Source organism: Candidatus Lokiarchaeum ossiferum (assembly GCA_025839675.1).
Taxonomy (GTDB): domain Archaea; phylum Asgardarchaeota; class Lokiarchaeia; order Sigyniarchaeales; family Promethearchaeaceae; genus Lokiarchaeum; species Lokiarchaeum ossiferum.
Window position 1 is genome coordinate 634,386 of record CP104013.1, and the last position, 57,671, is coordinate 692,056.

The window sequence follows — 57,671 nt, forward strand, 5'->3', positions numbered from 1 at the left end:
AGTTCACTTGAAATTGTATTGATTGGAACAGGATTTGTCATTTTGGTACTAATAATTGGAATTTCCTTCAGAAGTGCTTTGATAAAATTAGAGAGAATTGGTAGATATGCATCCAATTCGTTTTCCGGTGAGCAAAGTTCTACTAAAAGGGAAAATATTGAAGTTCAGACGGTATCTCCAATAACCGCCCATTTTAGAAAAGATAAGCAAATGGCATTAAGAGATATTCAAGCAATGACATTTATCATCATACCTCTAATTCTTTCAATTTTTGGTGGTATTTTTGGGATGGATTATATCATAATGTCCACATTTTATATCGTTTTTAGCATATTGCGGACCGATGGTAATGGAGCAACCATCATCGCTTCCTTACCAATAGTACCTCGAGAACAAGCTAAGGCTAAATTGAAGTGGGTATTTACGGTCTTACCTATCTGCACATTAATATTTACGATTTCCGCGTCTCTGTTCAACATTGATGATAGAAGTTCCGTAGATTCCATCTTAATTGGATTGATATCACTTCCTATCGGCCCAGTTTTAGGGACATTGTTGTTTGAATATAAAGTAAGAGTCTTTGGCAAAATGAAATACCGATATTCCTTAGAAGAACGAAATAAAGATTGGATTGTCATCAAATGGGGTATAGTTATTTTGATTGGATTAGTGTTACATTTCATTATTTTAATGGGAATGGATGAACTTCTTTCAAGTCAAGGGACTGGAGGAATAGCGGTGTATTTTCTACCTATTGAAACAATTTGCGGAATTCTTGGATATATAATCTTTAATCGAATGTTTCCAAAGCCAAAAATCTATGATTAATTTTTTTTTTCAGAAAAAAAAAATGGAGCAATTAAAATGAAAACAAAAACCCACTCAATCGGAGATATATCAGCTTATGTCGATTCCTCGACACCAACGACCGAGCAAGATTTGCAAATGCAAAAGAAGCAAAAACAAAAGAAGTTATTTCGAGCCTTTCTGCTAATTATTGTTGCAGGACAATTGGTTTTTTTAATTCTCTTGAAATTTTTCTAAGACAATTAATGCAACACCAAAATTTTTTTATTCCCACATCTTAGTTGAGTATAAGCATGAATCAGAATGAATCGAAAAAGGAAGTTTTAATCGAGTTTAAACACCTCACCAAGAAATTTGGTCATTTTACGGCAGTAAATGATTTATCCCTACAAATATTTCAAGGGGAAGTTCTGGGATTTTTAGGACCGAATGGTGCCGGAAAATCTACCGCTATGAAAATGATGGCAAATCTATTAAATCCTACTTCAGGGGAAGTATGGGTTAATTATAACCACAAACTGGAAAAATTGACCAAATATAATCAGGATTATCTTTTAGATAACATTGGATTTTTAATTGAAAATCCAGCGTTTTACGAGAATAATACCCCCCGACAAGTTTTAACCCTTTTTGCAAAATTAAAGGGATATCCGCGAAATAAAATTCATGAACGCGTAGAAGAGGTGGTGCAAATGATTGGAATGGGACAATGGATCGATAACAAATTAGGAACATTTTCTAAAGGGATGCGTCAAAAAATTGGTATAGTCTCTGCAGTGGTCCACGATCCAGCAATTATTGTCTTAGATGAACCCCATACGGGATTGGATCCAAAAGCACGCCGCGAAGTTCGAGATTTCCTTTTAAAATTAAAAAATTTAAATAAAACGGTGTTTCTCTCAAGTCATCTTCTCTATGAAGTATCGGAAGTCGCAGATCGAATCGCTATAATTTCCCATGGAATACTCGTGGCATGCGATTCTTTGGATAATTTGGAAGAAGAAGCAAAACGCAGTGTCATTGATTTAGAAATGATTGGATGGGAGAATCCAGGGGAGACGATTATAAAGCTGAAAGAAACGGTTGGCCAATTTCTAAGCGGCCCCATCTATTATAATAGGGATCAGAAAATATTTGAATTACAATTCGATGGATCCCAAGAAAAACAATATGAAATGCTCCATAAACTGATTTCTGCTGGCATCAAAGTTATTGAATATAGTGTTCCTAAAGCAGGGTTATTGGAAGATTTATATTTAAAGTATGTTTCTGAAAGCGATAAAACTTTCAAACAATTTCAGAAAAAAGCGGTGAAGGTGGAGTCAATACTTTAGGAGGTCAATAAAAATGAGCACAACAATTGAATCACATAAGACATTGGAACAACAACAAAAAAGATTGGGATTGAAGCGCAGCGTCCAACAAGTGTATGATATTGGAACTTTTGAATTCATCCGGAGTTTTAAGAAAACGCTAATTCTACTTGGAGTTGCATTGGTGATGTTCATAATGTTCTTCATCATCGAAGAGGCTCCATTAAGAAGGGGGGAAGAATTGTCGGAAGATCCTTACCCATATTTTATCAATTTTCTTGGAATGATAAGTATGATTATTTTAATCTGCGCGACTGCCTACGGAGGATCATTATTAGTGATAGATTTTGAAAAACAAACCGGAAACATCCTATTTCCAAAAATTAGCCGCAATAAAATGTTTTTCGGACGATTTCTTGCAAATTACATTATGAATGGGGGAATAGTGATCTTTTATTATTTATTAGTCGCGTTTGCAACGCTCTACCATTATCAATTTGTTCCATCTTCCTTATGGGCAAGTATGGGTTGGGCATTGTTATATACTTTAGCAGTACTATCATTTATTACGTTTTTTAGTTCTTTTATGAAAAGCACAGCAATGGTAGTAGTTTTCTCCTTAATATTCCTCTTAATTCTCTTTTCGATAATAGAATCGATCCTTTCACTCTTTACTACGGTGGAACCTTTGTTTTTATTGACCTACTATTCGCGAATAATCACACAATGTTTCAATATGCCCCTTGAAGATGAACGAGTTTCCACTATCCCGTTAATTACAGGAGAAGAAACAGGATTAGATACTGATTTTGCTATGACTCTCTGGTCTACCCCAAGCCATCAAGGAGCGCTATTTGGAATGTTAATTTATTCGGCAGTATTTATTTTCTTCTCTTTTGTTTTCTTTCGAAGAAGGGAGTTAAAATAAAGGATATCGTTTTTTTCTGAGGTGACCTATTCATCTCACTTCTTTTTTAAAATGATAAAAATTCAAAAAACTTCCATGTAAAAAAAGATCATAAAGGACCGCGATTCAGTTATAATGAAAAAATTTTTAGTGAAATAGTTGGATTGTCAAATAAATTTGTAGTTATTGACAAGGCTACTTCAAAAAATCATACTTTTTTATTTTCTACTAATGAATATCTATAGAGATCCTTTCCAAGAAAAATATACCAGCCGAAATAAAATATGCCTGCTACGATCATAATGTAGCTACTTAAAGTAGGTGTGAAAAGATGCAGTAAATGTTGAATTAAATCAAGGCCGTTTGCCAAAATTCCTAAAATGATAGTCGAATTTGAAAACAATTCATTCTTGTGCATTCTAATATGAAATAATAGAAATCCACCTTGCAGGAAAATTCCTGATACTAACCAAGCAGTCCCATTCCATTCATTCATTGCAAGAACAGCTTCCCCTGCGGCAATATATTTACTTCTGATCATATCGTCAACAGTATTGTTGTACTTATCACTCAAATCTATTAATGATAATGCCCCGTTATTTGTTACGGCTATTACAACTCCCATTAGAATAAGTATTAATAGGAAAAGTGATATTGCGGGGTCTTTTTTTTTCATAACTGCATATATACCAAATGATACTGGTGCCATTAGTAATATGATAATCAAGCTTTGAAAATCTAATCGTAAAATTGCCTCAAATCTATTGGTTTCTAACATTTCAAAGACTTCTTCAATAGTTTCAGGAAGGATTCCAACAACTATTGCAAAAATCATAATGAATATCGCACATAATAGCTGAGAATATACTGAGATTGAAGCAATTTTACAAGTAATCTTCCAATCTTCATCAACAATCTGGGAATTGGTATTAGAACTCATTTTTTTTTACCTTTTTTTTTCTTTGTAATCTTACTTAAAAAAACTGACATATTCGTGTTTTCATAGCGAGCACCTAATTTACTATCTAAAACAGAAATTTGATTCTCGCAGTTCGTTCCTATAAATTGCGGGAAAGCTTAGAATTAATGATCCATTTTCAACCTTATTTTCTTTTCTTCTTAATTCATTCGTTATATGACTTGATTTTCTTTTTAAAGCTTCTTAAATAAATTTTTTATTTTTTTTTGGGGTAATTTTATTTTTTTCACCTTTTTTGAATTATTATCATTCCTTTGTATATTTGCATGAAATCTGTTCAGCGCGATCAGTCTAATCAAATCTAATTCCAATTTCGTAATGTTTTCCCCATATTTCTTAATTATTATTTTATCACATTCATCTTCATAAAAAATTCGATCATTCTGATTTTCATCCAGTTTGTATATTTTTCGATTATATCTTCTTTCTATTTCTATAATTCTATTTAAACTATCAATTAAATAAATAACTTTGTCAAAAAGTGTCGAGATCTTAACTTTCATTACGTATATTTGGCCATCTCTATCCATGATTTGAAATCCTTCGAGGAAAAATTGTTTTTCGATATCAAAAGGTATTGAAGCCCAAGGTATTTGTTCAATACTTAAATCATCTGTTAATATTAGAGAAATTTCATTCATATTTTCCTTCAAATTCTCACGGGAATAATAGGAGAAAAGGAAAGGATTCAAATGTTTTTCAGGGAGCAATGAATTGAAAAAATAATTATATTCATTGATTTCGACGGAAAGATCTTGTTCACTAACTATAATGATAGGACAAGAAAGTAACAAAGCTCTAAAGAATAGAAGAACAATTTGATTGTTGAAATTATCAAGAATTGTTTTGAGAGAAAAAATGTGTTTTTGTGTTCTTGTTTTGTTTAAAACAACTGAATCAAGCTTTTCATAGCCAATTGCTTTATGTTTGTTTGAAACAAATGCGAGAAATCGATGGTTACAGCATATTCCTGATTCGATATGAATTTTTATGGCATTCAAAGTCCCTTTTTTAAAAAGATGATTTGGAATTTTTACCATAGCACCCTTACCACAATCAGGACAGATTATTTCTATGAAATTCATTGAATTTAGCAATTTTCTACTCTTTCTCCTTTAAATTAGTTCTTTAATGGGCATAAATCTCTAATAAAATATTATAGTCTAAAAAACCATATCTGTTTATTTTTCGGAAATAGACAAAAGAGAGAACTGCTTGGATATTATATAGTTTGCTTCCGAACGAAATTTACTAACTATTTTATGTTCACGTTCTAAAACTTTCATCCGAAAATCATCGTAAATTTCCTTCCCTCTCATGCTCTGAGCTTTTTTTGTCTCATGATAAGTTAAATCAATATAAATATTAAAATCACCGGTAAAATGTAGAGAATACAATCCTTCCAAAATTAATACAGAAATACCGCTAAAATCTGTAATAAGTGTATCTACGCGATCATTAATTAAATCGACACATGGTAAATTCCCAACTTTATCTGATTTAAAATCTAAAATATTTTTTATAATTAAATCCCAATCATATTCCGTAAAATTAATTGCAGAAATTCCTTCCTTTTTCCTCCATTCTAATCGATTATTAGGAGGAATTCGATAGTAGTTATCGGTGTGGAGAATTTTTGTAAGAATTCCTTCTTTCTTTAAATATCTACCTACCATGTGAGCGACTTCACTCTTTCCAGAACCAGATTCTCCACCGATTGTGATAATTAATTTTTCCCTTCTTGTTTTAAGATATTTTTGAACTATCTCATGGGCAACATTTTTATGTTTTTCCTCGATTAGTAGAACATCACCTAACATGTATTTCACTCCATTGTTCATTAATTAAAAAATATTCTTTACCCCTAACTCGGATTGCTTGTTCTATTACTGAGTCACTTGAAAATTTAATTCTGACATTTAAATTTGAGAGTTCGAAGGAATAACGACAACCTTTCAAGTTGAATGAAAAATTCAAGCATCGCCAATGTGCAGGTAATCGAGGGTCAATTTCTAAAAAATCCGAGAACAAATTCACACCTGCATAACCAAACAATATCATACAATAAGAACCACCCATAACTCCAGTATGAATTCCTTCTCCAGTTGTTCCATTCTGAATATCAGAATAATCACATGATAGTGTTTTTAAAAAAAAATCGAATGATTCTTTATATCGTCCCAGCAGATTTAAAACATGAGAATGTACTAGATAACTTAAGGTAGAACCATGTGATGTTCTTTTGTAATAATAGTCAAAATTTGTTTCCAAAAACACATTCGGAATTCTATAGCCATTATTAGATAAGATAGATTCAACTTCACATTTGGGTAACATATAAAAGATCATAAGTAAATCCGCTTGTTTGATAGCTTGAAAACTATTGACATCCAAATTTTCAGATTTGAGAATTCGGTCAAGTCGATTAATGCATTCATATTTTTTCCGATATTCATCCAAATTTAGTTCTACTAGATTTAAAAATCCTTCAAACTGAGAAATTATCCCATCGTCAGTAATTTCAATAAAAAGGTTTGTGCTAATTCTATCCCAAAGGTTCAATTCTTTTTCAGTTAATCCTATAGATTTGAATAATGATAATTTATCCAATTTCGGCAATTCTGATAAAATTAAGAGAGTTTTCTTCAAAAGCCAAGAAACCAATATATTGGTATAAGAATTGTTATTGATTCCACGATCTGGCTTATCAGGATAATGTTCATGGAATTCATCTGGACCCATTACATCCTTTATAGAATATCGTCCAGTTTTTGAACTTAAATGTGAGATTGATGCCCAAAATCTACATATTTCTAATATAGTAATCAAACCTTTTTCAAAGAAAAATTGATAGTCCTTAGATACATGGAAATAATTCAAAATGTTATAAGCAATTGATAAATTCACATGACGTTGTTTAATACTATGGTCTTCGCTCCAAATACCTGTCAATGGATTTAAGTGCATCTTTTGTGTTTCTTCTCTGCCATCTAAACCACTTTGCCATGGATATAATGCCCCACTATACCCTTGTTCTTTTGCATTTTTTCTTGCTTGATCTAATCTATCAGTTCGGTAAATAAGGATGCTTTGTGCGATTTCTGGATAATGAAGATTATAAAATGGAAAAAAAAATAATTCATCCCAAAAGAAATGTCCACGATAGGATTCACCATGTAATCCACGAGCAGGAATACTAAGATTTGACTCTACACTGAGAGGAGAACCACTTATTATAAGGTGATATAAATTAATTCGAATTAATTTCTGTACATATCGATCACCTACTATTTTGACATCAACTTTATTCCAAATTTTTTTCCATTCTTCATAGCTACTCTTAGCAATATCATCAAAAGCATCAATTTTTGATAGTTTGGAAGTAGAATCGTCAATTTTTTTTTGAATTTCATTTTTATTATAAAATTTACAAATATATACAATTTTTTCCAAGCTGATTGAATCATATTGGCTAATATTTTCGGATAAGGTTGCCTTAACACAAGTTTTTTCTTTAGTTAAACCAATTAATGGGAAACATTTATCTTCATTTTTTGATAGCATAATTTTTGCTGAAACTAAAATGTGAATATTTGATTGAATTGTTGAAGACACATTCGAGATAATATCACCCTTGGAATATAGAAATACTGTCTTCAAATGCTTTGAATTCAAACCGTTATATCGCTTTACACCCTTATTTTCAATAGAACTATCAATAGAAGTTTGAAATGTAATTTTGCCAGAATAATTCAAAGAAGTAATTCCATATTGAATTGCCCCATAATTAGGATTTTTCATGCTAATAATACGTTTAGAAACAATTTTAGTTCTATTTTTATTCAAATCTTCAACAACGATAAATCGATTTAGCACACCTCTTTTTAAATTCAAGGAGCGTTTAAATTGTAGAATTTTCCAAGAAGTAGGATCGAACCATTCACCAGAATTTATCTTAAATTTAAGGGGAAGCCAATTTGGACAATTTACTAAGTCTAAATTTGATATTATTTTATTTTTAACATTAGATTCAGTTCGGTTATATACTCCTGCAATATAGGTTCCAGGATAATTATTTATTGTTGCGTTTACCTCTTCAAAAGTGCCACGAGTGCAGATTACACCATTTCCAATTGTACAAAGGGATTCTCTCATCATTTCTAGTTCAGGAGCATAGTGATTATATTCAATTTTCCATTGAGATTCATTTAATTCAAAACTAAACCAATTTTTAATTCTTTCAAATGAAATATCTCGTAGATCTTCTACTACAATATCTGCACCATTTATTTTCAATTCATTTTGATTATTTTCACGGGCAACACCAATTATTAGACCAAAATTACCATCTCTTCCTGCTTGAACTCCTGATATTGCATCTTCAACTATTACGGTAAGATCATATGGAACTCCAAGATTGTCTGCAGCCTTGTGGAAAATGTCTGGTTGAGGTTTTCCTCTCAACTCTAATTTTTGTAAGGAATTTCCATCAACAATAGTCTCAAATAGCTGGATAATTCCAACCGATTCTAAAACTAATCGACAATTTTTACTCGAGGAAGCAACACCCAACTTAATGGATTTTTTCTTTAAATCTTTAATTATTTCCAAGGATGATGTAAAAACTTCTACTCCTTGTGTTTTAATTAAATTTTCTAGTATCTGGTTTTTTTTATTACCTAATCCACAAATTGATATCACATCGGGTGAATCGTCTTGACTTCCATATTCGAGACTAATATTTCGAGATAGAAGAAAGGATTCTACTCCTTTATAACGAGGTTTCCCATCTACATATAGTAAATAATCACTCTCATGGGTAAATTCTTTAAAATTTTCACCTAATAAGTTAGAACGTTGTTTTAGATAACTATTAAACATGTTCTTCCAAGCCAAACTATGAAGCTGGGCGGTGTTTGTTATTACACCATCCAAATCAAAAATTACTGCCTTGCAAATCATTATGTTCATAAACCTGCTATTTTGTTTTGCTTGTAAAAAAAATTTAAAGTTGTTGAATCGGATTTTTATGTATTAGATTTAATTCCGATTTTGCATCAAATACATGAATTTTCTCATTTGGGAAACTCACATATGCATGATCTCCCATTTTTGCACTATAAAACCCATTAGCGACAGCTAAAGATGCAAATTTGCCTTTAAACTCGAACTCTATTATTGTATTCGCACCTAAATATTCAACCACATCTATTTTGACCTTAAAAGCATCTTGTCGTTTGTCTGGAGTAATTTGAATATGTTCTGGTCTTATTCCTAGTATCAAATCTGTCGAATTGGCAGTTTTAATTTTTTCTACAATACTTGAATTAATTGAATATTGATTCTGCCCAAAAACGAGATTGGAACCTTGCAATTCACATCTCATGAAATTCATAGATGGAGCGCCAATGAATCCTGCAACAAATATATTTCGAGGAGTATTATATACTTCAGATGGAGTTCCTACTTGTTGTATATACCCCCCATTCAAAATGGTTATCCTATCAGCCATGGACATGGCTTCAACTTGATCATGAGTTACATAAATCAAGGTAGTTTGAAGCTGCTTTTGAAGTTTGATAATTTCACCACGCATTTGAGTTCGAAGTTTTGCATCTAAATTACTTAATGGTTCATCAAAAAGAAAAACTGTTGGATCTCTTACAATACACCTTCCTAATGCAACTCTTTGCCTTTGACCACCACTTAATTCTTTCGGTTTTCGATCTAATAAAGATTCAATCTCCAAAATTTTTGCAGCTTTCACGACATTTCGATTGATGATTTCTTTATCCACTTTTGCAAGCTTCAAAGCAAAACTCATATTTTCGCGAACATTCATATGAGGATAAAGCGCATAGCTCTGAAATACCATAGCAAGGTTTCGTTCCTTTGGAGGTAACTCAGAAACATCTACATCACCAAAAAAAATATTTCCATCAGTTACATATTCAAGCCCAGCAATAATATTTAGACACGTAGATTTTCCACAACCAGATGGACCAACAAGAACCATAAATTCTTTATCTCTTATAGTCAAATCTATTCCTTTTAGTACATGAACATCTGGCTTAAATATCTTATTTACTTTTTTCAATTCTATATTTACCATTTTTTTCACCAATTTTTAATTATCCTTTTACCGCTCCACTAGTAATTCCTTTGATAATGTGTTTTTGAAAAATTAGAACAATAATGACCAGCGGTACTGTAGCAATCGAAGTTGCAGCCATTAAGGCAATATCAGTATCCCAATTTGCAGACAAACTTGCAGGGTTTTGAACAAAACGCAAAATTGCCCGAGGAATTGTATGATTATCATCCGATATTAACCAGATTTGAGCAAACAATAGTTCATTCCAAGCAGCAATGAAAACTAAAATAAAACATGTAAATAAACCTGGAACTGTTAAGGGCATTATCACTTTTCGAAATACTTGAAAATTTGAAGCACCATCAACACGTGCTGCTTTCCATAAATCTTCTGGAATCTCCTCAAAGAAAGATCTCAAAACAAAAGTTGCGAGTGGAAGATTGAATGCAGCATATGGTAAAATTAACCCAAAAAGACTATCTGTTAGATCCAGAAATGGAAATATGTTTGAAATGACTTTTGTTTGAATAAAATATGGAATAATGATTACTAAAGGTGGCAAACTAGTCATTGTAAAGATAATCAGCGATGTTATTTTTTTAAATTTGAAGTCAAATTTCGCTAATGCATAGCCAGTTAAAGAACCTACAATTAAAACAACTAGGGCAGTTAAACCAGATAAAATAAATCCATTAATTAGCGCTCTATCAAAGGTTGCTCCAAAAAATTCTGAATTTTGAAATACTACCTTGAATGCATCTATGGATGGAAATTTGGGCAGAATTTCAAAACTATCTTGAGCAATGTATGGATTACGAAAAGCTCTTAAAACAATCCAAATAAATGGGAAAGCACAGAATAGACACATTAAAAATACAGAGATAACTAATCCTATCTTTTTAATTACACGTTTTCTTCGAAACCATTGAATTTCTTTATTTGAAATTTTCCTCAAAAGAAATGTTGTCTTATCACCATCATGGATTGAGTTCTCATTATCGTCGTTATTATTTTCATTATTATCCAGAATTTCATCAGTGAGAGAAGGTCCTTCTTTGGATTTTCTCATTAGAGAAATCGAAGATAATTTGGTTTTGGGAGATTTTGAGGTTCGATCTACAGACAATATCTTAAAAATGAAAACCGCGAATATAATAATGATAAGAAATTCTAACATTGCAACTGTGGAGGCCTTTCCAAATTCTTGAGATCTAGACCAAAAATTTACTGATTGATATGTCATTGAATATACAGTATCATCCCTAAATATTACAATCGCATCATATACACGAATTGCATCCATAACACGAAATACTAATGCAGTAGCAACACCAGGTCTAATAATTGGCCAAGTAATCTTTGAAAATTTTTGCCAAGGAGTTGCTCCAGCGATATCTGCAGCACCATATAAATCTTCAGAAACAACCTGTAAGGCAGCTAGAATTAGTAAACTGAAGAATGGAGTAGTCTTCCATACATCAATTAGAATTGAAGATAACATTGTTGTTGAAATGGGTACCATCATGAATCCAGGAGAAAATGGAATCAAACATGGTAAATCAAATAGAATTGATACATCAGCACCAAAAAAAGCAATTCCATTTCCACCTAATCCTTGAATTAAAGAATTAAACAAACCATAATCACCTGATGGTGCAAGTATTTCATATCGAAAAATAGTTGCTGAAGCAACAGTTGGCAACGCCCATGGTATTAAAAGTGTTGCTCTAGCTAAGCCTCGACCTTTAAACTCTTTATTCAATAGTAAAGCAAAAATTAAACCAAGTAATAATTCTAAAGTCACAGCAACGATCGCAAAGAAAAGTGTTTGGTAGGTATATTGCCAAAAATGATTGGCATTTATCCCTCCATGAAATAATAATTCATAATAATTAATTAAAGTGATTTTATCACCGAAAAAACCATTTGAAGCAGAACTATTTGTAAAACTAATCAAAATACCTATTATTAGTGGGAAGAAAATTCCAAAAAGAAAAACTAATACCGCTGGAATTAATATCTTATATGCAAATCTTTTTTCTGATTTATTAAGTTCCTTCTTATTTTTCTTACCCAGCGATAAATTTTCATCTGGATTCGGTCTTGATACTGTGTTATATATTTTTTTAGATTCTTCCATTATTTCACCCTGTTCGATTCAATAAAAAAAAAGTGTAAAAATTTTAAGTTCGTCTCTTTCTAACTAAAATAATACTTACGGTTAGACTCAAAGCAACAACTAAAAAGCCTATAGAATAACCCGGAATACCATTTCCAGGAATTTCTATTTTACCACTGATTATTTCAGTAATTGCAGATTCCATCTTTCCTAGACCTTCATTAACTGATTTTACACCACCTAATATATCATTAAAATAATCCGCAATTTCTACTGAAAAAGTAGCATATTTAGGATGTACAGGTCGAGCAAGTGTACGTTCAGCAGCGGATTCGAATTCTGCTACCCACTCATATCCAGCAGGTAAGTTATCAAAAGCAGATTTCAATGCAGGAAAATTAGAGCATTCAGTCAATTCGGCAAGTTGAGCAACTTCATCGCCTAAGAATCGTATTAAATTCATAGCTTCAGTTTTTTGAGTTCCACTCGTTGGAATGGCTAAAACAGCACCACCCACTACAGCCGATTTTTCAGAATCTCCACCTGTTTTAGTTGGCATTGCAGTTACGCCAAACTGGACATAATTACCAGAACCATCTGTAGCATTAAGTCCTGCTTCAGCTTTTGAATTTCCATAAGCAAATGGCCATTGTCGCATAAAAATAGCTTCTCCAGCCGTCCATTTTCCAACAGAAGAACCTTCATCATGAGTTAACCCTTCTCGAGGAACAATGTAATCTGTACCTTGAACACCAGTATATCTAGGAGCGATCAAACCATTCAAAAATGTCATGGCAGATTGAACATCTGTGTTATTCAAATCAACTTCTCCATCTGAATCAAATATACTTGTTTGACCAGCACTCCCCATCCATTCAATGAAATTACAAACCCCACCTTCATATGCATCAAATTGTCCGACGAAGCCAACTAAATCGGGATCTAAGGCTTGTTCTGTTGCGTTTGCAAGAATTGTATTTGCTGCGGCTTTGAATTCATCCCAAGTATCGAAATCATCTACAGAATCGTATCCATTTCTAGCTAAAATATCTGCTCGATAGAAAAGTACACCTAAATTCAAGAAGTATGGATATGCATATGCCTTGCCATTATACATGCTAGAATCGACCATCCCGCTAAAATAATCATCAAATTCCCCTGATTCAAGAGTAAGCTCATCAATCCACCCATTTTCAGCAAATTGAGCTGTCCAAACCGTATCAAGCCCAACAACATCGAATTCAGAACTCCCTGCAGCCATCTGAGTCGTAAGATAAACAAGCTGATCGTCAGCACGGGTTCCAGAAGAAATAACTTCGACTGCATCCACGCCGGTTCCAAGTGTATCAGCCAAAAATTCATCAATAACAGCTTCCACTCCTGGTGCTTGTTGGTCTGTTACTATGATTTTTAAAGTTACACCTTGAGCTTTAACAGGCTGAATTATTCCCAAGCCGAGAGTAAAAACCATCATACCTAAAAGAGTAATAGATACAAATCCATTTTTTGTTTTCATTTTATCACTACCTACATTTTTGTACCAATTACAAATTTCTTGTCGTATTTTATACATACATCATTATTACTACATATCTGAAAGTTTTGACAAGCAAAATTTATACTGGCAATAATATTCTATCAGATTAGTATATAAACATTCGTATTTGGCTGCCACAGAATTGTACTGGAAATACTAATACTGTAATGGGTTAAGGTGGACACATATGTTTTTTATTTCAAAATATGATAGATTTTTATTAAAAATATGTCTCAATAAATGGATAAAAACTTCTCAAAATAAGAAAAACTGTAAGAAATTTAACATCAGATTTTTTTCTGAAGATCAATCTCATTAATTTTTTAAAAAATCGAAAAGCATTAATAAAAATAATTCAAGAATTAAAAAAAAAAAAAATATGTTATTCAGAATTATCCATGTTTCATTCTATCCTTGATTGACTTCACAATCTCTTTGATATTATTATGAACGACATCTAACATATTACGCCATTCACGTCTTTGATCATCTGTTGCACCTGACCATATTCGAGGTAATACAAAAATTTTTGTCGGTATCAGAGAGCGTAAAGGTAGATTGTTATAGACTTCCTCTCCATAGGCCAAAATAAGATCTGGTTTTAAAAAATCAATTTCGCGTTTCAAGTGTTGGTGATAACATTGTTTAACTAAGAAATCTTTCGCCTTTGATTTTTTTAAGTAAGTAAAATTTCTAATAGTTTGACATTTCACTAGGTTAGTATAATTAACATAGTCAAATACTTGATATCGTTCAATAGAAAGTACTTTGGAAATTGCTTCAAGAAGATCACGATGAAAGGATAATTTTCTCCGATTTTCATCATAATCTATTGCATTTCTAAACATCGATCCGGCAATATCGAGATGTTTCCTAACAAATTCTTTGCTTTCTTCTATTGTAATCCTATCATTGGATCTATGAATCTTACTATATTCCTTTGTTTCTTCTTCAGTAAGTTTTCCAGGGTTGGTAGCAATAATTAGAAATTTTTTTGGTAGTGATGTTTTCCAATAAAATGACCTCGGAATAAAACATTTATTTCCATTTGGATCATTTACAGCGCCATGTTCATTACATTCATCACTACAACATCTAATGATTTCAGAATATAAATCTAACATCTTTGATTCAACTTGAAAAGAATTTGAAGTTACCAAAATATATTTCACCGTAATTAAAGTAATATAGTAATTTGTTTATCTAATAAAAAACCTATTTTTCAAAATTAAAAAAATGTGAGTTTTTTGTCAAGTTTATAAAAAAATGTGAGTTTTTTGTCAAGTTTATAAAAAAATGTGAGTTTTTTGTCAAACTAAATCTTTTCTTAAGAAATATCGAAAAATGAAACACATACAATATTCCATGGCAATATTTGAAATTCTGAAGTTGCACCACAATCTATCTCCTCCATATACTGGACCAAACAATCCTTAAACTCCTGTACAAAGAGTAGGAATTAAGACAAAAATCAATAATTGTTTGGATCGATTATGGGGAGCCATTTCATGAAGTTGGCATAGAACATTTTGACTAAAAATCGTTTATTTCTCAAGATTACAGACCACTTTCTTAGATAATGTACAATATTGGGGTGAAATATATTTGATATTAAAAATAGATACCCTATTTGGTTCAAAGCATAAAAGAAAAAGGAATAAATTAAAAAAAAGTGTTATGATTCAGATCCGTTTTTTTCATAAATTTTTTTTATATACTTCGATAACTTCTAAAGAAAAATCAACTAACTTCAATTATGAAGAAAGTTCCAATCTTTGTAAAATGGCCAATATGGGATGAGGAGGATATTGAACTTGTCTCAGAAGTCATTAAATCCGGAAATTGGTGGTGTGGTGCGCCCAATGCCCATGAAGGAGAAAATGTTTGGAAATTTCAGACAGAATTTGCTCAATTTCACCAAGTAAAACATGCTTTTGCTTGTACAAATGGAACCCATGCAATTGAAATATGTTTGATGGCTTTAGGAATTGGTCGAGGGGATGAAGTGATTGTGTCGGATTGGACATTTGTGGCGAGCGCATCAGCAATTGTATCTGTTGGAGCAGTCCCAATTTTTTGTGATGTAAATTCTGACACATTTTTAATAGAACCCACGAAAATCGAAGATTTAATCACACCCCGAACAAAAGCCATTGTTTGTGTCCATTTGGGGGGAATGCCTTGTGATATGGAAGCTCTTTTAAAAATAGCGAAAACTCATGATTTAAAGATTATTGAAGATTGCGCGCATGCCCATGGAAGTTCTCTACAAAATAAAATGGTAGGGACTTGGGGAGATTGTGGAACCTTCTCGTTCCAAGCATCAAAAGTCATAAATGCGGGAGAAGGTGGTGCTATTATTTGCAATGATGATGAACTTGCTTTGAAAATCTACCAAGTTTTGGATAGTGGGAGATTGCCTGGGAGATGGTTTTATGATCATTTTGCTTACGGTTCTGATTTTCGCTTAGGAGAAATGAATGCCGCATTATTACGCACACAATTGAAAAAATATCCCGCTCAATTTCGCCTCCGAAATAAAAATGCTCAATATTTAAATATTAAGCTTAAAGAAATACCCGGGATTTCACCCCAAAAACGGAAAAAAGCAGTCACAGGATGTGCTAATTATGTCTATCCGGTATTTTTCGATCCAGATCATTTTGGAGGTATTGATTATCAAGTAATATATAAAGAATTAGAAGAACGAGGAATTCCCACCGATGCTTGTTATCCACCCTTGCACAAATTAGACCTCTTTGAAAATATGAATCTTCTCCCAAACATCGATTATAGCCAAGCCAATTGGGGAAAAGATAACCCTCACCCGCAAAATTTTCCAGTTGTTGAAAAGCTGCATCGGAATGCATTTCAATTAGATCACCGGGTTTTACTATCCAATCAAGAAGCATTGGATTATATAATAGAGCAAATAAAAATCATTCAAAAAAAATTCTCAAAAGATGATAAAGAATAAAATTCTCTTCATTTCTGGTATAATAAAAACGTAGTTTTTTCTTTCTTTCCATTAAACATCTTCTCATCAACATAGGATTTCAAAAAAGTAAAGCCTAATTCCTTAAGGGTCAAACGCATCCATTCCTGCGAAAAAGATGACCAGTACATGGGGGAGTCTTCAAACCATGTATCGCGCCCTTCATCACTATAGAGCGGGAAATCAAGTAGTAGCACACCATCGTTTGTCAGTATGCGATAAATGTGAGTGAATAATTCAACATGATAAATTCGAGGGAGATGTCGTATAGAAAACATGGAAATAATCCCAGAGTAAGAATTAGAAGTAGATTTCCGGCAAAAATCCACCATTTCAGCCACTTGAAAAAAACTCTTCCATTGGGGAAATTCATGATGAGCAAGCGAAATTTGTTCTGGAGATAAATCTATGCCGAAATATTCTCTTTGAGACTCTAATATCACCTTTGCAATAGGATATCCGCTTGCACACCCAAGCTCAAGAATTCTTCCTTGATTCTTGGGATGATTCAACCATTCGATGAAGATCGGAAGTTCCGATTGAGACATATCCTTCTGATCTCGATAGGATTTCGCTACTAAAGCATAACCCTCTTCAACGTACTTAATATCTTTATCCATAGTCATAAGTAATTAAGAATTTAATTAAGAGTTTTCAGATTATGGTGATTTTTGTGTCTTGATAAAATCACGAAATTGCAGTAGATTCTGGGGATTATCAAATAAAATACCATCCAAACCCCAAGAATATAGTTCTTTTTGTAATTGCAAGGGTTCAAGTTTATCTTTAAAATTCCAAGCAAATGCTTTAACCCCAAGGCTATGACATTTCTGAATAAACTCTTCATTGGTGATTAAATCGCTTTTTAATGAAAACATTGTAAAGGGGATAGGAAAAGATTTGGCTGAAGTAGAATTTAGAAGATTTTCCAAAGTAAATTCCTTGCATTTGGTGATGTTCAAGCAAATAGGGATTTTTGGTAGTAATTTATGAGCGAGAATTAATTCCGACAAATATCTACCGCTAAACACACAATGTTTCTGGAAACCATATTTCTTAATAATTTCACAAGTTGGTCGGGCAGAATTCACTCCTTTTAACTCAATCATTAACTTAGTGATAGAATTTGAATGAGCTTGCATATAGGCAATGATTTCAGACAGAAGTGAAATATTTTGATGACCAATTTTAGTTGAATATTCTTTTAAATCTTCATACTTCGTTTCACGAATAAGAGAATCAACACCATAAATACGAGACAGAGAAGCATCATGAAATACAACAAGTTTTTGATCTTGAGTTAATTGTACATCAATTTCGATAAAATTCATACGGAGATCTAAAGATTTTTGAATTCCTAGTAATGAATTCTCTGGAATTCCTTGACAAAACCCTCGATGGGAAATAAATATCATGGATAAGAATACTCTACCCATCCTAAAAAAGGTGGGTGTGCAATCACTTTCATCTTCTGCGTTTATTCTGCTGACCGATTCCAAAGGATTAAGCAGATTTTAGTGAAATCCTCAAATTTCTTTGAGAAAGATAAGATGTGAAATATACCTTTTAAGGTTTTAATTCCAAAGTATATTATTATGCCAGCCCATAAATTATTTTTATTTGGACTTGATAAAGCCGGAAAAACAACCTTATCGCATTTTATTAAAGAGGCAAAGGAAATTCAACCCCGTCCAACACTTGCGTTCAATTTGGATAAATGGATCATCAAGGATTTGGAATTTCAAATTTGGGATGCTCCAGGACAAGTATCCCTTCGTTATGTCTGGAAAAATGGATTTAATCGGGCAAAAATATTAATGTTCGTTTTAGATTGTTCACATCCAGAACGGTTTGAAGAGGCTTTCACTGAATTTAATCAAGTTATCATGAATGCTGACACACGGGGAATCCCCTTAGTGTTCTGCTTCCATAAGTGGGATATTGACTTAGCTCAAGCAAGCTATAATGATGCCAGAGCAGTTTTTAAACTTCCTCTTATCACTGATCGACCGGTATTTTCATATAGAACAACAGTGAAAAATTTAGAAACATCAAAAATTCCAAGTAATGAGGATATTGGTGGTTTAAAGTTAAAACTTGTAGAATTAATTCAATCAGAACGATGGGGCACCTAATAACTAAGAATAAATAAATAACAATGGAGAATATCAATCATGCAAATAATCACTACAATCTATGAAACTAAACTTATAATCGCTGATTCACTCCCTGAATCAGAAATAACAGATAAAAAGAAAGCACTTATTACAACACTATTCAAGAAAAACCTTGATGAAGTTAAAGCGAAACGATTGCTGATTAAAGAAGAACGAAATTCACTCAATTATTTGTTTTTGTTGCCTGCTCCTCAATCTCAAGAGGAAATCATTGTAATGTTAAGTATTTTTTTGGATGAACATGAAAACACGCTAGTATTCCAACCTATCATTATGAAATATGTTGAAAAAATTATTGCTACCCCAGAAATATATTCCGGTGTTTATTTTACACAAAATAATGATAACGTTTATTATAAAGAATGCGCACATCGTCTCCACACCTTGTTGGAACACTGTCATGATGAAATTCTGAAAAAAGAAAAAAAATCTCAAGTTGGTTTGGCTAATATTATTTTCTTTGGAATTCAAGCAGTTGGGAAAACTTCTATAATTAAACACTTGATTAATGGCCAATTTATCCAAACTCGTCCAACACTCGCACCTCAAATTTTAAAACTCTATTTTGAGCAGGTTGATTTTCGAGTTTTTGATGTAGGAGGACAAAAAAATCTTCGAAAACTGTGGACAACCAAATTGCAAAGACCCCAAGCAATAATTTATGTCCTTGATTGTTCTCATGATATAGAAGCCCTCAATGATTCTGTATTTGAATTTAATCGTATAATGAAACACTATTTTATAGAACATATAGATGCTGATAAGCTAAGAAAGATCCCTGTTTTAATTTTGGCCAATAAAAAAGACATCAATCCAGATCTTACAATAGAAAATATCATAAATGACTACAATATATCAGCGTATGATATTAATTACCGCGTGAATCTTTGCTCTGCTCTTACAGGGGATGGATTGATTGAGAGTTTTCAATGGTTGACAAAAACAATCAAAATTTCAAAATAATTTCACATTTCTATCATTTTTTCAATGTATCCCTTTTTACTCAATTTAAACGGTTTAAAAAAAAAAATTCCAATCTGAATTGAAATGAAAGAAAGAAAAAAGATCTCGTTTAAATTAATGCCCGATTTTCAATGTGACCCTCTTTGGTGGGGTAAAGATTCAGCTAAAGTTGGAAATATCGATCCAAATACCCTCCCCATTTCAAGCTTCTTAAAAAAAAAGTTGTATGATTGGGCAAAACAATTTGACTCAACCCTCAATTTAAAAGAACCAAATCGATCTACCGAATTTGAGGATTTGAATATTGTTCAATTTCAAGAAGAAGGGAAAAATATAAAGTATCTTTTGGAATGCGAGATTGGGCATAAATATCAAATTGAATATTGTTTACCTTCCCTTGAAAAAAAAACAGAACATTAGCGAAATAAACTTATGTTATTGAGAAATAACCAATGACTATAAATTAATTTGATAATAATTGGCTATAGATTTTGATTTTTCCTCAATTTTTCCATTTGAAACCGAATTAATATTAGCGGATTTGTCAAAAAGGATGATTTTTTAATTTAATGTAATAATCTCATCTATTTATAAAATTCTTCTTTCAACAAAATTGATTTGAAATGATAAAAGTACGTAGCAAAAAACGAATATAATGCAATCTATAGGTTTTTCTTTTCTATTTCCAATCTTGTTTTGAGATGAAACTAAAATGTTATTATTTTCAATAAAAAATGTATTTCGAAAAAAAATTATGGCCATTTTATCCAGCTTAGGCATTGGATTCGGCTTAATGCTCATGTTTGTCTTAGGAGCTTTCAGCTCAGGAGTTGAAGCTCAACTTGAGGATAATTTTGCAGAAGTAATTGGAGTTGTAGAAATTCAAGAACAAAATCCAATAAATGGTCGAAGTGAACTTCCTAAAAACACAATGGATATCTTATTTGATGCCCCCTTAGGGGAAGATATTCAAAATTATAATGTCAAAGTATCGCTACCCACAGCATTTACACTCCCTTATATTGGAAATATACGTGAAGATATGGACGGAGATGTCCTTCAATTAACTGGAATAAATCAAACTTTGGATCAGTTATGGAAAGGGCCTACTAGTAAAATTACATTAGGCCGAGATTTCATAGCAGGAGAAAAAGAAATCATATTAGACTCACGTTTGATAGATGTTGATAAATTGGATGTTAGATTAGGAGATTTCTTAACGGTTTATCTTGAAATTAGTCCTTTAAAAAATGTAACCGAATTATTTGAAATCGTTGGTTTTTATTCCCAAGATGATTCAGGAGCACCGGATTTTGTTCCCAGAAGTTATTATGGATATATGGACTTGGAAATCGCGTGGAGCATGTTAGGGAAAGCAGGTTTAAATAATGAGACATTCACATCAATAGATCTATTATTCCCTAGTACGAGTAATGAGCAAACAACAGCTTATATAGATCAAATAATTGATTTATCAGATTCAGGGGAATTTGGAGATATTTTCGTTCAAGCTTTCTCATTGGGTCAATTTCAGGAATCACTATCAGAATCATTTGATATTTTTAATTCCTTTTTCTTGATAATTTCCTTGATCACTGCTTTAGCTGGCGGTATGGCGATTATTGTTAGTCAATTATCGAGTGTGAATGAAAGACGCAAAGAATTTGCAATTTTAAAATCTACAGGATGGAAAAATAGGCATATTTTCACAAATATAATCATAGAATCATTGGTGTTAGGTATTCTGGGAGCAGTAATTGGAATAGGATTAGGACTTGGAATAATTCAATTACTTGGTAGTTTAGAGGGTGCTTTTTCTTCTGCAACTGCAAAAATCTCGCAAGGTTTGGTAATTCAGGTTTTAAGCTTTGCATTAGGAATTGGTGTAATTGGTGGAATGTATCCCGGAATTAAAGCGGCACGTTTACGTCCAGTTGAAGTACTAAAGGGAGAATAGAAGGTGAACAAAATGATAAAAACTGAAACTCAAAACAACTTAGATAAAGATAGGCAAAATCGCGCAGTCATTTCTATGCAGGATATCAGAAAACAATATGGAAAAGGTGATCTAATGATTGAAGCCGTGAAGGGAATTAACTTAGATATTGACTATGGTAATATTGTCACGATCATGGGACCTTCTGGTAGTGGAAAAAGTACTTTCTTAAATATTTTAGGTACAATGGATAAACCAACTACGGGGAGAGTATTTATTGAAGGAATAGATGTAGCTCAAATAAAGGAAAGAAACATCTCTCTGTATCGAAAAAAACTCATTGGATTTGTATTTCAAAATAATTATCTCCTTCAAAATTTGAATGTTATTGATAATGTTTTAAGCCCTTTAATTCCCTATGGAATATCTTCAGAAGATAAGAAACGAGCTCTCATGCTAATTGAAAAATTAGGTTTAAAAGGAAGAGAAAAAAGCACTGTAAAAAAATTATCAGGAGGACAAGCTCAACGAGTTGCAATTGCTCGTGCACTAATAAACCAACCTCGAATATTGCTGGCAGATGAGCCAACGGGAAATTTAGATTCAGAAACGGGGAAAGAGATTATAGAAACGCTGATAAGTCTATCCAAATCAGGAACAACTATTATTATTGTGACGCATGATCCTCGCATCGGTCAAATGATTGAAATGCAAGAAAATGGGAGAAATATTTGGTTAGAAGATGGAAAATTGAGTGATAAACCTTCTTATGATGTATTTTGCTATGATACTGAAAAATAATATTCATTATAAGAATTTTTTTTTTTCATTACGGGAAAATTTATAATCCTAAACTCCATTAATTTCTTAAAATGCAAAATCATGCTTATTCTTCAAATCAATTTAATTCAAATATATTTTTTGAATTTGGTAATTCAATGAAAAATTACGTCAAAGCATCCGTTATCGTAGCAATCATTGGCATTATTGGTTCATTTATTATCCCATTTTTAGGAATTATTCCAATGTTGTATGGATCAGGTTCTTCAGGTCCGTATCAAACGATGGGAGGGATGATGCTAATTTCGAGTCTTTTTGGACTTGCTTCACTTGGATTATCTATTTTTGTTTTGGTAAGGTATATTCAATATTTATCGGCTCTTAAAAGAATTGGACAGACCTTAAATGATTTCAATCTGCAAAAAGCCTATAAAATGGAAATTGGGACAATAATTGGTTCGATTATTTTTCCAATTATTCTCATTGCAACATTCGTTCCAGTTATTATTTCCATGGTTAATGATCCCTATGAAGCTATGATCACGGGATTTTTAGGTTTGATTCTACTCGCCTTGTTGGGAGGCACAATAATATTCGTGCTATCAATCCTTGGAGTGATTGCTCTTGATCGATGGGGGGAACAATTCCGATATAATAATAATTTAATAGGGATTAATATTGCAGAAGGAATAAATTATATGAAGTGGGGAAGAATAATTGCACCATTCACAGGCGGTATTGGGTCAATATTTTATCTTGTCGGAATGTGGAAAGCAGGAACGAATTTAATGATTTATAAAGCAGGAGAAAATCAACCTGGAACATTCCAACCCAGTATGCCATCCTATCAGAGATCCTCCGAAACAAATTTCGACAGTTTTTCAGAGCAAACATATCGCCCAGATTCTACATTAGGAGGAAACACCATAATTCCGTCCGGTTTTTGTTCGAAATGTGGACAAAAAATTCTCAATCTAAATTCTACTTTTTGTGAGAATTGTGGAAATAAACTCAAGTAAAGTTTTAGCCATAAAACACTCTTTTTTCTCTTTAAATTACCTATGAAAAAGATTTTTTAGGGTGTACCCCTATATTTTCCTTGCTATGGAAAATCCCTATGCACCTTCAAATAGACACATTTCTGAACTTTATTTCAACCTAGGACAAGCGATGAAGCAATATGTAATCGCCATATTAGCTAGCTGTGGAATAGGAATAATTGGGCTTTTTTTAACAATATCTATGGGTCCTTACGTAACTTCAGAAGTTTATGCCCTATCAGGAAGTGCGGGGATGCAAATAGTCACATTGGCAGCAATACCGGGAATTTTCAGCTTTTTGTGGATTGGTTTATTTACTTATATTGCAGTACGGTATTTTCAGTATCTTTCAAAATTAAAGGCCTTGGGAAATCAACTAGGCGATGTAAATTTACAAAAAACATATAAAATGGAAATCGGAGCCATAACATCAGGGATATTCTTGGTGATATTTGTTATTATCATTCTTATGCCAATCTCTCGATCACTATTATATAATCCAGCGAGATTCAATGTCTCAGGACTAATTGGTCTAATATTTTTGATTTTTTTTGGTGGAATTGCGGTTTATATATTCCAGATAATGAGCGTAGTGCATTTTGATAGATGGAGTTATTATCTTCAAATTTCTGATCCTAATATTACAACCTATTCAATTAAAGAAGGAATGGGATTCATGAAATTTGGTAGAATACTTAATCCCTTTGTAAGCGGAATTGGAGAAATCTTTTATATGGTGGGAATGTGGAAATCCGGACAAAATTTGATTAAATATTCAGGCATGAATAATACCAGAGTAGAGAATCCATCTATTTATGGCCAATTTTCCGAACCACATACACGAACCTATCGACCACTTCAAATGCATCCAACACCAAGTCGACCACAGCATTTCTTTTGTTCAAATTGTGGAAACAAAATTACCCCTCCAGAATCCAAGTTTTGCCAAAATTGTGGGAATAAATTATTCTGATATTAACAAATGCTTCTTTTTAATTGTTTTTCGATTTAGTGTTAAATTGTCATTTGTGTTGACTAAACTTATCCACTTTTCAATTTTATATTGGAAAACAGAGAAAACAACTAGAAATCCGAGTAAGATAATAGTTTAAGATAAAAATAGGATGTCAACAAAGAATGAACTAATTCTAGAGAATATAAATTATCAACTATTCTTTGTTCAATATATCATCTTTTTTTTGGTTTGGCTGCAGAAAACCAATCAATTGAATTTAAACACTTAGATAATACAGCAAAACAGTTTTCACTCAAATTTATGCCTGAATTCGTTAAATTTTTTCAAAACTTGGAGAAAAATTTCATCCTTGAAAGATAGAGATTTCTTAAATTGAATAATCGGGTTCAAAAATTCTTGAAAGGAATTTGATTCCTTAGGGTTTAATAGAAAAATGACAGTATACTCGTTAATATTGAAAATTAAATAAATATTTTTTGAAGAAATGAGAATTATTCCGAAAAGTGGTTCTTTGTAGATATTTTCCATTATTGTATGAGATGTATTGTATAATGTGAGTGCATTGGCAATGGAATCTTCAGAACTTAGATTATTTGCCGAATCTTTCTTAACTCTCACATTACCAGAATTATCCACAAGAACAAATGGATTTTCAATCTCAAAAAGTAATTTTCCAGGAGATTTAAGTATTTTTTGAACTTTTTTAGGTTTCAATTTTTGATTAAGCGCAATATTTGAATCATTTTCGAGAGTTTCATAAACGATAGTAATATCCTCATAATTTTTATATTCGAGCACGCGGAAATCAGAAGAAATAAGTGTCACCATATCAAGTTTCTCGGTCAACCTTTCTTCCACAATTCGATTTACGGCTTTTATTAGTACCATCGTTTGAAATCCCAGAATTTTTTTATCAAAGTATTCTTTTGCTTTACTATAAAGAACTTCACCATCAATATTGCTCAAATACAAGACACTGCGAATGTTATCCTCCTCATCATAGTTTTTTAAAATATTAATATAGTCAAAATAACCGTGAGATTTCAAAATACTATCTACATTCTTATGAAATGGATTAAAAGTACCAACATCGCCATTAAAATTGGTCACTTTCTCCAAAAATAAATCTAAAAACGTATCTCTGATTTGAATCAGGATTTTTCGGATTATTTTTTCAAATTCTTTATCCTTTGTTAAAATAACAAAAATTAAATCCTTATATCGATCAAAGATGTAAGTGGTTAAATTTAAAGTAATTTCTTCAATAACTTCCCCGCTTTGCCCTTTGGCAAACATATTTAAGGCTGTGAGAAAACCAGAGATCAAATTTGCATCCGAATCATCATCATCACTTGTCCATGTGAAGTAACTAATTCCCGCATCATTCATAACCAAAATTCGATCAATCATTTCTCAATTTAAGTTGATTTACCAAGATAAAAAGTTTGTTGCTTTCAATTAATATGATTTGTTTGAGTTTCCATTATCAATTTTAGCTTTTATAATATTAATCATAGTTTGCAATTTCAAATCAAGATCCAAGTGAAAAGATTTTTTACATGAATAAGTGAATATTATTGAAAGAAATACGGATTTGAAAAACATGGGTTTATGGGTAGAATTATTAATTGTTCAAACAATTATTGGGTATTGCTTTGTTATGGCAAACGATTTGATAGGACTTTATAATATTAGAGATTTAAACAATATGAAGGGTGATATCACATTGGTAAAGGCACACAAGAGAATAGGCTGGATTGAAACAACCTTTTTCTATTGTATAACGATCCAATGTCTAATAATGGTTTTTATGGCTTTAGGAGGATCAGGCACACCTCCTTTTTTATCTATTGGAAATACAAGTGGTATTCATTTTATGATAGGTGGTATAGTAGGAACGATACTTTTTTCGTTTAAATTTATTATCGCACATTTTAAAAAGAATATCATCTATAAATATGGTCAGTTCATCGGACCAATAGGGTTTGTGGGATGGAGTTTAGCACATTGGACAAGCATGGTAAATTATTTCTTTTTTTATTCTGGAGAAACCATTTTTTTACCAAAGACTGCTTTTTCCTTCATAATTGCAGCCTTGATCTCATTTTCGATTGGAACAGCAATATTTTTAGGTGTTCTTGCTAGAAGAGGAGGAAGCACTACAAACAGTCGGTGGTCCGTCCATCAAATTGCATTCATTCTACATGGAATTACTTTTGGTTATGAAGGTGCGGCTAAAGATTTGTTAGGAACCCCAGCTTTATATAAATACGTCATACCGAAGACATATGGCTTTTTAGAGAAGATGTTGAAGGATGTTTTAGGTTTTGACCTGAAAGAATTAGAAGAGATGAATTTGAATAAAGCTTTAGAAGCTTTTACAAAAAAATCCGCCGAAATTGGTATGGCAGAAAAATTGAAGATTAAATGGGAATCCGATCATGTTTTTACCATCGAATCAGTAAATTGTTCCACCGCAAAGGTTCGAAGTGTTATGAAACCCGAGGAATTAACCAATGCAATCTGTCCATGGGCAATAATGGCTGCTGCGATAGTCAATAAAAGCACAGGAAAAGATCTTGAAATCGCTGCATCAGAATTTAATGAAATCGGATCTTTAACTAAAGTTACTCTAAAAGAATAGGAATCCAGTACAGTTTTTTTTTTGAAATCAATTCTTATCATACAAGAGATGCCATTTGAAGATTTGATTAAATTAAGAGAATATTGAAATCATTTGCTACCAAGGTTAAATGTTCCAAATGAGTAATAGATCTTTGAGAATATCTTATTAAGGGGAATATAAATGAATGCAAAAATCTCGTCATCGTCGAATCCAGCAAAAATTTATAGAAGATCGAACCCATATTGACCATCTATTGAAATATGGGTGGACTTTGCTCGATAATACAAGTCAAATGACCCAACACTTTATGGAATTATTACGAGAATCAATTCTCCAACAACATCCAGAGTGGAATGAAGATCAAATAATTCGTGAAATGAGAAAACGCACTTTGAATCAAAAAAAACATTCTAAAAGTGGAAACATTTAGGTTTGTACCTCAGAAATGGCAGAAATGAGGGATATTTTCCAAAAATTAATCGCAACTTTTGATAAAAGTGATTTTTCATATGTAATTGTTGGGGGATTTGCTGCAAAAAAAGTCTCTGAGAAAGGTCTTGCCGATACTTTGACTCGTTTATTGAACGTAGCGAATAATATTTGAAATTAAAATATTTAATTCTCTTTAATAGGTTAAATCTTTTATATTTAAATTCTAAATTTAGATATTACGAGAGATTTTATTATTAAAAAAATATGTTGAATAACTTTGGAATTTGATAAGAAGAAATTTTGAACATTGTAAAGTTAAATTTTTTTAATCGATTTTCTTTGCTTTAGAGAAATTTCTATTGACATCGTACCTAATTTTTAACATAATTAGGAATTTAGTCAGATTTGGATAGAAAATGATACAGAATTAAAAGTCAAAATGACGGAAAGGCTATTTTCCAACAATCACTTTCTAAAAAAGATATTTTCATATGACGCAACTAAAGTTAACATTTAAATACTCATATTACCTTATTTAGTTCAGAGGCCAATAACCCGCAACTAAAATTAACATCTATCACATTTTAGTCATTGATATTCAAGTGATGATTCTATGGTTAATTTCAGTTAGGACAATTGCTCTAAAAAAAAAAAGTGAAAAAAAAAAAATGGAACACTCAAACTCTGAAGAAGAAGATCTTCAAGGAATTGATAAAGCTTACGTTAATCGTGCGATGATTGGAAGTTTAATTGCTACTGTGTTAGTAAGTATTGGAATCTATTTGTTAGGATGGTTTATAGTCTGGGTAAGCTCAGATGAACCAAATCCAGTGGATCAATCTAAAATGTGGCCGATCATATATCTCTCAATGGCAATATTTTTTGTAGTTGTGAATTGTTTGGTATATCTTGTTTCAAATTTATATGTGAACCACTTTTCCTATTCGATATCAGATAAGTTCATTAAAATTCGTTATGGAGTATTCACACGAACAAAAACAACCATCCCATTTTCTCGAATTCAAAATGTAGCAGTTTTTCAAAATATTCGGGATCGCATCTTAAATATCTATACTGTCAAAATAGAAACAGCAGGAGCAAGTATTGCGGGATCTGGAGCACAAGGGGGTACAGTCCATCCTGAAGGATATATTCCAGCAGTTCGAAATCCTGAACACCTAGAATCACTTATTAACAAATTGGTTCACCAATATACTCAAGATATTTCGGGAAATGTAAAAGAAAATGTGTTTACAGATAATAATGTGGCATTTGATGAATTTATTGCATATTTCTTATCTAAAATGCGAGAAAAAAATCAAATTCGAACAAATGTTGAACAGCTAAGAACGCAAAGTGGAATGACCCAAGAAAAATTAGCAGAAATGGCAGGAGTGGCGGAAACAACTATCAAATATTTGGAAGATGGAGAATATGTGCCTTCACTGACTTTAGCTCTACGAATTGCACAAATATTCAAAGTATCAATAGAACAGATATTTCAACTCAACTAATTTCTTTTTTCCTCCAATGTAATTCTGACTTAACACATTTGATAAAATAGTTCACAAGAAAGAAAATTGGATAACTAGCGATACCGAGAAGAATAGCGGAAGGTCAAGAATGAAAAATCAAGTAAAAGAATTACGCATGGAAAAGAACATCACACAACAGGAATTAGCAACAGCAGTCAATGTTTCAAGACAGACCATATCATATATAGAAAACGGCGAAAAAAGTCCCAATATCATTGTAGCTTTGAAAATTGCTGAATATTTCAGAATGCAAGTTGATGAAATATTTGAATTAGAATCATCTGATAGATAGGAAAGAATCTACAAATTGACCTTATGGACCCATAAGTACCCATCATTAAACATAGGAATTTATTTATTTTTTTATTAGTGCTAATAAATTTATTGAAAAGGTATAAGCCGAACCAATTATAAGGGTTTGGTTTATCGCCTACTCACTCAGGTTTTAACAATGAAACAGAAATATCAATATCTTACAATAGTATTCATCACAATGTTCTTATTCGGAATAACGTTCAATCACAGTTCTGAGGATAAAACAATATCTTCTGAACATTCAGATTATATCCCGAATTCTGCCGCGGCTCACCCACCCCGAGATATCAATAACATTTCCCAAATTGAAGAATTTTTAGATGAATTCATCCCAAACCAATTGGAAGAATCAAATATTGCGGGTGTCACCATTTCAATGGTTCATAATGATAGTATTTCCTTAGTAAAAGGTTATGGGTATAGCGATATCAGCAAGGGTAAAAATGTTCAAGCAAATTCAACAATATTTAGAGTTGGATCGATCTCTAAATTATTCATTTGGACAGCAATTATGCAACTTTATGAGGAAGGAAAAGTGGATCTAAATACGGATATAAATAATTATCTCACTGCTTTTCAAATTCCGGATACTTTTGATGAACCCATAACATTAACACACTTAATGACGCATACAGCGGGATTTGAAGAAACACTCGCAAGAATTATTGATCCCGCGGATGTTTTTCCAGTTAGAGAACAATTCCTTCGTGAAAATTTACCTCCTCGATATTTTGAACCGGGAACAGTTCCATCATACTCAAATTTGGGATCTGAGCTAGCAGCATTGATTGTTGAAGAAGTAGCCCAAACACCTTTTGAGGAATATGTTAAAAAAAATATTTTTCAAAAATTGAATATGTCGCGTAGCACCTTTCTTCAGCCACTTCCAGTTAATGTATCTTCCTCAATGTCAAATGGATACTATTTTGAAAATGAACAGTTACAAGAAGGATTCTTTGAATATTTGAGCGTAGCGGCGGCTGGAGGGATGAGTTCGACCGCTGAAGATATGGCTCACTTTCTAATTGCTCAATTAAATAATGGAACCTATGGATCAAGTCAAATTTTAGCCCCAGAAACACTATCCTTAATGCATACACCTCAATTTCAACCACATCCCGAATTTCCTACAATTCGATATGGTTTCTATGATCTTGATTTATTAGGACAAACATCGTTTGGGCATGGTGGAGATACGTATTTTTTCCACAGCCAATTATCAATTTTTCCAGAATATAACTTTGGAATGTTTATTTCATACAATTCTCAGAACTCTACTGGACAAACTATAGCATTTCAAGCCAATTTTATGAAAGAGTTCATGGAAACTACCACAACATATTCTACAAATTTGACCCCTGTTGATAATTACCAAAAAAGAGTAACACGATTTACAGGATACTATGAAACAACTCGAGTGCCTTATTCAACCCCAGATAAACTTTACTACAATTATTATGCTGATAGTGCCTTCAAACTCACATCTAATGATGAAGGTCAGTTGGAAGGTTTTGGATTAACATTTTTAGAAGTTGAGGAAAATGTATTTCAAGATACACGAGGACTTGGAGTAAAACTTCTCTTTGTTGAAGATGCTACTGGAAATATCCGCTATATGTATACAAATGATGCAGTAGTTTCTGCTTCGATGAAATTTCAATGGTTTGAATATTCTTCCTTCCAAATGTTCTTAGTAATAATTATTCCAGTTATCTTTGGTCTCAGTATAATATTTTGGATTGGAGAGGGTATTTGGAAACATGTTAAGAAAAAGAAACACCCAGTTATTGAACCCCAACAAACGACTAGAACCAACGATATATCCATTTCAAATGTATTCAAAGAAAAACCAAAATCAAAATGGGTGATAAATTGGCCCCGTATTATTGTGTTAGCTCAGGTGTTATTGAGTGTTGTGTTTGTTGTCTTGGTAAGAATATTTCATGTGCTCCGTCTTTCATATATACTCCCCTATGATGATTTTTTTGATAGGATTCTGATTATCCCGTATTTCATTTTTCTCTTTATTGCGGCAACGGGGATTAATGCGATTTTGGAATGGTTTGGAAAGAATTTTCAACGACCTTCAGATCAACCCTTGAAAGCTTGGGAGAAAGTGCATTTCAGTTTAGTGGCAGCTACCGGTTTATTATGGTTGTGGGTGCTCAGCTATTGGAACCTTTTAGGATTTAACTCAGGCGGAGTAATGTAAAACTCATCAATTTTAATCACATTTTTTTCTCAATCTCTTTTCTTTTTTATTCCACCTTTTTTGTGATGGAACTATCCCCCCCACTCAACTTAGGATTAACGACCAGGTAAAAAAAAATGAATCTTATGAACGATATTATGTTAAAAGCCGAGAATATTTCCAAATCATTTGAAAATGTTCATGCTGTTAATGATCTCTCTTTTGAAATTAAGAAGGGAGAAATCTACGGATTATTGGGCCCCAATGGGGCTGGAAAAACTACGACAATTAAAATGATTTTAGGTCTTTTAGAACCAGATCAAGGTGAGATTTCAGTGTTAGGTCTTCATCCGGAACGTGATGAAATTGAACTGAAAAATCGAATCGGTTATGTCTCAGAAGAGCCATTGATCTACAAATCCTTAACTCCCAAAGAATTATTTAACTTCATTGCTTCAATACGAAAATTAGATGGTGAGAAGGTAACAAAAAAGTTGGCAGAATACTTAGAAGGATTAAATGCTGTTGAATATTATGAACGGTTGATTTCAACCTTATCGAGGGGAAACAAACAAAAAATCCAAATTATTGCAGCAATATTGCATGATCCACAATTACTAATATTAGATGAACCTTTAGCAGGGTTGGACGCCAAATCGGTCAAGGTGGTGAAAGAAATTTTGGAATTGCACACTCAACGGGGGGGTTCAGTCCTATTTTCAACCCACATTATGGAGGTTGCTGAAGATCTCTGCGATGTTATTGGAATAGTCAATCAAGGAAAATTAGTTGCTGTTGGAACTGTTGATGAATTACGCGAACGCGCCAACACACTTGGTGAAGATATGGACTTGGAAGATATATTCTTGAAACTTACTGATCAAGATGAATCAGTCAATCTGATTATAGAAAAGTTACGAGCATCAATCAATTAAGGAGACAAACACAATGAATCGTCAAGAATTAATGACAATATCTAAATATTCCTATAAAGAAGCGTTCTTACAAGGCCAAATGGAACAAGCAGGAAGCAATTTATATTCGATTATGGAAAAAATGGAAAAAAATACAAAATATCTCCGCAATCAGAATATTGCAATGAAAGTAGTAATGACAATCTACGTCTCTCTATTGATTTTTTCTCCGATTTCCGCATTTCTCAATGCGCGCGCATCCTTTGGTTTAGCATCCTACCAATGGCGATTATTTTCAAGTGGCTTAGTAATGAACCTATTCTTTTTAATGCAATTTTTTTATATTCTGATGTTTGGCTTGTTTTTTGCATCTGGGATGTTGTCTGGTGAGGCATTTCGTTTCTTAAGTACACTCCCGATTCCAAAAAAGGATCTCCGAAAAATTAGTTATATGACTTTTCTTCGTGGAATCGACGCACCTGCAATTGCACTATGTTTAGTCTTTCCATTTGCTGCGGCAATAATTACTCAAGATATATTTATTACTTTAATATGTTTGATTGTATCGATCTTGAATACTATTTTCACTTTCAGTATTTTGATAATTATTGGAACCAAAATGCAAAAAATCCTTGCACCGAGTAATACACGTTCCCGAAAAGCCGATGTGATTCGAATATTATGGTTAATTGGATATTTCATTGCAACAATAACATCAGCGGTCGGATTTCAGATCATATACGAAAATATAGAACCATTTTACTATACTGAGGGATTAACTCTAATAACCACGACCATTTGGAATCAGATTCTACCTTGGATATCCTTTCCACTTAGCGGAGGATATTTAATCATGGAATTATTTATTGGCCCAACTCACTTCTCTTTGCTAACTCTTGTTGCATCGATTGTTGGAGTGATTATTTTTGGAATATTAGATTATATTTTGACTCGTAAAGCCCTCAATATTTTAGATACAATCGTGTATGGGAAAGATGGTGCTTTTGAAGAAGAATCTTATATAACCACTGTGGAGGATATTCAAATTACGATTGTATCACCGAAACAAGCTTATATTCGACGCGATATGAAATTAGTTCCTCGAGATATTCAGGTAATTATCATGAATATAATGCCCATATTATTTCCATTATTTGGGGTGATAATTGGAGCAGGTGTCGTGCGACCAGGAGATCCAGATGCAATCTTTGCAATTTTGGGTTTATCGCTTTTCTATTCAATCTTTGGTTCCATGATGGCTGCCATTGGGATGATGATGGTAGAATCCACGGGAACTACAATTATTCAATCTCTTCCAATTGTGGAGAGAGATCAAGCAAAAGCAAAGCTGCAATGGATTTGTGTAGTATTGCTAGCATCTTTTGTCATCCCAGCAATTTCTATGATAGTGAGTCCGAATATGCGAGATTTGCTTAAATATATGGTCATTTTATGGCCATTGAGTTTCCTATTTGGCATAGCAAATATAGAGTACTCGGCAGTAATCTTTGGAAAACTGAAATACAAGTATGTACTTACTGAAAAACCCAATATTCGCTACAAAACCTTGAAAACCGCAACAATTTTTATACTCAATGCGATTTTTGCTATCGGATTAATTCTCGCTTCGATTGTAACAATTATGCATTTTGTCTACTGGCAATTTGCGTTAATATTCATTGGAGGAGAAATAATTCTTCTATTTCTCTTGCTTCTTGGCTTCAATAAGCTATTTCCAAAGAAGAATTTTTGAGTTTTCTCGTATTTTTTTATCATTTCTATTTAATTTATCTAAAAGATGCGTTGATCTTTTAATCCAATTCATCCAATATCTTTTTTGAGCAATCTGGGCAATAACTATGTGTCAATTTTGCTTGAGAATGTTGGTCAATAAATTGTTCTAAATTATCCCAAGTTCCATCATCATTTCGAATTTTTTTACACGAAGCACACATGGGAAGAAAGCCAGAAAGAACTTTCATACGTTTTACGGTATCTTGGACTTTAACTTCCAAATTTTCAGTATAATCCTTCAACTGAAGTGTTATTTGGAAGCGCTCCGCCACTAAGGCCATTAATAACAAATTTGTAAAAGCAATAATGAACAAATAAAATTGAGATAGAAGAACAGCCTGATCAATATCATTAGATGAGAAAGGAGCATCTCCATTGAGAATACCATAAATCATTGATAAGGACACAAGAACCATATGATTAACAGCAATTTGCGGAGAAAAACGGAATACCGCCCAAATTATTAAAGGAAGAATTAAGTATTCAAAGTGATTAAAATCAATGGAAATTCCTACTCCAACTAAAATGATTAATTGAAAAACTATGCTTAGGCCTAAAAAGACGATCAATTCACCCACTTTGCGATAATTATGCCAATCAATAGAGTTTGGATATGATTTTGTCAGAAATATTGGAGATATTATCAAAATTGCCGCCAGATCAGACAACCACCAACTAAACACTGATGAAAAAAAAGCATCGACTGGTAGATAAGAGCCAAAAATTAATGCAGAACTGCCAATAATTCCTGCTGATAAACAAGAAAGTATAGCAACCAAAAGAAATTTGATAAGAGATGACGGATGTATCAAAAAATCTTCCCTAATCCATTTCTTTTCAAAAGAAGTAGAAATAATAAATGGTTGAAGAGAATTACCGGAGGCAATTAAAGCAACCACAATAATTAGTGAAAAGTTAATATTACCAATCATTGTCTTCATATTAACCAAGGCTTCGATGAACGTTCCAATCCAAATACCTATAAGATGAAATTTGGATTTCTTAAAAAGAAAAAGAAAAGTAAACCCGGCTGGCAAGTATAGTGGAAAAACAACATCGGTAGTGTCTTGAATTAAGATAAAACTAATCCTTCCAAGAAAAATGATGAATAAAGTGATAAAAATATTTGCTAAGACAATCTTCCCTGTTTTTGATAATTTCGTTTGATAAGAAATACGAATTTTGTTTAGCATAACAAGATCCATTGAATGAGGAAGCCTAAGTATATTTTTACTTGATAAAGATTTTTCAAATAGATCTTTTTACCGATGCTGGTATATGAAATACAGTACCATGTGAGTAATACACAATTGGGATGATCAAGAAAGTATGGAGAAATTATAAATCCCTATTTTCAGAACAACATGTCACCCATAATTTTTCATGAAACAACGTATTCTCTTAATGACATCCACATCTTAATAAAAGCAAACATCGATTTTAGAGCGTTAAAAGCTAAATTAATCCCAATTAGTAAATTTAGTAAATATTCCAAAGAATAGGTAGACCCAAAACTCAAACCAAAAGGTATTATTGGGAGGAGCAATCCCTTTAATCCTGCTTTCAAAAGCAGAAATCGTATTTCCAAAGAGATTCCCAAAGGTGATCATTTGGCAACAATTTAATATATCTTGGGCTTTATCTACACCATAAAATTTGATTATTGCATGTAAAGATTTGGAAGATGGATGTTCATGGGATTCAGCATAATGCTGAGCAAAAGCTAAAGCAGGAGCTTCATCTATGGAAACTTCTTCAAAATCAAGACACGAAATTTGCCGTATAGATTCAGGATCAAGCCCCGATTCCAAAGCAACCTTAGAATGGAAATAATTACAGTAAACACACCCATTTACAGCTGTAACAGCCAGCATGATTTTTTCTTTAAATTCATCAGAAAGCCGGTTACCCTTCATTGTATCAAAGATGAGTTTTCTATGAGCAATAAAAGATTTCAAATAGTCCCGAAATGTCAAAAAACTGAAATATCTCTTTGAAAACCTCGCTTTATTAATAATTGAGTTATTTTTCTGCAGAAGTATATTAGGAGGATTCAAACACCCAGGTTTTTGTAAAGGATCTTGAATGAATTTTAGTGATTTCATAGATTTCTCTAATACAAATAACTTTAAGACCATTAAAAAGCAGATCATTTTAAATTAAAAGTACTGTAACATATATGATGTAACATGCTAGGGAAAATTGTGCAGAATATCGGAACGAAAAGATGTAATATCTCCATGACATCGAATGTCGTGAAAGGATGGTTCTGCGACAAAGTAAGTATCGTGGGATATCATCTGGAGACATAAGAAAGAAAGTTTGATGTTCTGATCATATATTTTTGAAAAATTAATGAAAAAAATCTCTCAAAGAATTTGTTGCACTATTCAAGATAGAAAAAAATTATGTCTTTCTACAAATAAATTCGCCTTTACCGATAGGAACGAGAATCGTATCAACTCTTTCATCAGATTCAGCAAATTTTATCATAGGTTCAAGTGTTTCACGGTGATTGATCGCATTATCACAGACGAGTAATCCCCCAGGCACTAACTTCGGCACAATTTTGTTGTACACATCGAAATAGAGGTGTTTTTCGCAGTCTAAAAAGCAAAAAGCGACATTGTCGATAGATTCCAAATTAACTAAAGCATCTCCTTCCCGGAGATCTACCCACTTTTCAATCTTCGCAAGTTGAAACGTTTCTTTAGCCAATTCAATCTTTTCTTCCATTAATTCAAAAGTTATGATCTTTTGGTTTCGGATTTTTGCCGCGAGGGAGAGCCACATGGTCGAATATCCTGCACTCGTTCCCACTTCGGTTAAATTTCCTGCCGGTGAACTGCTCGCCATAATTGCCAAAAATTTCCCTGTTTCGGGTGGAATCTGGCGAAGTCGTTGTAATCGTGGAGTTCCATCTTCCCGATCAATGGCATCTTTTTCTTCTAAAACTTTCATTCGTGCCAAAATCTCTTCTGTGATATTGTGAAACATTTAATGACATTTAGATGAAAACGCCTTTATAAATGTTTAAGAAGAACTTAGCAAAATGTTCATGAAAAATTAACTAACCATCTAATAATACGAAAATCAGAACGATACTTCCTTTATGATGAAAATTAAATCAAAAAAATGAGTTTGTGACTAAAAAAAAATGTAAAAATGATAAAAAGAACATTTTCACGGAATTAATAAAAAAAAAAATCTAAATATGATTAAAAAGGGATTTTTTATGATTTTTCGATACGATGGATGGGTGGAGGCATATCGATATTTTCTTCTTGATACTTAATCATTATCCGTTTTACTAATTCATCCTTCAATTTTGAAACTGTTTTAAAATCCTTCGATTTTAAAATAATATTCAAATCAATTGTGAAATCTCCAATATTCTCCCATAATACAGCTGAATCCTTCGAATTATCACTAAAATCACTATTTTTCTGTATATCGTCAGCTAATTCTTTAGTAATTGAATAAACACGATTGATATCTTCATTTTGTGAAATCCCAAGCTTTAAAGAAACAGATTTGGGAAGATTATTTAAACTATAATTGGTAATGGGGGATGATATGAACATTATATTCGGAATGAAAAAATAGTCATTGGAATAGGATCTTAAACGTGTCCCAGTCCATTTTATATCATCTACAAATCCTTTCGACCCTCCAATTTCAATATAATCACCAATCGAAACGGGTTTAGTGGCAATTACGTATAAACCAGATAAAAATGATTCTAATGGGGTTTTTATGGCCAAACCAATTGCAATGCTTGAGATTCCTAATGTTGCGATAAGAGGCGTTATGTCTATGTTGAATGAAGAAAGTAACATCATGATAGCGATAATAAAAATGATGAATTTTCCTAGTTTCAAGAGAATGTTTGGTGTTTTTGATAATTTCTGCTTATATTTCTGATTTCTTATCAAAAAGGTTTCAAAAAGGCTTGAAAAAATAAATGACGACATAACAAATATTAACATCTTACCGATGTTTACCACTGTATTTTTAACGGTTTCATCCTCGAAGCTACTTGCAAAAAAGAGTATCGCAACTATAGAGCTGAGTATAATAATTTGAAATAAAAATTTGCGGAACATTGCAGTTAATTGCGGATTTTCTCCTTTAAAAATGAGCTTTCTACTTATAAGAATTATAACTATGCTTGATAAAACCAGAATTCCTATTTTCATAAGAAATTCAATTTCGAGTAATGTATCCCAATTTATTGTGAGCATATCGTAGTGCACCAAGAAACGAAGTTGATTTTTTACAACTTGTTACATCAGTATGAAAGCACAACTCTTTTAATACTTCTTGTGACATAGACAATAAGAGTGTTTTAAATAGAAAAATTGAATGTGTGCTTCTAATGTGGCTATCAACTTTAATCATATCCCTATGTTTCCTTGCAGTGATAGTACTCTTAGTTCTTGAGAAAGGGAATCGCGTTATACTTGCTATTTCAGGTGCGTTAATTTGTTATCTTTCACTCGTATTTATAGAGAAGGAAACAGATTTCACTCTTTTTGTGGGATTTTTATTCGGAACGAGTGAAGATGGTTTTGTAAATATTCATTCCCTATTATTGATTTTTGGGATGTCATTTATTATCCAAATTGTAAATAAAGCTGGAGTTTTCAAGTTCCTCGCTTTCAAATTGGTATTATTAGTAGCAGATAAACCTAAATACCTGCTTTTCATAATGTGTAGCATAACAATGATCCTTTCAGCAATATTGAATAATATTTTAACTGTTATGATCATTATCCCTCTTACTATTACGATTTCTCGTATTTTAAATATTGATCCTGAGCCTTTTATAATATCACAAGCAATTCTAGTTAATATTGGAGGGACGATGTTTTCAATTTCTTCAATTCCAAATATTTTAATTGCTACCACGGCAGGTATCTCCTTCAATGACTTTTTCCTTAATGTAGGTATCATATCTATTGTAGTTTTCTTCTTCACAGTAGGATTATTCTATTTAATATATGAAAAAAAAATCAGGATCCCTACAGAGAACATAAAAATATTAAAAGAATTTAATCCTTGGAACTTTGTTGCGGATAAAAAACTATTATTCAAATCATCCATAGTCCTAATTATTGTGATAATTTGTTTTATGGCAATTCCATCGACAATCTTGGCACCTGATATTATTTCCTTAATAGGGGCAATGGTTCTGGCAGTTATCTCAAAACTGGATCAAGAAAAATTACTTCAAAGTATTGACATTGAAATAATAATGTACCTTTTAGGCATTTTTATAATAGCAGGCTCGTTAGAATACACCGGTATTTTAAATTACGTAGGGACGTTTATCGGAGCGATTGGACAAGGAAATTCCTTTTTTACAATCCTTTTAATTCTCTGGACATCTGCAATTCTGAGTTCGACTATTGATAACATTCCAATTACAAAAGTACTTATTCCGGTGGTTGGACAAATTGGAGCACAGAATTCTTTGATCATACAAGATAAAATGTTTTATGCTTTATCCTTTGGTGCAAATTGGGGAGATAATTTGACCCCGATGGGCGACAATATCTTAGTTATGAATCTTGCTGCAAAAAATAAACGACCTTTGCGAATGAAAGAATTTTGGAAAGTCGGATTTATTACGACACTTTTTCAGCTTTATCTCTTAACCAGTTATTATGTATTCTTCTTGAATAAATTCATAAGCATCCTAATGCTTATATTATTAATAGTTTTCATATTTCTGGTATATCTAAGAGCATATAATCCAAAACTATTTTTAAAAATTAATATATTCAAGAAAAAGCAAAAAATTGAGGTAAAATAAGCATGGTTTTAAGAAATATGAAAAGTATCAAAGATTTGATCCATGGAGTAATCCATATAATGATGTTTTACAATAATGGAATTGTTTTTCAGACAACTTTTCCTTCTGAGAAGAATATTCCTTTAATTGGAGAGAAATTGTCACTTATAGTCAATCAAATGCAAAATTTGATGAAAATGTATGATGAAAACGAATTATCCTATAAGAAATTAATCTATGAAACTGATAATTATATCATCGCAATAATAAAATTAGGAGAAGAGAGTAATTTAGCATTACTATTGGATAATAGCCCAACAGACTCTTTGGAATTAAAAAAAATCAAAAAATTTATTGATAAGTTAGAAGAACTGATTGACATGGACAAAGAAGAATTGGTTCACGAGAATGCCTAATGCTCTCATCGGTTCCCTCCACTTTTTGTATTCACTTTTATTTTTTTATAACCGCCTCATTTTTGAACATTCTAATATTACTGAGAACAATTTTTCTCTCATATTCTTAAAACTTCACATAATCCTGAGAAGAAATTCAAAATATTTAAATAAAAGTTCAATACAATAGAATTCAAACTCGAGAAACATTTAAAGTGAAGTATTTATTCCTTAATTTGGTTATTTTACATAAAGCCTCAAAATATGAAAAAATATTCATTTTCGCTTAGTAATTGATTTGAAATTAAAATATACATCTTTTTTTTATTATATAGGTTGTAAATTCGCCCTTCCCGATTCTCATTGTTCAATTTTGACTCCCAAATTCCCAATAGGTCAACACTTTGGATAATATTTCGTGGTCGTGGTTAGAATGTTAGTGAAATACTCCCTTGTGGGATTTATATGAAGTTTGATTAATAAACAAAGATGATTAAAAGTTGGAAATCCAAAATAATCGGCATAAAGTGCTTATCCCGAAATGGCTAAGAATTTTTGATATTTTATCTGGGATATTGTATGTGATAGTAGCTTGTCTTAGTATCATAAATTTAGACCATAAGCAAATAGCAAGGGTTTATCTTCTGGCAATTAATCTACTTCTTTTGGGATTTGTAAAAATTATTTCAGGGTTAAATTACAACAAAATTAGCAAAAAAATGTTGGTTCTAAATGCATTTATGGGTATTAGTATTATAGTTTTTGCAATTTACATCATTCTTATTCCAGATATGATTTTTGAATCATTGGTTTTACTAATCTTAATTGCGATAATGGGTCAAGGAATATATCGCACTTTATTTGCAATTTTTAATAAAAAACTAAGTATTTGGGCCACATTTGTAAATTTGAGTATAGGAATTTTAATGATTGCAATTTCCACAATTGTATATCAGACCACAAATTTATCAATTGAGATATTAATAGTACTTTTATCAATCTCCTTTATAATTAATGCTATTGGAAGAATTTTATCGGGCATTTCCGGTTATTATAATAGTAGCAAAATTTTGACAAGATCACAACCTACACGAAAAAATTATAGATTATTTTTATGGATAATGACTTCAGTTATGCTTTTATCGATCGTTTTCGCAATCATATTTTATCCTGAACAATACCTTTGGAACGAAGAATACATTAGCAATTTGGGTCGCATTTCCAGCCGTTCTGGTCTTGAAAACACAACGTCCAGATTAATTTTTACAGTTGGATTCCTGTATGTTAGTGCGAGTATGTTTTTTCTATCTATATTCATATTATTTGATAAAAAACTAAATAAACTTGATGTTTCAAAAAGTATTTTTCTATTCTTATCGGGTGTTGGCTCTTTAGGCACTGCGGTACCAACGGGTTTACCAGAAACATCGTCCATTCACATTTGGGGAACCGCTTTGTTTATCTTTTCATTCATTGTCTTTTTAATTTTATCACATTTTGTAAAATATAAAAAAACCAAACTGAATAAAAGGAAAAAAACAGATGATATTTTTGACAAATCATTTTCGTTTGTTGTAGTTATTTGCACTACACTTTATTTACTTACCTTTCTTTTCAAGATAGAACAGTATGTTTACTTAGCACAGAAAATTGTATTTCTGCTTCTGATAATTTTAGTGCTTTTATTGGATAAAGAAGATTTTAGTGAATCCTTTAAGTAAAATTTAATATTCTATGTTTTTTTCAAATTAGTAATTTAATCATTAGGCGAGTCTGAAATGGTAAAAATATTCATAAGCTTTCGTAAAAACGATGACGAATTTCGGCTAAAAATAAAAGAAGATTTAGAGAATAATCATTTCCATTTCTCTAGTGTATAGAAATACACAGCAGACCATATCAACGAATTTAGTCCACTAAAAATAGAAAAAATAATTAAATCAAAGATGAAATCGTGTCAAATTGTAATTTATTTAGTTGGAAATGCTTCATTTAGAAGTAAATGGCAGGATGCAGAAATGAAGCTTGCTTTAAGGCAAAATTTGCCAATATTCCTAATTCGAATACCAAAAACAACAGGTCCAGTTCCACAACCAGTTAATCATCTACATGCAATAAATTGGGAACCAAAATTAATAATAAGCAAAATTAAAGAAAAAACGAATTCTTTGAATTAATTGGAAATGGGAAAAAAAAACGCTATTGACGAAATAAAAAACAAATAAATTTTCCAATTATCAATTAAAAAAAAATTTTTTTACTTATCTTATTTCTGTTCCTGATCTAGTTTGACATACCCTTGAACACCAGATAGAATTCTTACAACTCCATTTAAGAGAAATATAATTGTAAGGATGACAATGAGAGATAAGAGAGCCAAATCTTGATAGAAAAAGACGAAAATACATATTCCCACTGCGAGTAACCCCACAATCAAATTCATTAAGGTTGCCCAAAATTTTATTTTTTTATTAAAGATAGCAAATAAAATTCTATATAATCCCTGAAGTAACAAACTTGCCCCTACAAGGACTAGTACACCAATTGTTCCCCAATCTGGATAAATAATAGTCAAAATACTTGCAGCAATAAAAATTAGACCTAGGAAGAAATTGAATAACATCCAGCCTTTTGAAACTAGCTTATAATTAATTCCATTCATAATTTTTGCAAAACCCATTAAAAACAAATTTGCGGCTAGAAAATAGACCAAAGTCAGTGTTTCTAATTGCAAATTATAAAATAATGCTCCCGAAATAAGTATATACAGCATACCAATAATTATATTAAATACACGTAGCCAAGGAGGCATTTTAACACCGATTTTCACCATAATTTTCACTCCAAAAATTAGAGTAATTACAATATAGCATTGCAAACTTTATTAATGTGTTAGGAATTTTTTAATTGCAATTTCCAATATTGGCTATTGAAAAATAAGAAATCAAAAGCATAATAAATCAAAATAATGAATTAACTGAGAATTTTGCATTCTTAGATGATTATGTTGTAAAAATATTATTTGAAAGATTTCATCAAGCTGGAAAAAAAGAATAAAAGTTCAATTTAGTAAAAAAGTGTAAAAAACATAGATTTCATGCAAATCGCCTTCAAGCCTCAGAACTCTCAGATTAAGGTCTTAGGATTGAAATAATTGACTTGACACTCCAAAATACCACAATCCTCCTATTTTTGTTCAGAAAAAAAAACTCATTTCGAAAAGAAATTCTTACGCTTAAAATAATATATCATTAAACCTACAACAATAACCATGACGCCGATCAATATTGGATAGGAGGGTTTCCAGTCCAGTTCAGGCATATATTTGAAATTCATACCATAAAAACCAGACATAAAGGACAATGGGATAAAAATGGTTGAAATAATCGTCAAAACTTTCATAATATCATTCATTTTATTACTTACACTGGATAAATAAAGATCAAACATGCCAAAAATAATATCTCGTTGATTATCAATAAGATCGGACAATCTAAATATATGATCATATATATCTCGAAAATAAATTTCTAGTCCAGAGGAAAATAATGGAGATGCTTCTCGTTGAATTTTATTGATTACTTCTCTTAATGGCCATATTGATTTTCGAAAATCATTAACATCTCGTTTCAATCGGTAAATACTTTGTAACAATACCGGTTTAGGGTCATCAATGACAGGATCCTCCAAACTTTCTATGGAGGATTCAATTATATCTATGATGGAAAAGTAAGTATCAATGGTTATATCGATTAAACAATAGAATAAATAATCGGCAAGAGAACTTCGAACTTTACCTTTCGGCAAGGAAATACGCTCTAAAATAGGTAAAAAGAGATTTCCTTCGCGTTCTTCAAATGAGAGAACATAATTTTTTCCCAAGATTAAGCTCACTTGATCATAAGTAATTTCATTCGATGGAGCATCCCAATAAATGTTTTTTAGAACGGTATAAATGTAGGTTCTATAGTCTTCATATTTAGATCTTTGTGAAGTAGCAAAGATATCTTCCATTACAAGGGGGTGTATTTCGAATAAATTTAATACCTGTGAAATTAGATCAATATTTTTTAAACCAATAATTCGAATCCAGCGAACGGATTGTTCAAAATGAGGAGCAACATCACATTTTTCTGTTGTAATTTCTCGGGTTTCAAAATTTTGTTCATTAAATTCGATTATATATGCTTGAGTTTCAAATGCTGCTTTTTCTCCACTATATACAAGAGTTCCAGGAGGTAATCCTTGTTTTTTTCCTTTTTTGTTTCTTTTAATCATTAACCCATTATGGGTAGACAAATCAAATAAATCTTCATACTGATAAATCCAAAATTTAATTGGCTACAATTTCAAGAATGAAAAAAAAAACCGTGAAAAAAAGCAATTTACTGCGCAAAATCCAGTTTCATAAATCATTTTAAATAAAAATGACGAGATATTATATTATGCCAGTCTCTAAAGAAAAATTTCCCAAATATGCAATTCCTTTATTCAACTCTTGGGTTGCATTGTGTAATTTCGCATTAATTATCATTGCTTCAATATGGTATGCAACAAACCCATCAAAACTTGGAAATAATCCAGAATTAGCGTTTGGATTAACAATTGGTATAAATATTCTTAGTTTATTAATGTTAGTCCCATTTCTCAAATTGGATGAAATTCCACGTTTCATTATTGGTGCAATTATCTGGTATATTATAGTTTCTATTGTGTATATAATACTTGGATTATATATTTTTGTCATTTTTGGAACAATTCAACTCATAGCAGATATCTGGCTTGATTTCAAAATCATGAAAGTTGGTTCAAATAGTTAGGATTTTAGATCAATTTCAATGATCTTAGTTTTTTTCTACATTGGTCTTAAAACAGAGGGTTAAATAAATAATCCATACTTCAGATATTTTCTCTTTATGAAGTCCAACTACCAAACAAACTTAGCGATTTACGAACCAAAGTACTATACTTGTCTAATATGGAATACACTTTTTGTTCATTAATTAATTGAACTTGAAGCAAGTTTACTTTTACTAAATTTTGAAGACAATATCGAATGGTAGAAGTAGGGATTTGCTCATTATTAAAACAAATTTCCTTCAATGTTCTAGAATTGTTAGAATTATCTAAATATTCTAAAATTATACGAAAATTTACTCGAAATAAGAAATACCCAACAATGATCTCTTCCCTACTGACACCAAAACATCCAAAGATCTTCATACGTTTCATTTCAAGCGATTTAATAATCTTAAATTCCAAGACTACTTTTTCTATAGTAAAATTAAGATAAAACAATTGATCATTTATTTCTATCGAACATTTTCGTTTCTATGACAGAAGAGTTCAAGTTAGAAAATTCATGATTATAATATCATTTTTTAGAAATGTGAGTTCAAATAAAATGTTTCCTTGATACCGAACAATATTACATGCTTATCAATGATTGAATACACTGTTTGCTCGTTAAGAAGTTCGAAGAAAAAAAAACCCCCTTTGCATTACTCAATTCTTTTTTTTAAATGATATTGGGATTAGAACAGGAGTATTCTTTTTATATTCTTCATAATCATCTTGTCCACCCCATTTCTTATCTGCATAATCTTCTAATAGAGGGAGCCCACTTATCTTTGTTAATAGAAACAAGACAAAAAGTGGTGAAATTAAAGCAAACCATCTCCAACCTTGAAGGGTGGTAATTGAAATTAGTGCAATACCAACCCATAGAGTGATTTCACCAAAGTAGTTAGGATGGCGAGAAATGTCCCACAATCCCCCATGAATAAATTTTCCTTGATTGGCTGAATCTTCTCTAAATTTCTTTTTTTGGTGATCTGCAAGTGCTTCAAAGTAAAAACCAAGAATCCACAACAAAACACCAAGGATCATTGTTATCCAATCCCAGATCCCATAATCCAGTTTTGGAGCAGTTAATGCTGCAAGTGCAGCAGCAGTAGTAAAACTGACCCATAAACCTTGAATATTCCATGCTCTGAAGAATTCAAGACCAGATTTTTTCATTTCTGTAAAGCGTTTATCTTCTCCTGCCTTCACAATTCTTTTAAATAGAAATAAACCAAGGCGTAAAGTCCATATCAGCACCAATATCAAAATTATTATCGATCTAAAGTCAAAAGCTCCCACTAAAATTGTCGATAAAATAATAACTGTGATATATGTAAAAGATCCTGTAAGATCATAATATTTTTCTGTTTTAAAAATGAACGATGGGATAAAAACAATCCATTGGATACCAAAGGCGATGATTACCATCAATCCATAAATAGGAAAACTACCAAAAACAGTCGTACCACCATAACTAACAGCAAATGCTAACCCCACAGCGATTAAACACACAATTAGATTTTGAAAAATTATATTCCAGTTTTTTTTTTCCATTTCAATACTTCCAAAATTCTTAGCGATATCAAATGATAATCTGTATTATGAAGTTAAATTCCTTTACCAAATTTTTTATCAACGCTTTGTTTATACTGCTTTCTTTTTTGTATTTTTCAACAATTTGATTTTATAATATATAATTCTGGAAAGAAAATCAATACTTATCATTTCCAAAAGAAAATTGATTTCTGGTCCATTATGAGAAAAATCCTTTACTATGAATGATTGTTTTCTTTATAGATTACAAAATTTTAGTTGTAATAGATAATTTTGTGTCGAAAAATATTAATAGAAGTGTGAGTATAGTTTTTTTCATGGTTGAAATTCGAAAACAATTTTGCTCATGCATATTATTAATCGTTGGTATTGGATGTTTTATCGGGATATTGTTTAACCAAAATAACAAGTATGATGAAAGTTTTGAATTTTTGGAAAGTGATCTTTCTATGTCTGGAATTTTAGAAATAGAAACTCCAGAAGAAAATAAAACAGAATATCTTATATCCAAACTAGAGATCACTATTAAATCAGAATCTATTGAAGATTTGAAAAATAGGTTTACTTATGATAATATTGAATTCCGTCTTCATACTCTATGGGTTTTTAATAATAATTCCATGGACTGGATTTTTACTCCTAATACACTCATGTTAAATTTTACCAAAGCAAATCTCCCGACACTCAATGATATATGGTACTATAACATTTTTGCTGGAGATTATGAGCTTAGTGATCCTGAAGCGGATAATATTGAATTCAGTATTAGACTAAAAGATACAATTTCACCATATGTTTATACATTTCCGGCAACAATATTGACCCCGATCTTAGTATAGTTCTTCAATTATAAGAATGTAGTTTAAAAAACGTTATCCTAATCATCTTAACAATTTTTTTTTGTATAATTATAATTTGAAATGAATTCTGTAAATAGGATATGAAATATAACTATGAAGCATTATATACCATTTTATCATAGTTACAGTATGTCATCAGTAGAATCACATGAGACAGAAGAAGATGTAATCAAACCATCATCTTTTTCAAAAAAAATCAATTCTGCAACAATTGCGTTAATTGTGGGAATTGTTGTTAGTTTATTGCTTATTTTGGCAATTTGGTTATTAACGCCAAATCTTGCTCGTTTTGAGGACATATTACTCCCAGATCAAGGTGCAGCGTGGTATTTTTGGAAATTACCAGAACGAAATTCATGGATACTGTTATCGGCTTGGTTATTGTATGCTATTCACCAAATTTTCATTTGGGCAACCATCTTTCTTGCTCAGAAGAATAAATATAAAACAACATCCGAACTGAAGAAATTAAACTACTTTTCATTATTTGGAAATCTATTCTTCATTCTATTACATATTATTCACACACAATTATTTTATGATAAAACAGCGCAAGACATGCCAGTATGGACCTCCCAAGGAAGTGTGATTTTGATGCTTTCTATTATTATAGTGATGGAAACCCCTCGAAGAGGATTCATATTGGGTAAAAAATTAAATTTTAAAAAGGAAGTTATAAAATTCTTCCGTAAATATCATGGATATTACATCTCTTGGGCATTAATTTACACCTTTTGGTTCCATCCTGCCACTGGAACTTTGGCTCATATTTGGGGATTCTTCTATATGTTCTTATTATTGCTTCAAGGGTCATTAATGTACACAAAAATTCACACAAATAAGTATTGGACGGTAATTTTGGAATCTTTGGTGGCAATTCATGGGGCTTTAGTAGCCGTCTGGCAAGCTCAAGCAGCAGGTATTGCCCTAAAAGATAGTATGTGGCCAATGTTCTTCTTAGGATTTGCCGCTATGTTCGTGCTTGCCTACATGTATGGTTTAGGATGGCCAAAATATGTTCAAATAATCATTTCCAGCATCTATGTGCTATTTATGGTATGGCTCTATAGTAGCTGGGGATATGGTCGAGATTTTAGTAAATTGATTTCCTTTGAGTTCTTATGGATCCCAATCATATTGTTTGGAATTGCCTTAGCATTTGGATATGGAGGAAATTTAATAGTTAAGTTGAAAAAATCTTCAAAAACGGAGGCTTAACTTTTTTTAATCATTTTATTACTATCAAATTCAACATATTTTTACAACCACATTTCCCTTTTTGTGCCCTTTTTCGACATATTTATGAGCTTCGATTATATCCTCAAACGGATAAGTTCTATCTATGACAGGTTTTAATTTTCCCTCAATAATCAAATCTTTTAGAAAATTTAATTGTTCCACTTTCAGTTTACCTGAAGTTTTATGAATATCCAAATAAACACCTGTTTTTTTAAGAAGTTTTTGTCCAATTTTAGGAGGAAGTTTGCTCACTGCATCAAAGATAACATCATATTGAAGACCTTGTTGGGTCAAATCTTCTTTCGTATAATCAATGACTCTATCTGCTCCCAGAGTTTTTACCAGGTTTAAATTTTTAGTACTACAAACCCCAGTAACTTCCCCACCAAAATACTTCGCTAGCTGCACTGCATATGTTCCAGTACTTCCAGAAGCGCCATAAATTAATACTTTTTGACCTCTTTGAATCTTTGCCTTTCTTATATTGTGTAATGCAGTGAGTCCACCTCCAGGAACCGCAGCTGCTTCTTCAAATGACAATAATCTTGGTTTTATTGCAATAATCCCATTTTCTGAAAAGCACTTATATTCCGAATACCCACCCATATTTTCATCAAATGTTGAAGCAAAAACTTGGTCTCCGATTTTAAATTTTGTCACTTCACTTCCAACAGCTTCAATTTCACCCGCTAATTCCATTCCAAGTATGGGACGCTTGGGTTTTTTGAAACCCAAATACATATGGGCCATCAATCCCATTCCCCGAGGAACTATAAAACTTCGCATCCGGATATCCCCAGAAGTTACAGTGGTAGCATGAATTTTAATTAAAACCTGATGTGCTTTAGGACGAGGTTTCTCAACTTCTTTTATCTCCAGAACTTCGGGAGCCCCAAATTTTGTATATATTATCGCTTTCATGTAAGGTTATCTCTATAAATTAATTTGATTGGAGTTTGATTAAAATATTTCTCTTTTTATAATCCTTTTCCATATATCGATGGATTTCATCGATTATGTTGTATCAATAAGTTCTATTAGCAATAATTTTTATTAGTAATTCCAAATCAAATATCATACCCACCTTTAACATTCTCTGAAAATTGATCCCATCGCAATTTTTCTTTTTCAGAAACAATACTTCCAATTTGCGAAATAACATAATCAATTAACACATTTAATTTATGGAATGAATCCAATCCAGAAAGATCTACTATTTTAGATGAGTTATTTATTCCTTCATCCGCAATTTGTTGAAAATTTGATATTTTAAAAAATTCATCTATAATTTCAGTTAGATAGGCATCATTTCGTTTATGCTCATAACTGTTTTCGATTACAGAATTCATTTTTTTAGAAATTGATTTATAAAAATCATCTATAACCACTAGTTCCGTACATTCATAAGAATCGCGAATTCTTATTGAAAATTTTCTAAATTCTTCCCACACATGGAGATGTTGTAGAAGATACGGATAAAAGATAGAATTAAGAGCGATACTTAATTCCCCATGGAATATCTTACCAGGAGAATCCCAGAATTGAGTACTTAATTTATTGATGGGGGCAGGATTTATAAATTCAATTAAAGATTTTCCGATGATTCCTTGAGGATGTATCAATGCAGGAATGATAGTAGTTCCCGAGATTCTATGAATTCTAATTGCACTTTGAGGGGTAGTAATTAGCATCGAGTATTTTCCCTCGATTAACGGAACCGAAAGATTATGTTTCTTGGAATAATCTTGAAGTATTACAATAACTCCATTTGATTTTAGATGATCAAGCATTTTTACTTTTAATTCACTAAAATTTGAGTGTGCAAGGGGATGTAGATTAGTCAATCCAGGGCGGCTTAAGATATTTTCATACATAATTTGATTTCGAGCGCGATTAATTACCATGACATTATATTTATTTGGATGGTAAACTAGACCTGCAATCAAATGAAAATACATCCCGGTGTGAGTGCCAAGAATTATCGCCCCATTGCCTTTTAATAGAACTTGGTCAAGGTATTCAATATTTTCAAATTCTATAAATTGTGATAACGTATGTGGATAAATATTAGGGGAATATAGCATTGCATCAAACACCATCGATACCATGTATTTTGAATTTGCTAAGCAAATCATTTCCTTGCTTTTTTCAGATATTTTTTCCTGAAATAAACAATCGAGACCCGCTTTCATTATTTTTCTTAATTTTGGTTTATACACAAAAAGATGTCCAAATAAATGGCCAAATCCATATAAAAATGAAGGTGGAATAAAGCGAAATGGTAGAAATAATTTATATCTATGGATAAAACTCATTAATTTAAAAAAACCTTTCAGTTGATCGGCTCTGTTTTTTTTTATAGTTTTTTGCGCTTGATTATCTTTCATCTACAAATATAGTTTTGTGTTAACTAATATAAAATGGTAAGTACTTTTATTTAGAATAAGCCCGAAAGTTCATATAGTTCATATAGTTCAAAAAGTGATATTAATGGTTAATGAAACAAATGTAGAGTGGATAAATGCAACAAATCCCGATATTATTCATAAAGAGGAATATGATTGGTATAAATCTTGGCCTAAAGGGGTTCGGAAGCAGCTTAAATATCCAAAAATGGGACTTAATGAGGTTTTCAAGGAATCCGTTTCTAGAAATGCGGATATGACATATTTAAGTATATTGGGTATTGATTATTCCTATTCTAAAGTGAATGAAATGGCCAATCGGTTTGCCAATGCAATGTTAGCCAAAGGATATGGAATTGGGGACCGAATTGCAATTTTTATGCCAAATCTACCTCAATTTGTATTCGTGTTCTATGGAATTTTGAAGATTGGGGCAACTGTCGTTCCAATCTCACCCTTGTTAGGAAAAGAAGATTTGAAAAAAATTATCAATGATAGCCAAATTTCTGCGCTTGTGGGATTAGATATACTCTTTCCAAATATCGAATCGATTATTTCTGAATCAAATTCTTTGAAGAATGTAATTTTGACATCCTTAGGAGATTTACTGTCGCCAATTGTTCGGGTGATTGCTAAAATCGTAGGGAAAATACCTAAAACCCCAAAAATCAATATACCATTTGAAAATTTGTATACCTTATTTAAGAACAATTCTGATGAAGAAGTTCTTATTAATGTTAAACCAGATAAAGATATCGCAGTAATTGGGTATACTGGTGGAACTACTGGTACTCCCAAGGGAGCAATGTTAACCCATGAAAATTTAGTTTCAAATTTGCATCAAGGAAGAGAATGGGCACGAATTACTCATCCGATTGGGATCCACAAGAAATTTGTTGGAGCAGTTCCCTTTTTCCATATTATAGGACTAAATGCAGTTATGTTGGTTTCAATGTTTTATGATAGCACGGTATATTTGTTCCCAGATCCAAGAAAATTTGAATCTATCTTGCAATCAATTGAAAAATATAAAATAAACTATTTTCACGGCGTTCCAACCCTTCATCAAGCGATAATTAATCATACCAACTTTGATAAATACAACTTAAGCTCCCTTGAACTCATTTTTTCAGGAGCAGCACCTCTCCCTGAAGAATTAGGAAAAGAAATAGAGAAAAAAACGGGTGCAATGGTCATTGAAGCCTATGGAATGACCGAAACTAGCCCAATGGTTGCTGCCAATCCTTTTGAAAAGAATAATCATAGATTTGGAACAATCGGAATTCCATTTCCAGATACATTAATCAAAATTTTTGATGAGTCCAGACAGAACGAAATGCCCGGTGGAGAAATTGGAGAAATTGCAATCAAAGGACCTCAAATTATGAAAGGATACTGGAATAATCCAGATGAAACAAAAAACATGCTTCAAAATGGATATCTGTTCACTGGAGATATGGGTTACTTTGATATAGATGGATATATTCATTTAGTGAATAGGAAAAAGGATATGATTATTGCTTCAGGGTTCAAAGTGTTTCCAAGCGAAATTGAATCAATAGTGCTTCAAAAATTCCCCGAAATTAAAGAAGCAGTAATTACAGGTGCACCAGACGAATATCGAGGTGAAACAGTCAAATTGATAGCAGTCCTACGTGAGAATGTATCTATTTCGAAAGAAAAGATTATTAATTATCTACGAGAGAGTGTGGCACATTACAAAATACCAAAAATCATTGAATTTCGGGAAATCTTGCCAAAAACAGGAATCGGCAAAACAGACAGACTTGCGATTCGAAAACAAGAATTTCATATGAATTCTTGAATTTATCACCTTTTTTTCTTAATTATAGTATCAGAACTATCAAGATTTCACTTAGTATTTCAACATTTTGAACAAAGGAAATGTGATTGGAAAATCTAACAACCTAAGAATAATATTGGTTTAAAAAATTGTAAAAAAAAGAAATAAAAAATCTGGAAAGAAGAAAATCAATCATTATCTTCCTTAGCTCGTTTTATAACAACAATTAACCCAACTACACCTCCGCCAATCGCTATACCAACAATCACTAGAACCCAAGGATTAATTGGATCATTTTCATCAACCCCAGCGGGAATTGAGATCTGGATCGAATTTACCACACTATTACCAAAGGAATCATAAACTGTAATCTGGATAGTATAATTCCCTGCAGGAAGATCAGCGAGAGAGTAATTATAGTATATTAACCCATTGATCCAAGCGGCAGAAGTAATCACAACAGTACCATTGACCGAAATAGAATACACCCCAGGATGTAAATCATCTACAGTCCAGTTTAAAAGAATGCTTGATGTATTAGAGCTTAGGATTAAATCTTGATTCGAATTAATAGTCGGAGCGGTTCCATCAACCACAACCAATGTATCGAATACGCGAGTATTTCCTAAAGAATCATTGACCCAAATCTGATATAAGTAATTCCCATCATCTAAAGAAAGAGCAGGGATTGTGTAAGAAACAGATCCATTTTCCCATGCAACAGGAGAGGTTTGAAGGGATTGATTTTGAGAAACTACAAAATATAAAGGATGGGTATCATTAATGCTCCAATTTAAGGTTAAATTTATTTTTCCAGTAATATTGTAAGTGGAAATAGATGATATTATGGGAGATGTACCATCAACATGCACTGTAGTCTCGGCTGTTTTTTGGTTACCATATTTATCTTCAACTTGTAAAGAATAATTATATGACCCATCTTCTAATGTATTTGCAGGAATGGTGTATTTAATCGCCCCATTCTGCCATTGTTGATCAGAAATTAGAATTTCCCCATCTAAAAGAATGGAATAATCATCTGGATTGAAATCAGTCACATCCCACGAAATTTCATAATTATTCTTCCCTGAAATTAAAATAGAGTCAACGGTGAAAATAACAGGTGCATCCACATCATGAATAGGATAAATATCCATTGTGTTTGCGTCTCCAGCGATTGGATGAGGTTGATCTCCAATTCCATCATGATCATCATCTGTTCCGGTGTAACTATCCCAATAGTTTCCTTTGGAACTAAAATACCACTGATTTCCAATACAGTCATCTTGAGCATGAAGAGAATTATTATAAAACCAATTGTTGAAAATGATATTTTCTCCAGATTCGTCAAACAACCAAATACCAGTACTGCTAGAATTTGAAATGATATTATTATTAATAGTTGATTGATTGGAATACTCTAACGAAACCCCGCTGTATTCGTTTAAAAAGAGAATATTATCTTCAATAATAGAATTTAAGGAGTCATAAATATAAATTCCATCTTCATTTGATTCTACGAGACACTGTTTTATTAAAGTCTGATTACTATAATCAAGATTGATCCCAATCCCAGAATTATTTACGATCTGGTTAAGAGAGATTTGATTTTCGTGAGAATAATCTAAATTAAGACCTCCATTACCGTTATTACAAATTGCAGTATAATTAATGACTGAATTATAAGTATATAAGAAATTCATTCCAAATTCATCATTATTATTAAAAGAATTTTCTTCAAAGAGATTGTAAGCGGAAAGTTCACATTCAAGGCCATAAGCACTATTATCGTTTGCATCATTCTCAATAAATGTGAGATTATGCTGGAGCAACGATAAATCAGGATTAAATTCATCCCAAGTGTTTTTCATACGGGCATCTATACTAATTCCCAAATAATTGTTGTTGAAAACATTCTCACTAACAATACTATTATTAATATTGTTCAAATATAAGCCATAATACTCATTATTGGATAGATTATTATTTTGAATAAGGAGATTATTGCCTCCAACTATCGATAATCCCATAGCTAGACCAGAATGATTAAAATTCTGAATTGTTGTGTTCACAGAATCCACAATGAATAATTGGGAATAAATGGGCATATTTCCTCCATCCAGAACAAGATTATTTTGCTCTTCTAAAACCAAAATAGGGGAACTATTAACCATATTTGATTGGTCAATATCGTTGTTAAAGCAATCTTGAATCATAAGACCTGAACCACCCATATCATTATTTTTTAATTTCCAGAAATCAGAATGTTGAAGATACATGTCACAATATTCACTTCTCGAGATTTGGTTTTCAATGATTGAATTGTTTTCTCCGGGAGCACTTTCAGATCCATCTGATGAAATTCCAACCCTACACCCATCAATGGAATTCAATTTTATAGTCGAATTATCTTGTTCATTAAAATAAAAACCATATTGAATTATATCTAACATAGAATTACCAGTTAAATTATTTTCCCTTCCATTACTGATATAAATTCCATATCTCGAATCTTCTATTATATTATCAACAACATCTATATAACTAGAATCTCGTACGTCAATTGCTCGATATGCCGATTTGAAGACATTGGAATAAATTGAATTATTGTTTGCCATACTTAAATACACTCCACTTTCAACACCCGTATTATTAAAAATCTGGTTTTTCGTGCTGGATATTAAAAGAATGCCCTTTAGATATGTACTAGACATATAATCATTATGGAAAAGTGTATTATTATGGATAATATTTTTTTGGCCAAAAGACACACAAATTCCTCCTTGGTAATTATCCGAGATATTATTGGAAGAAATGTTATTGAAATTTGACCCATCTTCGATGCTTATTTTATTAAGAGTTATTCCATAGCTTATTGCACTTGGACCATTATTTTTTGTAATTGTATTGTTATAAATCACATTGTAATCTCCCGATTCGACTTCAATCCCGGCAGAATTTTCAAAACAGTAGTTCTGATCTAGATAATTAGAATTACAATTATATTCGATATCGATCCCTGTTTCGCTATTTGAACAATTGTTTTGAAATAGATTATTAAAATCCGAATTTCTCATGAAATAAATTCCATCGCCATTAGTAATCGTATCAATGTTATTTCTTACTATTTCATTATAACTGCAAGACCATCCCAATCGTATTCCTGCAGTATAACAATTATAAATTTTATTATTAGTAAAATTATTCCAACTGCAACCAGAGTGAAGATATATCCCATAAGAATTTGTTGAAATATTGCAATCAACAATAGTCCCATTTGTTGTTCGATCGAAACGTATCGCTGGACCAACAGATGAAGATAAAGACGAATGATTGAATGCACAATTCTTAATAGTGAAGTAAATTTCATTAGAATCCATAATATACAACCCCGTTTCCCCAGCGGGAATATTGAATTGTACATCTTCGATTAAATAGGGATTACTTTCCGTGCCTAATCCAGAACACCATGGTTGGGACGCTGCCCAAGTCCAATTTCCAGTATGGGAATCATTATCTGTTGCAAGTGCATTAATAATGATCGATGTATTAGAAAAAGTAGCTAGACTTCTTGGAATGTTATCGAAATTTTCTTCATTCATAATGATGGTCTCTTCAATTGAAGAAAACGAATTGTTGGCAGCTATAACGGAAGAAAATAATAAGCAAATTATTATCACAACATCCTTCCTTTTATGTAATAGATTATACATAATTATTCACATGAACCTCTTTTTATGTTTACATTAATTAAAATGTGATAGCGTTGAATATATTATCACATTTTATGAGAGAGTTTTCGATTATAGACAAATAAATCTTTTGTGGAGAAATTCAGAAAAAAAATGATTTTAATTTAATCCTAGACTATATTTGAAAATAGAATTGATTTATACTAAAATATCAGTTTCGGCCAATGATTCATTATTCAAGTCATCAAGTGATTTTTGATCATTTTTCATTTGTGTAAAATAATCTTTCGTGACGAAGTGTAAAACTACATAACCTAATGCAGCAATAAATGTCAAAAGACCGACAATATACCATAAGATCTTACGATCTAGATTATCCATAATTACCCCAGCACCAATTGGCCCTAGTAACATCGGAACCAACCTCGCAGACATAAAAACGGCACTGTATCTCCCCCGCTTGTCTTCGGGTGCAAAATTAGCAACCATAGTTTGATTGAAGGGCGCTTGAACCATTTCGCCAGTTGTAATAATTATCATTGCTCCAAATGCTAACTGGATAGTGCCAATGAAACCATACATACCAAATCCGATCCCATAGAGAATATTTCCGACAGCAATCATAATCAGTGCAGGAAACATCTTAATTC

Annotated in this window: 51 protein-coding genes (2 of these 51 cut by a window edge); 28 read left to right on the top strand and 23 right to left on the bottom strand. The window is 32.0% G+C overall.

Going from position 1 to position 57,671, the window contains the following annotated elements:
* The 4 genes in view from NEF87_RS02695 to NEF87_RS02710 are tightly spaced (at most 56 nt apart) and all read left to right on the top strand, a layout consistent with a single transcriptional unit that may run on beyond the window.
* Positions 1-828, top strand: the 3' portion of a protein-coding gene (locus NEF87_RS02695; protein ID WP_457918524.1) for a hypothetical protein. Its footprint begins 864 nt before the window's first position; 828 of the gene's 1,692 nt are visible here — the last part of the coding sequence; the start codon falls outside the window, past its left edge; it ends in the stop codon at positions 826-828.
* A 36-nt stretch (positions 829-864) separates the two neighbouring features.
* Entirely contained in the window at positions 865-1,044 is a 180-nt protein-coding gene (locus NEF87_RS02700; RefSeq protein WP_457918525.1) for a hypothetical protein, read from the top strand.
* A 56-nt stretch (positions 1,045-1,100) separates the two neighbouring features.
* Positions 1,101-2,141, top strand: a complete 1,041-nt coding sequence (locus NEF87_RS02705; RefSeq protein ID WP_457918526.1) for an ABC transporter ATP-binding protein — start codon at positions 1,101-1,103, stop codon at positions 2,139-2,141.
* 13 nt (positions 2,142-2,154) lie between these two features.
* Positions 2,155-3,048, top strand: coding sequence for an ABC transporter permease (locus NEF87_RS02710; RefSeq protein WP_457918527.1), 894 nt, complete (start codon positions 2,155-2,157; stop codon positions 3,046-3,048).
* Between the two features lie 187 nt (positions 3,049-3,235).
* On the opposite strand, the gene NEF87_RS02715 is transcribed toward NEF87_RS02710, so the two are convergent.
* From NEF87_RS02715 to NEF87_RS02750, 8 genes are all read right to left on the bottom strand, one after another.
* Positions 3,236-3,967 (bottom strand): DUF4386 family protein, encoded by a 732-nt coding sequence (locus NEF87_RS02715; protein WP_457918528.1) that lies wholly within the window; start codon positions 3,965-3,967, stop codon positions 3,236-3,238.
* A gap of 212 nt (positions 3,968-4,179) precedes the next feature.
* The gene (locus NEF87_RS02720; protein WP_457918529.1) at positions 4,180-5,103 is read right to left on the bottom strand and encodes a hypothetical protein; all 924 of its coding nucleotides are present in this window, start codon (positions 5,101-5,103) and stop codon (positions 4,180-4,182) included.
* An 84-nt stretch (positions 5,104-5,187) separates the two neighbouring features.
* Positions 5,188-5,826 (bottom strand): uridine kinase, encoded by a 639-nt coding sequence (locus NEF87_RS02725; protein ID WP_457918530.1) that lies wholly within the window; start codon positions 5,824-5,826, stop codon positions 5,188-5,190.
* The gene (locus NEF87_RS02730) at positions 5,816-8,977 is read right to left on the bottom strand and encodes a beta-phosphoglucomutase family hydrolase (protein ID WP_457918531.1); all 3,162 of its coding nucleotides are present in this window, start codon (positions 8,975-8,977) and stop codon (positions 5,816-5,818) included. The genes NEF87_RS02725 and NEF87_RS02730 overlap by 11 nt, the downstream gene beginning before the upstream one ends.
* A gap of 34 nt (positions 8,978-9,011) precedes the next feature.
* On the bottom strand, positions 9,012-10,118 hold the full coding sequence (locus NEF87_RS02735) for an ABC transporter ATP-binding protein (RefSeq protein WP_457918532.1): 1,107 nt from the start codon (positions 10,116-10,118) through the stop codon (positions 9,012-9,014).
* A 19-nt stretch (positions 10,119-10,137) separates the two neighbouring features.
* Positions 10,138-12,240: an ABC transporter permease gene (locus NEF87_RS02740; protein WP_457918533.1), complete on the bottom strand. Its 2,103-nt coding sequence runs from the start codon at positions 12,238-12,240 to the stop codon at positions 10,138-10,140.
* A 43-nt stretch (positions 12,241-12,283) separates the two neighbouring features.
* Complete coding sequence (locus NEF87_RS02745; RefSeq protein ID WP_457918534.1) at positions 12,284-13,735, bottom strand: extracellular solute-binding protein; 1,452 nt, start codon at positions 13,733-13,735, stop codon at positions 12,284-12,286.
* Positions 13,736-14,148: 413 nt separating this feature from the next.
* Positions 14,149-14,916 (bottom strand): uracil-DNA glycosylase family protein, encoded by a 768-nt coding sequence (locus tag NEF87_RS02750; RefSeq protein WP_457918535.1) that lies wholly within the window; start codon positions 14,914-14,916, stop codon positions 14,149-14,151.
* Between the two features lie 596 nt (positions 14,917-15,512).
* Between NEF87_RS02750 and NEF87_RS02755 the strand changes: the two genes are divergently transcribed.
* Entirely contained in the window at positions 15,513-16,733 is a 1,221-nt protein-coding gene (locus NEF87_RS02755) for a DegT/DnrJ/EryC1/StrS family aminotransferase (RefSeq protein WP_457918536.1), read from the top strand.
* 8 nt (positions 16,734-16,741) lie between these two features.
* On the opposite strand, the gene NEF87_RS02760 is transcribed toward NEF87_RS02755, so the two are convergent.
* Positions 16,742-17,371: a class I SAM-dependent DNA methyltransferase gene (locus NEF87_RS02760; protein WP_457918537.1), complete on the bottom strand. Its 630-nt coding sequence runs from the start codon at positions 17,369-17,371 to the stop codon at positions 16,742-16,744.
* A gap of 39 nt (positions 17,372-17,410) precedes the next feature.
* On the bottom strand, positions 17,411-18,166 hold the full coding sequence (locus NEF87_RS02765; RefSeq protein ID WP_457918538.1) for a glycerophosphodiester phosphodiesterase: 756 nt from the start codon (positions 18,164-18,166) through the stop codon (positions 17,411-17,413).
* Between the two features lie 180 nt (positions 18,167-18,346).
* Here NEF87_RS02765 and NEF87_RS02770 point away from each other — a divergent pair, with 180 nt between their 5' ends.
* From NEF87_RS02770 to NEF87_RS02800, 7 genes are all read left to right on the top strand, one after another.
* Positions 18,347-18,886 carry an ADP-ribosylation factor-like protein gene (locus tag NEF87_RS02770; protein ID WP_371804867.1) on the top strand — a complete coding sequence of 180 codons (540 nt, stop codon included), beginning with the start codon at positions 18,347-18,349 and terminating at the stop codon, positions 18,884-18,886.
* A gap of 39 nt (positions 18,887-18,925) precedes the next feature.
* A complete protein-coding gene (locus NEF87_RS02775) occupies positions 18,926-19,891 on the top strand; it encodes an ADP-ribosylation factor-like protein (RefSeq protein WP_457918539.1) in 966 nt (321 codons plus the stop codon).
* A gap of 84 nt (positions 19,892-19,975) precedes the next feature.
* Complete coding sequence (locus NEF87_RS02780; protein ID WP_457918540.1) at positions 19,976-20,311, top strand: hypothetical protein; 336 nt, start codon at positions 19,976-19,978, stop codon at positions 20,309-20,311.
* A gap of 292 nt (positions 20,312-20,603) precedes the next feature.
* Positions 20,604-21,848, top strand: a complete 1,245-nt coding sequence (locus NEF87_RS02785; protein ID WP_457918541.1) for an ABC transporter permease — start codon at positions 20,604-20,606, stop codon at positions 21,846-21,848.
* 12 nt (positions 21,849-21,860) lie between these two features.
* Positions 21,861-22,628: an ABC transporter ATP-binding protein gene (locus NEF87_RS02790; RefSeq protein ID WP_457918542.1), complete on the top strand. Its 768-nt coding sequence runs from the start codon at positions 21,861-21,863 to the stop codon at positions 22,626-22,628.
* A 71-nt stretch (positions 22,629-22,699) separates the two neighbouring features.
* The gene (locus tag NEF87_RS02795) at positions 22,700-23,626 is read left to right on the top strand and encodes a zinc ribbon domain-containing protein (RefSeq protein WP_457918543.1); all 927 of its coding nucleotides are present in this window, start codon (positions 22,700-22,702) and stop codon (positions 23,624-23,626) included.
* An 85-nt stretch (positions 23,627-23,711) separates the two neighbouring features.
* On the top strand, positions 23,712-24,620 hold the full coding sequence (locus tag NEF87_RS02800) for a zinc ribbon domain-containing protein (RefSeq protein ID WP_457918544.1): 909 nt from the start codon (positions 23,712-23,714) through the stop codon (positions 24,618-24,620).
* Positions 24,621-24,911: 291 nt separating this feature from the next.
* Here the strand turns inward: NEF87_RS02800 and NEF87_RS02805 are convergent, their stop codons facing one another.
* Positions 24,912-26,033 (bottom strand): hypothetical protein, encoded by a 1,122-nt coding sequence (locus NEF87_RS02805; protein ID WP_457918545.1) that lies wholly within the window; start codon positions 26,031-26,033, stop codon positions 24,912-24,914.
* A gap of 193 nt (positions 26,034-26,226) precedes the next feature.
* Here NEF87_RS02805 and NEF87_RS02810 point away from each other — a divergent pair, with 193 nt between their 5' ends.
* The 8 genes from NEF87_RS02810 to NEF87_RS02845 all read left to right on the top strand — a co-directional run bounded on the left by NEF87_RS02810 (position 26,227) and on the right by NEF87_RS02845 (position 34,389).
* Complete coding sequence (locus NEF87_RS02810) at positions 26,227-27,267, top strand: hypothetical protein (protein WP_457918546.1); 1,041 nt, start codon at positions 26,227-26,229, stop codon at positions 27,265-27,267.
* A gap of 166 nt (positions 27,268-27,433) precedes the next feature.
* Entirely contained in the window at positions 27,434-27,679 is a 246-nt protein-coding gene (locus NEF87_RS02815; RefSeq protein ID WP_457918547.1) for a hypothetical protein, read from the top strand.
* Between the two features lie 15 nt (positions 27,680-27,694).
* Entirely contained in the window at positions 27,695-27,853 is a 159-nt protein-coding gene (locus tag NEF87_RS02820) for a hypothetical protein (RefSeq protein WP_457918548.1), read from the top strand.
* A 496-nt stretch (positions 27,854-28,349) separates the two neighbouring features.
* A complete protein-coding gene (locus tag NEF87_RS02825; protein ID WP_457918549.1) occupies positions 28,350-29,195 on the top strand; it encodes a PH domain-containing protein in 846 nt (281 codons plus the stop codon).
* A 109-nt stretch (positions 29,196-29,304) separates the two neighbouring features.
* Positions 29,305-29,508, top strand: coding sequence for a helix-turn-helix transcriptional regulator (locus NEF87_RS02830; RefSeq protein ID WP_457918550.1), 204 nt, complete (start codon positions 29,305-29,307; stop codon positions 29,506-29,508).
* 159 nt (positions 29,509-29,667) lie between these two features.
* Positions 29,668-31,743 (top strand): serine hydrolase domain-containing protein, encoded by a 2,076-nt coding sequence (locus tag NEF87_RS02835; RefSeq protein ID WP_457918551.1) that lies wholly within the window; start codon positions 29,668-29,670, stop codon positions 31,741-31,743.
* A 116-nt stretch (positions 31,744-31,859) separates the two neighbouring features.
* Positions 31,860-32,657: an ABC transporter ATP-binding protein gene (locus NEF87_RS02840; RefSeq protein ID WP_457918552.1), complete on the top strand. Its 798-nt coding sequence runs from the start codon at positions 31,860-31,862 to the stop codon at positions 32,655-32,657.
* 13 nt (positions 32,658-32,670) lie between these two features.
* Positions 32,671-34,389 carry a hypothetical protein gene (locus NEF87_RS02845; RefSeq protein WP_457918553.1) on the top strand — a complete coding sequence of 573 codons (1,719 nt, stop codon included), beginning with the start codon at positions 32,671-32,673 and terminating at the stop codon, positions 34,387-34,389.
* 58 nt (positions 34,390-34,447) lie between these two features.
* Here the strand turns inward: NEF87_RS02845 and NEF87_RS02850 are convergent, their stop codons facing one another.
* The 4 genes from NEF87_RS02850 to NEF87_RS02865 form a co-directional block, all read right to left on the bottom strand.
* Positions 34,448-35,635, bottom strand: a complete 1,188-nt coding sequence (locus NEF87_RS02850; RefSeq protein ID WP_457918554.1) for an MASE1 domain-containing protein — start codon at positions 35,633-35,635, stop codon at positions 34,448-34,450.
* 255 nt (positions 35,636-35,890) lie between these two features.
* Positions 35,891-36,535, bottom strand: coding sequence for a carboxymuconolactone decarboxylase family protein (locus NEF87_RS02855; RefSeq protein ID WP_457918555.1), 645 nt, complete (start codon positions 36,533-36,535; stop codon positions 35,891-35,893).
* Positions 36,536-36,836: 301 nt separating this feature from the next.
* On the bottom strand, positions 36,837-37,427 hold the full coding sequence (locus NEF87_RS02860; RefSeq protein ID WP_457918556.1) for an O-methyltransferase: 591 nt from the start codon (positions 37,425-37,427) through the stop codon (positions 36,837-36,839).
* 236 nt (positions 37,428-37,663) lie between these two features.
* Positions 37,664-38,674 (bottom strand): mechanosensitive ion channel family protein, encoded by a 1,011-nt coding sequence (locus NEF87_RS02865; protein ID WP_457918557.1) that lies wholly within the window; start codon positions 38,672-38,674, stop codon positions 37,664-37,666.
* A 134-nt stretch (positions 38,675-38,808) separates the two neighbouring features.
* Between NEF87_RS02865 and NEF87_RS02870 the strand changes: the two genes are divergently transcribed.
* The 4 genes from NEF87_RS02870 to NEF87_RS02885 all read left to right on the top strand — a co-directional run bounded on the left by NEF87_RS02870 (position 38,809) and on the right by NEF87_RS02885 (position 42,799).
* Positions 38,809-40,248, top strand: a complete 1,440-nt coding sequence (locus NEF87_RS02870) for an SLC13 family permease (RefSeq protein ID WP_457918558.1) — start codon at positions 38,809-38,811, stop codon at positions 40,246-40,248.
* Between the two features lie 2 nt (positions 40,249-40,250).
* Positions 40,251-40,643 carry a hypothetical protein gene (locus tag NEF87_RS02875; RefSeq protein ID WP_457918559.1) on the top strand — a complete coding sequence of 131 codons (393 nt, stop codon included), beginning with the start codon at positions 40,251-40,253 and terminating at the stop codon, positions 40,641-40,643.
* A 479-nt stretch (positions 40,644-41,122) separates the two neighbouring features.
* A complete protein-coding gene (locus NEF87_RS02880; RefSeq protein ID WP_457918560.1) occupies positions 41,123-42,343 on the top strand; it encodes a hypothetical protein in 1,221 nt (406 codons plus the stop codon).
* A 201-nt stretch (positions 42,344-42,544) separates the two neighbouring features.
* Complete coding sequence (locus tag NEF87_RS02885) at positions 42,545-42,799, top strand: TIR domain-containing protein (protein WP_457920116.1); 255 nt, start codon at positions 42,545-42,547, stop codon at positions 42,797-42,799.
* An 89-nt stretch (positions 42,800-42,888) separates the two neighbouring features.
* Here the strand turns inward: NEF87_RS02885 and NEF87_RS02890 are convergent, their stop codons facing one another.
* Together NEF87_RS02890 and corA are read right to left on the bottom strand one after the other, a co-directional pair.
* The gene (locus NEF87_RS02890) at positions 42,889-43,455 is read right to left on the bottom strand and encodes a DUF308 domain-containing protein (protein WP_457918561.1); all 567 of its coding nucleotides are present in this window, start codon (positions 43,453-43,455) and stop codon (positions 42,889-42,891) included.
* A gap of 377 nt (positions 43,456-43,832) precedes the next feature.
* The gene (gene corA / locus NEF87_RS02895; RefSeq protein ID WP_457918562.1) at positions 43,833-44,900 is read right to left on the bottom strand and encodes a magnesium/cobalt transporter CorA; all 1,068 of its coding nucleotides are present in this window, start codon (positions 44,898-44,900) and stop codon (positions 43,833-43,835) included.
* Between the two features lie 167 nt (positions 44,901-45,067).
* Between corA and NEF87_RS02900 the strand changes: the two genes are divergently transcribed.
* Positions 45,068-45,442, top strand: a complete 375-nt coding sequence (locus NEF87_RS02900; RefSeq protein ID WP_457918563.1) for a hypothetical protein — start codon at positions 45,068-45,070, stop codon at positions 45,440-45,442.
* A gap of 94 nt (positions 45,443-45,536) precedes the next feature.
* Here NEF87_RS02900 and NEF87_RS02905 read toward each other — a convergent pair whose 3' ends face one another.
* Together NEF87_RS02905 and NEF87_RS02910 are read right to left on the bottom strand one after the other, a co-directional pair.
* Entirely contained in the window at positions 45,537-45,845 is a 309-nt protein-coding gene (locus NEF87_RS02905) for a hypothetical protein (RefSeq protein ID WP_457918564.1), read from the bottom strand.
* 282 nt (positions 45,846-46,127) lie between these two features.
* The gene (locus tag NEF87_RS02910) at positions 46,128-47,021 is read right to left on the bottom strand and encodes a DUF1295 domain-containing protein (protein WP_457918565.1); all 894 of its coding nucleotides are present in this window, start codon (positions 47,019-47,021) and stop codon (positions 46,128-46,130) included.
* Between the two features lie 317 nt (positions 47,022-47,338).
* Between NEF87_RS02910 and NEF87_RS02915 the strand changes: the two genes are divergently transcribed.
* Positions 47,339-47,860 (top strand): hypothetical protein, encoded by a 522-nt coding sequence (locus NEF87_RS02915; RefSeq protein WP_457918566.1) that lies wholly within the window; start codon positions 47,339-47,341, stop codon positions 47,858-47,860.
* Between the two features lie 150 nt (positions 47,861-48,010).
* A complete protein-coding gene (locus NEF87_RS02920; protein WP_457918567.1) occupies positions 48,011-49,099 on the top strand; it encodes a hypothetical protein in 1,089 nt (362 codons plus the stop codon).
* Between the two features lie 30 nt (positions 49,100-49,129).
* Here NEF87_RS02920 and NEF87_RS02925 read toward each other — a convergent pair whose 3' ends face one another.
* The gene (locus tag NEF87_RS02925) at positions 49,130-50,041 is read right to left on the bottom strand and encodes an NAD(P)-dependent alcohol dehydrogenase (protein WP_457918568.1); all 912 of its coding nucleotides are present in this window, start codon (positions 50,039-50,041) and stop codon (positions 49,130-49,132) included.
* A gap of 146 nt (positions 50,042-50,187) precedes the next feature.
* On the bottom strand, positions 50,188-51,507 hold the full coding sequence (locus NEF87_RS02930) for an LpxL/LpxP family acyltransferase (protein ID WP_457918569.1): 1,320 nt from the start codon (positions 51,505-51,507) through the stop codon (positions 50,188-50,190).
* Between the two features lie 103 nt (positions 51,508-51,610).
* On the opposite strand from NEF87_RS02930, the gene NEF87_RS02935 reads away from it, so the two are divergent.
* Positions 51,611-53,350 carry an AMP-binding protein gene (locus NEF87_RS02935; protein ID WP_457918570.1) on the top strand — a complete coding sequence of 580 codons (1,740 nt, stop codon included), beginning with the start codon at positions 51,611-51,613 and terminating at the stop codon, positions 53,348-53,350.
* Positions 53,351-53,517: 167 nt separating this feature from the next.
* Here NEF87_RS02935 and NEF87_RS02940 read toward each other — a convergent pair whose 3' ends face one another.
* Both NEF87_RS02940 and NEF87_RS02945 read right to left on the bottom strand, forming a co-directional pair.
* On the bottom strand, positions 53,518-57,042 hold the full coding sequence (locus NEF87_RS02940; protein ID WP_457918571.1) for a right-handed parallel beta-helix repeat-containing protein: 3,525 nt from the start codon (positions 57,040-57,042) through the stop codon (positions 53,518-53,520).
* Between the two features lie 177 nt (positions 57,043-57,219).
* Positions 57,220-57,671, bottom strand: partial view of an MDR family MFS transporter gene (locus NEF87_RS02945; RefSeq protein WP_457918572.1) — the 3' end only. It continues 871 nt past the right edge of the window; only the last 452 of its 1,323 coding nucleotides appear in the window; its start codon lies off the right edge, out of view; it ends in the stop codon at positions 57,220-57,222.

Bases quoted from the DNA above. Each gene is read 5' to 3' on its own strand.
- NEF87_RS02765 (WP_457918538.1), bottom strand. From the start codon at position 18,166: ATGATATTTATTTCCCATCGAGGGTTTTGTCAAGGAATTCCAGAGAAT.
- corA (WP_457918562.1), bottom strand. From the start codon at position 44,900: ATGATTAAAAGAAACAAAAAAGGAAAAAAACAAGGATTACCTCCTGGA.
- NEF87_RS02805 (WP_457918545.1), bottom strand. From the start codon at position 26,033: ATGATTGATCGAATTTTGGTTATGAATGATGCGGGAATTAGTTACTTC.
- NEF87_RS02915 (WP_457918566.1), top strand. From the start codon at position 47,339: ATGGTTGAAATTCGAAAACAATTTTGCTCATGCATATTATTAATCGTT.
- NEF87_RS02815 (WP_457918547.1), top strand. From the start codon at position 27,434: ATGCAAAAATCTCGTCATCGTCGAATCCAGCAAAAATTTATAGAAGAT.
- NEF87_RS02790 (WP_457918542.1), top strand. From the start codon at position 21,861: ATGATAAAAACTGAAACTCAAAACAACTTAGATAAAGATAGGCAAAAT.
- NEF87_RS02905 (WP_457918564.1), bottom strand. From the start codon at position 45,845: ATGAAGATCTTTGGATGTTTTGGTGTCAGTAGGGAAGAGATCATTGTT.
- NEF87_RS02745 (WP_457918534.1), bottom strand. From the start codon at position 13,735: ATGAAAACAAAAAATGGATTTGTATCTATTACTCTTTTAGGTATGATG.
- NEF87_RS02850 (WP_457918554.1), bottom strand. From the start codon at position 35,635: ATGGATCTTGTTATGCTAAACAAAATTCGTATTTCTTATCAAACGAAA.
- NEF87_RS02860 (WP_457918556.1), bottom strand. From the start codon at position 37,427: ATGTTTCACAATATCACAGAAGAGATTTTGGCACGAATGAAAGTTTTA.
- NEF87_RS02835 (WP_457918551.1), top strand. From the start codon at position 29,668: ATGAAACAGAAATATCAATATCTTACAATAGTATTCATCACAATGTTC.
- NEF87_RS02930 (WP_457918569.1), bottom strand. From the start codon at position 51,507: ATGAAAGATAATCAAGCGCAAAAAACTATAAAAAAAAACAGAGCCGAT.
- NEF87_RS02870 (WP_457918558.1), top strand. From the start codon at position 38,809: ATGTGGCTATCAACTTTAATCATATCCCTATGTTTCCTTGCAGTGATA.
- NEF87_RS02810 (WP_457918546.1), top strand. From the start codon at position 26,227: ATGGGTTTATGGGTAGAATTATTAATTGTTCAAACAATTATTGGGTAT.
- NEF87_RS02760 (WP_457918537.1), bottom strand. From the start codon at position 17,371: ATGGATAAAGATATTAAGTACGTTGAAGAGGGTTATGCTTTAGTAGCG.
- NEF87_RS02875 (WP_457918559.1), top strand. From the start codon at position 40,251: ATGGTTTTAAGAAATATGAAAAGTATCAAAGATTTGATCCATGGAGTA.
- NEF87_RS02755 (WP_457918536.1), top strand. From the start codon at position 15,513: ATGAAGAAAGTTCCAATCTTTGTAAAATGGCCAATATGGGATGAGGAG.
- NEF87_RS02935 (WP_457918570.1), top strand. From the start codon at position 51,611: ATGGTTAATGAAACAAATGTAGAGTGGATAAATGCAACAAATCCCGAT.
- NEF87_RS02800 (WP_457918544.1), top strand. From the start codon at position 23,712: ATGGAAAATCCCTATGCACCTTCAAATAGACACATTTCTGAACTTTAT.
- NEF87_RS02900 (WP_457918563.1), top strand. From the start codon at position 45,068: ATGCCAGTCTCTAAAGAAAAATTTCCCAAATATGCAATTCCTTTATTC.
- NEF87_RS02730 (WP_457918531.1), bottom strand. From the start codon at position 8,977: ATGAACATAATGATTTGCAAGGCAGTAATTTTTGATTTGGATGGTGTA.
- NEF87_RS02725 (WP_457918530.1), bottom strand. From the start codon at position 5,826: ATGTTAGGTGATGTTCTACTAATCGAGGAAAAACATAAAAATGTTGCC.
- NEF87_RS02925 (WP_457918568.1), bottom strand. From the start codon at position 50,041: ATGAAAGCGATAATATATACAAAATTTGGGGCTCCCGAAGTTCTGGAG.
- NEF87_RS02910 (WP_457918565.1), bottom strand. From the start codon at position 47,021: ATGGAAAAAAAAAACTGGAATATAATTTTTCAAAATCTAATTGTGTGT.
- NEF87_RS02715 (WP_457918528.1), bottom strand. From the start codon at position 3,967: ATGAGTTCTAATACCAATTCCCAGATTGTTGATGAAGATTGGAAGATT.
- NEF87_RS02705 (WP_457918526.1), top strand. From the start codon at position 1,101: ATGAATCAGAATGAATCGAAAAAGGAAGTTTTAATCGAGTTTAAACAC.
- NEF87_RS02740 (WP_457918533.1), bottom strand. From the start codon at position 12,240: ATGGAAGAATCTAAAAAAATATATAACACAGTATCAAGACCGAATCCA.
- NEF87_RS02770 (WP_371804867.1), top strand. From the start codon at position 18,347: ATGCCAGCCCATAAATTATTTTTATTTGGACTTGATAAAGCCGGAAAA.
- NEF87_RS02825 (WP_457918549.1), top strand. From the start codon at position 28,350: ATGGAACACTCAAACTCTGAAGAAGAAGATCTTCAAGGAATTGATAAA.
- NEF87_RS02780 (WP_457918540.1), top strand. From the start codon at position 19,976: ATGAAAGAAAGAAAAAAGATCTCGTTTAAATTAATGCCCGATTTTCAA.
- NEF87_RS02940 (WP_457918571.1), bottom strand. From the start codon at position 57,042: ATGTATAATCTATTACATAAAAGGAAGGATGTTGTGATAATAATTTGC.
- NEF87_RS02795 (WP_457918543.1), top strand. From the start codon at position 22,700: ATGCAAAATCATGCTTATTCTTCAAATCAATTTAATTCAAATATATTT.
- NEF87_RS02920 (WP_457918567.1), top strand. From the start codon at position 48,011: ATGTCATCAGTAGAATCACATGAGACAGAAGAAGATGTAATCAAACCA.
- NEF87_RS02700 (WP_457918525.1), top strand. From the start codon at position 865: ATGAAAACAAAAACCCACTCAATCGGAGATATATCAGCTTATGTCGAT.
- NEF87_RS02845 (WP_457918553.1), top strand. From the start codon at position 32,671: ATGAATCGTCAAGAATTAATGACAATATCTAAATATTCCTATAAAGAA.
- NEF87_RS02785 (WP_457918541.1), top strand. From the start codon at position 20,604: ATGTTATTATTTTCAATAAAAAATGTATTTCGAAAAAAAATTATGGCC.
- NEF87_RS02865 (WP_457918557.1), bottom strand. From the start codon at position 38,674: ATGCTCACAATAAATTGGGATACATTACTCGAAATTGAATTTCTTATG.
- NEF87_RS02830 (WP_457918550.1), top strand. From the start codon at position 29,305: ATGAAAAATCAAGTAAAAGAATTACGCATGGAAAAGAACATCACACAA.
- NEF87_RS02820 (WP_457918548.1), top strand. From the start codon at position 27,695: ATGGCAGAAATGAGGGATATTTTCCAAAAATTAATCGCAACTTTTGAT.
- NEF87_RS02840 (WP_457918552.1), top strand. From the start codon at position 31,860: ATGAATCTTATGAACGATATTATGTTAAAAGCCGAGAATATTTCCAAA.
- NEF87_RS02775 (WP_457918539.1), top strand. From the start codon at position 18,926: ATGCAAATAATCACTACAATCTATGAAACTAAACTTATAATCGCTGAT.
- NEF87_RS02710 (WP_457918527.1), top strand. From the start codon at position 2,155: ATGAGCACAACAATTGAATCACATAAGACATTGGAACAACAACAAAAA.
- NEF87_RS02735 (WP_457918532.1), bottom strand. From the start codon at position 10,118: ATGGTAAATATAGAATTGAAAAAAGTAAATAAGATATTTAAGCCAGAT.
- NEF87_RS02890 (WP_457918561.1), bottom strand. From the start codon at position 43,455: ATGGTGAAAATCGGTGTTAAAATGCCTCCTTGGCTACGTGTATTTAAT.
- NEF87_RS02855 (WP_457918555.1), bottom strand. From the start codon at position 36,535: ATGAAATCACTAAAATTCATTCAAGATCCTTTACAAAAACCTGGGTGT.